Annotated in this window: 41 protein-coding genes; 26 read left to right on the forward strand and 15 right to left on the reverse strand. The window is 67.9% G+C overall.

All coding sequences use genetic code 11. From position 1 onward, the window contains the following. Window positions 1-371 precede the first annotated feature (371 nt). Both B3D50_RS01545 and B3D50_RS01550 read left to right on the forward strand, forming a co-directional pair. A complete protein-coding gene (locus B3D50_RS01545; protein WP_286949106.1) occupies window positions 372-527 on the forward strand; it encodes an RtcB family protein in 156 nt (51 codons plus the stop codon). Between the two features lie 70 nt (window positions 528-597). Then, entirely contained in the window at window positions 598-1,530 is a 933-nt protein-coding gene (locus B3D50_RS01550) for a hypothetical protein (RefSeq protein WP_286949107.1), read from the forward strand. A 12-nt stretch (window positions 1,531-1,542) separates the two neighbouring features. Here B3D50_RS01550 and B3D50_RS01555 read toward each other — a convergent pair whose 3' ends face one another. From B3D50_RS01555 to B3D50_RS01580, 6 genes are read right to left on the reverse strand one after another with little or no spacing between them, the layout of a single operon-like run. Beyond that, window positions 1,543-2,424, reverse strand: coding sequence for an RDD family protein (locus tag B3D50_RS01555; RefSeq protein ID WP_286949108.1), 882 nt, complete (start codon window positions 2,422-2,424; stop codon window positions 1,543-1,545). After that, entirely contained in the window at window positions 2,414-3,418 is a 1,005-nt protein-coding gene (locus B3D50_RS01560) for a stage II sporulation protein M (RefSeq protein ID WP_286949109.1), read from the reverse strand. The genes B3D50_RS01555 and B3D50_RS01560 overlap by 11 nt, the downstream gene beginning before the upstream one ends. Further along, window positions 3,415-4,731, reverse strand: coding sequence for a DUF58 domain-containing protein (locus B3D50_RS01565; protein ID WP_286949110.1), 1,317 nt, complete (start codon window positions 4,729-4,731; stop codon window positions 3,415-3,417). Before B3D50_RS01565 ends, B3D50_RS01560 begins: the two co-directional genes overlap by 4 nt. After that, window positions 4,728-5,684 carry an AAA family ATPase gene (locus B3D50_RS01570; RefSeq protein WP_286949111.1) on the reverse strand — a complete coding sequence of 319 codons (957 nt, stop codon included), beginning with the start codon at window positions 5,682-5,684 and terminating at the stop codon, window positions 4,728-4,730. The genes B3D50_RS01565 and B3D50_RS01570 overlap by 4 nt, the downstream gene beginning before the upstream one ends. Continuing rightward, window positions 5,671-6,897, reverse strand: a complete 1,227-nt coding sequence (locus B3D50_RS01575; protein ID WP_286949112.1) for a DUF4350 domain-containing protein — start codon at window positions 6,895-6,897, stop codon at window positions 5,671-5,673. The genes B3D50_RS01570 and B3D50_RS01575 overlap by 14 nt, the downstream gene beginning before the upstream one ends. Continuing rightward, complete coding sequence (locus tag B3D50_RS01580; RefSeq protein WP_286949113.1) at window positions 6,894-7,520, reverse strand: DUF4129 domain-containing protein; 627 nt, start codon at window positions 7,518-7,520, stop codon at window positions 6,894-6,896. Before B3D50_RS01580 ends, B3D50_RS01575 begins: the two co-directional genes overlap by 4 nt. Before the next feature lie 231 nt (window positions 7,521-7,751). On the opposite strand from B3D50_RS01580, the gene B3D50_RS01585 reads away from it, so the two are divergent. The 14 genes from B3D50_RS01585 to B3D50_RS01650 all read left to right on the forward strand — a co-directional run bounded on the left by B3D50_RS01585 (window position 7,752) and on the right by B3D50_RS01650 (window position 32,395). After that, window positions 7,752-8,423, forward strand: a complete 672-nt coding sequence (locus B3D50_RS01585; protein ID WP_286949115.1) for a secretin and TonB N-terminal domain-containing protein — start codon at window positions 7,752-7,754, stop codon at window positions 8,421-8,423. A 309-nt stretch (window positions 8,424-8,732) separates the two neighbouring features. After that, window positions 8,733-9,146 (forward strand): TonB family protein, encoded by a 414-nt coding sequence (locus tag B3D50_RS01590; protein ID WP_286949116.1) that lies wholly within the window; start codon window positions 8,733-8,735, stop codon window positions 9,144-9,146. 10 nt (window positions 9,147-9,156) lie between these two features. Beyond that, window positions 9,157-9,702 (forward strand): RNA polymerase sigma factor, encoded by a 546-nt coding sequence (locus tag B3D50_RS01595; protein ID WP_269300631.1) that lies wholly within the window; start codon window positions 9,157-9,159, stop codon window positions 9,700-9,702. A 47-nt stretch (window positions 9,703-9,749) separates the two neighbouring features. After that, window positions 9,750-10,688 carry a FecR family protein gene (locus B3D50_RS01600; protein ID WP_286949117.1) on the forward strand — a complete coding sequence of 313 codons (939 nt, stop codon included), beginning with the start codon at window positions 9,750-9,752 and terminating at the stop codon, window positions 10,686-10,688. Window positions 10,689-10,830: 142 nt separating this feature from the next. After that, the gene (locus B3D50_RS01605) at window positions 10,831-12,408 is read left to right on the forward strand and encodes a ShlB/FhaC/HecB family hemolysin secretion/activation protein (protein WP_286949118.1); all 1,578 of its coding nucleotides are present in this window, start codon (window positions 10,831-10,833) and stop codon (window positions 12,406-12,408) included. Beyond that, a complete protein-coding gene (locus tag B3D50_RS01610) occupies window positions 12,408-14,135 on the forward strand; it encodes a DUF2341 domain-containing protein (RefSeq protein ID WP_286949119.1) in 1,728 nt (575 codons plus the stop codon). The genes B3D50_RS01605 and B3D50_RS01610 overlap by 1 nt, the downstream gene beginning before the upstream one ends. 14 nt (window positions 14,136-14,149) lie before the next feature. Continuing rightward, the gene (locus tag B3D50_RS01615) at window positions 14,150-14,560 is read left to right on the forward strand and encodes an ExbD/TolR family protein (protein ID WP_269300627.1); all 411 of its coding nucleotides are present in this window, start codon (window positions 14,150-14,152) and stop codon (window positions 14,558-14,560) included. A 5-nt stretch (window positions 14,561-14,565) separates the two neighbouring features. Next, the gene (locus B3D50_RS01620; protein ID WP_286949120.1) at window positions 14,566-15,258 is read left to right on the forward strand and encodes a TonB C-terminal domain-containing protein; all 693 of its coding nucleotides are present in this window, start codon (window positions 14,566-14,568) and stop codon (window positions 15,256-15,258) included. A 20-nt stretch (window positions 15,259-15,278) separates the two neighbouring features. Then, complete coding sequence (locus B3D50_RS01625; protein ID WP_286949121.1) at window positions 15,279-17,003, forward strand: putative porin; 1,725 nt, start codon at window positions 15,279-15,281, stop codon at window positions 17,001-17,003. 8 nt (window positions 17,004-17,011) lie between these two features. After that, the gene (locus B3D50_RS01630; protein WP_286949122.1) at window positions 17,012-17,560 is read left to right on the forward strand and encodes a hypothetical protein; all 549 of its coding nucleotides are present in this window, start codon (window positions 17,012-17,014) and stop codon (window positions 17,558-17,560) included. Between the two features lie 106 nt (window positions 17,561-17,666). After that, window positions 17,667-30,482, forward strand: coding sequence for a filamentous hemagglutinin family protein (locus B3D50_RS01635; protein WP_286949123.1), 12,816 nt, complete (start codon window positions 17,667-17,669; stop codon window positions 30,480-30,482). A 64-nt stretch (window positions 30,483-30,546) separates the two neighbouring features. Beyond that, entirely contained in the window at window positions 30,547-31,314 is a 768-nt protein-coding gene (locus B3D50_RS01640) for a SapC family protein (protein WP_286949124.1), read from the forward strand. A 2-nt stretch (window positions 31,315-31,316) separates the two neighbouring features. Continuing rightward, window positions 31,317-31,922 (forward strand): OmpH family outer membrane protein, encoded by a 606-nt coding sequence (locus B3D50_RS01645; RefSeq protein ID WP_286949125.1) that lies wholly within the window; start codon window positions 31,317-31,319, stop codon window positions 31,920-31,922. Then, window positions 31,922-32,395: a hypothetical protein gene (locus B3D50_RS01650; RefSeq protein ID WP_286949127.1), complete on the forward strand. Its 474-nt coding sequence runs from the start codon at window positions 31,922-31,924 to the stop codon at window positions 32,393-32,395. Before B3D50_RS01645 ends, B3D50_RS01650 begins: the two co-directional genes overlap by 1 nt. A gap of 231 nt (window positions 32,396-32,626) precedes the next feature. Here the strand turns inward: B3D50_RS01650 and B3D50_RS01655 are convergent, their stop codons facing one another. Further along, entirely contained in the window at window positions 32,627-32,845 is a 219-nt protein-coding gene (locus tag B3D50_RS01655) for a hypothetical protein (RefSeq protein ID WP_286949128.1), read from the reverse strand. A 183-nt stretch (window positions 32,846-33,028) separates the two neighbouring features. Here B3D50_RS01655 and B3D50_RS01665 point away from each other — a divergent pair, with 183 nt between their 5' ends. The 7 genes from B3D50_RS01665 to B3D50_RS01695 all read left to right on the forward strand — a co-directional run bounded on the left by B3D50_RS01665 (window position 33,029) and on the right by B3D50_RS01695 (window position 41,410). After that, complete coding sequence (locus B3D50_RS01665) at window positions 33,029-33,346, forward strand: general stress protein (protein ID WP_349680833.1); 318 nt, start codon at window positions 33,029-33,031, stop codon at window positions 33,344-33,346. A 151-nt stretch (window positions 33,347-33,497) separates the two neighbouring features. Next, window positions 33,498-33,857, forward strand: a complete 360-nt coding sequence (locus B3D50_RS01670) for a Crp/Fnr family transcriptional regulator (RefSeq protein WP_286949129.1) — start codon at window positions 33,498-33,500, stop codon at window positions 33,855-33,857. 44 nt (window positions 33,858-33,901) lie between these two features. Continuing rightward, window positions 33,902-34,729: a TIGR02587 family membrane protein gene (locus B3D50_RS01675; RefSeq protein WP_286949130.1), complete on the forward strand. Its 828-nt coding sequence runs from the start codon at window positions 33,902-33,904 to the stop codon at window positions 34,727-34,729. A 2-nt stretch (window positions 34,730-34,731) separates the two neighbouring features. Next, a complete protein-coding gene (locus B3D50_RS01680; protein ID WP_286949131.1) occupies window positions 34,732-35,118 on the forward strand; it encodes a hypothetical protein in 387 nt (128 codons plus the stop codon). A gap of 340 nt (window positions 35,119-35,458) precedes the next feature. Further along, complete coding sequence (locus tag B3D50_RS01685; protein WP_286949132.1) at window positions 35,459-36,547, forward strand: hypothetical protein; 1,089 nt, start codon at window positions 35,459-35,461, stop codon at window positions 36,545-36,547. 100 nt (window positions 36,548-36,647) lie between these two features. Further along, window positions 36,648-39,692, forward strand: coding sequence for a TonB-dependent receptor (locus B3D50_RS01690; RefSeq protein ID WP_286949133.1), 3,045 nt, complete (start codon window positions 36,648-36,650; stop codon window positions 39,690-39,692). A gap of 83 nt (window positions 39,693-39,775) precedes the next feature. After that, the gene (locus tag B3D50_RS01695; RefSeq protein ID WP_286949134.1) at window positions 39,776-41,410 is read left to right on the forward strand and encodes an alkaline phosphatase D family protein; all 1,635 of its coding nucleotides are present in this window, start codon (window positions 39,776-39,778) and stop codon (window positions 41,408-41,410) included. Between the two features lie 498 nt (window positions 41,411-41,908). Here the strand turns inward: B3D50_RS01695 and B3D50_RS01700 are convergent, their stop codons facing one another. Next, window positions 41,909-42,271 (reverse strand): hypothetical protein, encoded by a 363-nt coding sequence (locus B3D50_RS01700; RefSeq protein WP_286949135.1) that lies wholly within the window; start codon window positions 42,269-42,271, stop codon window positions 41,909-41,911. A 10-nt stretch (window positions 42,272-42,281) separates the two neighbouring features. Then, on the reverse strand, window positions 42,282-42,767 hold the full coding sequence (locus B3D50_RS01705; RefSeq protein WP_286949136.1) for an SRPBCC domain-containing protein: 486 nt from the start codon (window positions 42,765-42,767) through the stop codon (window positions 42,282-42,284). Between the two features lie 52 nt (window positions 42,768-42,819). Here B3D50_RS01705 and B3D50_RS01710 point away from each other — a divergent pair, with 52 nt between their 5' ends. Beyond that, the gene (locus tag B3D50_RS01710) at window positions 42,820-43,143 is read left to right on the forward strand and encodes an ArsR/SmtB family transcription factor (RefSeq protein WP_286949137.1); all 324 of its coding nucleotides are present in this window, start codon (window positions 42,820-42,822) and stop codon (window positions 43,141-43,143) included. 115 nt (window positions 43,144-43,258) lie between these two features. Here the strand turns inward: B3D50_RS01710 and B3D50_RS01715 are convergent, their stop codons facing one another. From B3D50_RS01715 to B3D50_RS01725, 3 genes are read right to left on the reverse strand one after another with little or no spacing between them, the layout of a single operon-like run. Then, on the reverse strand, window positions 43,259-45,673 hold the full coding sequence (locus tag B3D50_RS01715; protein WP_286949138.1) for an ABC transporter permease: 2,415 nt from the start codon (window positions 45,671-45,673) through the stop codon (window positions 43,259-43,261). Window positions 45,674-45,690: 17 nt separating this feature from the next. Continuing rightward, window positions 45,691-46,371: an ABC transporter ATP-binding protein gene (locus B3D50_RS01720; RefSeq protein WP_286949139.1), complete on the reverse strand. Its 681-nt coding sequence runs from the start codon at window positions 46,369-46,371 to the stop codon at window positions 45,691-45,693. Further along, a complete protein-coding gene (locus tag B3D50_RS01725) occupies window positions 46,368-47,681 on the reverse strand; it encodes an efflux RND transporter periplasmic adaptor subunit (protein WP_286949140.1) in 1,314 nt (437 codons plus the stop codon). Before B3D50_RS01725 ends, B3D50_RS01720 begins: the two co-directional genes overlap by 4 nt. 45 nt (window positions 47,682-47,726) lie before the next feature. Here B3D50_RS01725 and B3D50_RS01730 point away from each other — a divergent pair, with 45 nt between their 5' ends. Continuing rightward, window positions 47,727-49,034, forward strand: coding sequence for a sigma-54-dependent transcriptional regulator (locus tag B3D50_RS01730; RefSeq protein ID WP_286949141.1), 1,308 nt, complete (start codon window positions 47,727-47,729; stop codon window positions 49,032-49,034). A 49-nt stretch (window positions 49,035-49,083) separates the two neighbouring features. Next, a complete protein-coding gene (locus B3D50_RS01735) occupies window positions 49,084-50,160 on the forward strand; it encodes a sensor histidine kinase (protein ID WP_286949142.1) in 1,077 nt (358 codons plus the stop codon). Window positions 50,161-50,182: 22 nt separating this feature from the next. On the opposite strand, the gene B3D50_RS01740 is transcribed toward B3D50_RS01735, so the two are convergent. The 3 genes from B3D50_RS01740 to B3D50_RS01750 form a co-directional block, all read right to left on the reverse strand. Beyond that, window positions 50,183-51,976, reverse strand: coding sequence for an ABC transporter ATP-binding protein (locus tag B3D50_RS01740; RefSeq protein ID WP_286949143.1), 1,794 nt, complete (start codon window positions 51,974-51,976; stop codon window positions 50,183-50,185). Between the two features lie 298 nt (window positions 51,977-52,274). Then, entirely contained in the window at window positions 52,275-54,884 is a 2,610-nt protein-coding gene (locus B3D50_RS01745; RefSeq protein WP_286949144.1) for a M14 family zinc carboxypeptidase, read from the reverse strand. 27 nt (window positions 54,885-54,911) lie between these two features. Further along, window positions 54,912-57,452: a TonB-dependent receptor gene (locus tag B3D50_RS01750; RefSeq protein ID WP_286949145.1), complete on the reverse strand. Its 2,541-nt coding sequence runs from the start codon at window positions 57,450-57,452 to the stop codon at window positions 54,912-54,914. Window positions 57,453-57,671 lie beyond the last annotated feature (219 nt).

A 57,671-nucleotide genomic window follows, 5' to 3' on the forward strand; every position in this document is an offset into this window, starting at 1 on the left:
CGCCTCGGGGCTTTCTGCTGTCTGCGCCTGATCCAGCGCTAACAGCATCGTGTCGAATGGGTGTTCACCAGGCTTCACCGTTCGCGCATGGCTCTGGGCCTCAGGCCCATCCGGGCCTGCAAAGCGTCCATCTCCGCCCCCTGCTTTCGGGCCGACAGGAAATGCGCGAACAGCGGAAGGATATCATCTCGCCTTACGCGCAGCGGGGGCATCCGCAATCGCACGACGTTCAGGCGATAGAACAGGTCGGATCGAAAGCCCCCTCTTGAGCCGCGCCTACCAGATCGCGTTTCGACGCGGCGATGACACAGGCGCTACGACGGTCCGATAGGACCATACGTAAGAAGAGAGACGACCACGTCGCATGACACATGATCGAAGATCCGGAGCACTTGCTCATTGAGGATGCGGCGCTTCATCAGTTGAAGAACGTGGTTTCGCTGCCCTTCATCCATAAACACGGGGCGGCCATGCCGGACGTGCATTGGGGCATGAAAGCTCTGGTCAATCCGCTGCTACATCGATAGGCCGGATGTGAGAGCATTCGGGGGCATGATCATGCGTGGTGAGGTTCTGACATTCGATCAGGCAACCGGGATGGGAGCGATCCTGGGCGACGATACGGCGCGCTATCTGTTCAATGCTACGCAGGTGCGGACACCCTTGCCGCCAAAGCGCGGGCAGAAGGTCGATTTCGTGCCTGGCGCGGATCTGCAGGCGACCGAGATCTTCATACTTCAGGCGGTCGCTCCGCCGACCTGGACGGGGCAGGCCGCCAGCCGGGGCGGCCAGTTCGACCTCGGGCGTGTGATCCAGCGCACCTTCACGGCTATTCGAGAAAACGCAGCGATCTTTTTCGGCGCGTCGACGGTCATGGTCGGGGCGCCCAGCGCCGTCATGGGGCTGGGCCAGGGCACGGCCGTCACCGGCGGCGCCGCCGTCGGATTCCTGACGATGGCGGCGGGCTGGGTGTTCTATCTGGTGGGGCTTTACATGCTTCAGGGCATGGTGGTGAAGGCGGCGGTCAACGGCTTCAACGGCAAGGCGACCTCCTTTGGCCAAGCGTTTGATGTCGGCGTAAAGATGTTTCTGCCGCTGCTGGGGCTGGCCATCATCGCCGCGCTGGGCGCGGGACTGGGTTATCTGGCCCTGATCGTGCCGGGCGTGATCCTTTCGGTGATGTGGTCGGTCGCCTCGCCCGCCGTGGTGGTCGAGAAGCGAGGCGTGCTCGAGAGCCTGCAACGCAGTCGCGACCTGACGCGCGGTTATCGCTGGAACGTGTTCGGCCTGATGGTCATCTATGTGATCCTGTCGTGGATCATCGGGGCGGCGGTCGGCGCGCTCGGTCTGGCGACCGGCGGCGGCTTCCTCGACGGCAGCCCGAACCTATGGGTCAATACGGCGTCCGGCGTGGTGGTCAACATCCTGTCGGCGGTGGTCGCTTCGGCCGGGGTGGCGGCGCTCTATTACGAACTGCGGACCGTCAAGGAAGGAGCGGGGCCTGAGGCCCTGGCCGCCGTGTTCGACTGACGGCCCGCGGCGTCAGACGTCGTGCTTGTCGCGACGCCGCACGCCCATCAGCAGCTTCTGCTCCAGTCGCCCACGCACGGCGGCATAATAGGCGCTGAGGAAGTCGCGGTCCGTCTGGTGCGGATCGCGCGACCATCCGATCTTGCCCATGATGCGGTCGGCGACGGCGCGCATGGTTCTACGCTCGCCGGTGCGCAGGACGGATTCCAGGACGTGCAGCTCCTTGGCTCCATAGGCGTCCAACTGCGCCAGGGTGAAGTCATATCTCGCCAGTTGTTCCGACCCGTCATCGGCCATGTCGCGGGTCAGCTTGCGGCGCGGCGTGCGCACCACCCAGGTGCCGCCGACCAGGTCGCCCAGGCGCAGGCGGTCGCGGTTGAACAGGGGGAAGAAGACGAAAATCGCCGCCCAGAGGAAGGCCAGCAGATACATCCAGCTGTCGACTCCGCCCTGACCCGCCTGCGTCACTAGAAGGGACAGCGGCAGGAAGACCTCCAGCTCGCGCATGGCGTTGCGCGCAAACACCGATTCCGCCCGCAGTCGCCCGCCGTCGCGTGAGGCGACGCGTAGGCCCATCGCCCGTTTGCCGGGCGTGGCGGCGGCGGCCGACAGCTCGAAGGCGGTGAAGTAGAAGTTCCTCAGCAGGAAGAAGACCGCCAGCCACAGCACGGCGACCAGTTCCGCCCCCGCCTGTCCGGCCGCGCCTATGGCGCCGACGCCGGTGAAGATCAGGGCCAGGGTGAAAGCGATCAGCACGCCGATGATGATTCCGGCGTCCAGCAGGAAGGCCGCCGCCCTTTGCCCGGCGTCGCCGATGTTCAGACGCAGGTCGACGCCCTCGGGCGTGATGAAGGGGCGCTCGGTCTTGTCGATCCTTGCGGCGTCAGCGGACACGAAACGTCTCCCGTCTCGGACCATAGAAGTAGAGCCCCCAGATCAGGGCCGTCACGCCCGCCACGGCGTAGCGCAGGCCGGTGTCGGCGATCAGTTGCCGCCCGAAGCCCTCCAGCAGACCGGCGAGCAGCAGCATGACGATGACCCCGCCCATGACCACGCCGGCGGTTCGTCCGGCTTGAACGGCGGCGTCCAGTCGGTGCGCCCGGCCGGGGAAGGCGACGGCCCAGCCGATTTTCAGTCCCGCAGCGCCGGCCAGGATGACTGCGAACAGCTCGGTTACGCCGTGAATCAGCAGCCAGCCGCCCAACTCGACCCCCAGGCCGCGGCTGGCGAACAGGGCGAAGAAGGCGCCCAGCGTCGCGCCGTTGTAGAGGACCAGCAATCCGGTCGGCAGGCACAGGGCGAAGCCCAGCGCGAAGGCGAACAGGGCGACCTTGGCGTTGTGGGTGAACAGGAAGGCCGCGAACACCGACAGGCCGTCGGCGCTCCCTGTCCCGTCCAAGGTGGCGCGCAGGGTGGCGGTCGAAGCGCCTGGATCGCGTCCGCCCGCCAGATCGCCCGGCACGAAGGCGTAGAACCATTCGGGATCGTGCATCACCAGCCAGCCGCCGACCACGGCGCCGAGCAGCATCAGGGCGGCGGATACCAGGGTCTCGCGCCACAGGCCTTTGACCGAGGCGGGCCAGTCATGACGGAAGAAGGCGTTCAGCCGGTCGCGCACGGTCGCCCGCGAGCCGTAGACGAAGAAGTAGGCCCGCGCCGACAACGTCTCCAGATAGTCGATCAGCCCCTGGTCCAGCGAGGTCTCGCGCGCCACCGACAGGGCCGACAGGGTTGAGCGGTACAGCACGGGCACGGCCAGGATCTCTTCATCGGTCAGTTTGGACGCCGAACCTTTTTCAGCCTTGTCCATCAACCGCTCCAGGCGGCGCCAGTCGTCTTCCCGCGCCTGGCGGAAGCGCTGGCTTTTCAGCAGGGGGGCGTCGGTCACAGCAGATCCCTCCGCTTCAGGTCCAGATAGGCGTTGACCGCCTCGGGCCCGACCTGATCGGCGGGGGCGTCGACGATGTGGGCGCCCATGCGGCGCAGGCGGCTGATGACCGTCTCGCGTTCGCGCAGCAGGCTGGCGGCGACGACGGCGCGCGACACGTCCTCGGCCGTTTCCGGCGCGGCGGCGACCAGGGCCTCCAACTCCTCGTCGCGCAGGACGACGAACAGCACCAGGTGGCGTTTCAGCAGCCGACCCAGAGATTCGATCATCAGTTCCGCGGCGGTGGAATCGGTGAAGTCGGTGAAGACCACGATCAGGGATCGGCGCTGGAGCTGTCCCGACAGGGTGGCCAGGGCCAGGGTGTAGTTGGTCTCGTGCGTCGAATAATCGACCCGGCCGACGACGGTCTGCAGGGTGCGGAAGGCGTTCATGCCGCCGACGGCGCCGGTCGACAGGCGCGGCCGGGAATCGAAGGCGAACAGACCCGCCCGGTCGCCCGAGCGCAGGCAGGCGTAGGACAGCAGCAGGGCCGCGTGGATGAAGCGGTCCACGCGCGGCATGACGCCGACCGGCTCGCAGGCGGCGCGTCCGCAGTCCAGGGCCATGATGACGTTGTGGTTGCGCTCGGTGCGGAATTCCTTGGCCAACAGGGCGGCGTGGCGGGCCGACTGCTTCCAGTCGATGGCGCGTCGGTCCATGCCGGGCTGAAAGTCGCGCAAGGCCTGGAATTCGGCGCCTTCGCCGATGTCCAACTGGGCCTTGGTTCCGAACAGGGCGTCGCGGGCGAACAGGCGCACCGCCTGATCGCGCACCCACTGCAGGTCGGTCAGCACCGGCGCCGACAGATCCAGACGGAACGTCTTCTGCTTCCAGGCCATACCCATCGGGCCGCGCCAGCGTATCCAAAGCTCATGCAGGCCTGCGTCGCCGCGTCGTTCGGGCGTGAAGGGGAAGGCGAGGGAGGCGACATGGCCATGCACCGCGGCCTGACGCGGGGCGTCATCCACGCCCAGTTTGGCCTCGCCCGACAGGGCGGCTTCGACCTCGTGCGGCGCGCGGCCCTGCGCGGCGAAGCGCGCTGTCAGTCCGACCAGGCCCGGTCGTCCGACGGCGGCGCGCACCGGCTCGGGCGGGTCCAGCGTCAGGCTAGAGCGCGAGCCGGTCAGCAGGGCATCCGCCGCGAACAGCAGCACGACGCCGGCGATCCAGACCGGACCGACCAGCCAGCCGACAGGCGTCAGCACGCCCGCCAGCAGGGCGACGGGCGCTCCCGCCGCCAGGACCGTCACCGCACGTCGGGTCGGATAGATCACCGGGGCGCCGCCACCTGATCCACCAGGCCGGCCAGCACCTGCTCGACGCGACGGCCTTCGATCTCGGCCGCGGGCGACAGCACCAGGCGGTGACGCAGGGCCGGGATCGCCAACGCCTTCACGTCGTCGGGAATGACGTAGTCGCGCCCGTCCAGGGCGGCGCGGGCGCGGGCGGCGACGGCCAGCATGGCCCCGGCGCGCGGCGAGGCGCCCGTCTCCACATCGGCGGAATCGCGCGTGGCCCGCACCAGGGCGGCGATATAGCCGACGACCTCATCCGTCAGCCGCACTTGAGCCACGGCGTCCACGGCGGCGGCGATGGCGGCGCCTTCGGCCACGGTCTCGACGCCCAGGGCCACGGGATCCATCTGCCCGGTGCGCGACCCGTGGGCGGCGATGATGGCGCGCTCCTGCTCCAGGTCGGGGTAGTCGAGGACGTGCTTGAACAGGAAGCGGTCCAGCTGCGCCTCGGGCAGGGGATAGGTGCCCTGCTGCTCGATCGGGTTCTGGGTGGCGACGACGGTGAAGCGCGGGCTCAGCGCATGGGCCTGGCCGTCGATGGTGATGTTGCGCTCCTGCATGGCTTCCAGCAGGGCGGCCTGGGTCTTGGGCGGCGTGCGGTTGATCTCGTCCGCCAGCAGCAGTTCGCAGAAGATCGGCCCGCGCGTCAGGGTGAAGCTGGAGGTCTGGAAGTTGAACAGGTTCGACCCCAGGATATCGCCCGGCATCAGATCCGGCGTGAACTGGATGCGGCCGTAGTCCAGCCCGACTGAACGGGCGAAGCTGTGGGCCAGCAGGGTCTTGGCCGTGCCGGGCGGGCCTTCCAGCAGGACGTGGCCGCCCGCGAACAGGGCGGTCAGCAACAGGTCGACGGCGCCGTCCTGGCCCACCACGGCCTTGGCGATCTCGGCGCGGATGCGCTCGGCGATCGTCTTCACCTCATTGACGTGCACGGGTCAGCTCCTGGTTCCAGCGATAGAGGGCGGCGGCGACCCGCATCAGGTCGCCTGGGGTCTTGGCCGTCCTGGCCTGATCGGCCAGGGCGGAATAGGTCGCGTGCGCGCCGGTGGTCCGGCTGACGCGATCGAGGAAGGCGTCGAGTTCGTCCTCGCTCAGGCGGCGCGGGGCGCCGATGGCGCGGACGACGGCGGCGCGGGTCAGCAGGGCGTAGGGCGCGGCCATGTGATGCTCGCGCCGGGCCAGCCGCACCAGCCCCGCCGTATTGTCGGCCAACCCGCGCTTGCCCAGGGCGATGACGCGGCCGCTCTCGCGCGCGGGGCCGAAACGCACGACGGCCTGATAGCCGGCGAAGACCGCCAGCGCCGCCAGCACCAGCGTCATGCCCAGCAGCGGCGGCTCCAGCATCAGCCGCAACAGGCTGCGCGTGCGCTGCATCCCGTGCAGCGTCAGGTCGAAGATGACCGGCGCGTCCTTCGCCCGCACGACGTCCAGCAGGGCGATGGCCGTGCGCGCGCCATTCAGCGTCTTTAGCCCGTGGGTGCTGAGCAGGTCGGCGTCGGCCAGCACATAGACTCGCGTGGTCGCGTGCATGGCCAGAACGGGGCGACCCCGATCGTCCGTCACGACAGGAACCCAGTCGGGGCCGGACAAGGTCTTCAGCGCATCGACATCCACCGGCGCGCCGAAGGGCGTGCCGTCAGGGCGTTTCAAGCCGACGCTCGCGCGGCCGTCGCGCGATTGCAGGCGGGCGCCCTGGCGCAGGTGCTCGCTCAGCGGCGCCAGCGAGGCCTGGTCGGGCAGCAGGCCCGTCGTGCGAACCCAGCCAGGGTGCTTGGGGTCGGGCGTCGCGCTCCACTTGGGCAGGACGATCAGGGTCGCGCCGGCATGGTTGATGTCGTCGATCTGCTCGGGCGGGGCGCCGGGCGGCGGCGTCAGGACCAGCAGGCTTTCGTCCGAGGAAGGCGTCAGGCGGCCCCGGCTCATCGTCACCGGCACGCCGAGATTTCGCAGCAGGACCGGCATTGCGCCGAAACCGGTCGAGCTGCGCGACAGGGCGTGGCCGCCGCCGTCGTCGCCGGACTTCAGTTCGGGCGCATAGGCCGACAGCACGCCCAGTCCGGCCAGGGCCACGACGCTGACCAGCAGCAGGCTGATGAGGACGACGGGGGAAAAGGCGTTCCCGGCCGCTATGGCGGAGCGGCTCATGCGCGCCAGCCTTCGGGCAGGGCGAAGGCCTCATAGGCCTGGCGACAGTCGGCGAAATCCTGGGCGTCCACGTCGGCGCCGCCGAACAGGCTGCGTTCGACCACGCGGCCGATTCGTTCAAAGGCGGGGCGCGCCGCCTCGGGCAAGGCTTTCAGGCGGGCGATCTCGCGCGCGGTCAGCGACACCCGCAGCGCGCGCGGCTGGCGTTTTTCAATGTCCTGCACGCTGCGCAGCAACAACAGATGGGCGGCGTCGGCGTATTGTCCGCGCGCGGCCAGGGCGTCGGCCTCGGCCAGCAGGTCGCGGGCCGCCTGAACGTCCGGACGCCAGTCGGCTTCGACCGGCGTCGCTGGCTTGTCAGGCTTGGCGGCGGGTTTCCGCAGTCGCAGGATCTCGCGCACGATGGCGTAGAGGATCAGCCCCGCCAGCAGGGCCAGCCCGATCCAGAACACCCATTTCAGCACCGGCGCCAGGAACTGCAACGTCTCGCCGATCCAGCGCAGCCAGCCGGGAGTCTGCGGCGGGTCGAAATTGGCGCGGTCGAACTGAAACGACGGATCATTCAGCAGGATAGCGTGGGCCTCGGCGGTTTTTTCGTAGGAAGCCGAAGCCTCGCCTTGCATTCCAACGCCCCTTCGCTTCGTTATTCAAGCCATAGAGGGGGGGCTGCTCAAGTCAATCGCGAGAAACGCTTTGGTTGTCCGAGGTGCGGCCGCAGCCAGCGTCGGCAAGGCGGCAGGGCTGATCGTTGGCGAATAAATTCAATTGGGCCGAAATCGGCTTGTCGGCGACTAGGACGTGGACCTGGCCGCGTATCCGATCAAAGTTGGTGCAGACGGGGAAGGGGAAGAACGATGTTGCGATTCGGGATGGCGTTCTTCGGCTCTGTTGCCTTCCTTGCGCTGATCTTTTCGAGCAGCGGTGAGGCCTTGGCGGCCAGCCAAGTCGATTCGACGCGTCGTTTCGAGATTGCTGCGCAGCCGCTGGATCAGGCGCTGGCGGCGTTCTCCGTCTCGACGGGACTGCAGATGCTCTATGACAGCGCCTTGGCGGCCGGACGGCGCTCGGCGCCGGTGGCGGGGGCCATGGAGCCGCGCGAGGCGCTGGCCCTGATGTTGGCAGGTACGGGCCTATCGGCGCGTTTCACCTCGGCTGGAGCGGTGGTGATCTACGCCGGCTCGACCTCGGCGGTGACGTTGAATCCGATCACCGCGACGGCGGCGCCGGTGGTGGGGCGGGCAGGGGCGAGCGTCGAAGCCCGAGCGTACGCTGAGGCCGTCCAGCGACAGGTGATCGAGGCCTTGCGCCAGGACGCCGTCCTTTCCGAGGGCGACTATGCCCTGAGCGTGCGGCTGTGGGTTAAGGAGGACGGTGCCGCCCAGCGGGTGGAAGCCCTGGCGGCATCCGGCGATGCCGGACGCGATGAGCGGTTTCTGGCTCTGGTGAAGCATGCGGTTTTTCCGGCGCCGCCTGCAGACCTGCCGCAACCCATGCGAATCCAGTTTCGTGTTCGGCAGAGGCGCTGACATACCAGCGTCACCGTTCTGTCGCGGGTCGCGGTTTAGGGAGGGGGCGTCACAGCGGCTCTGACGGCTCGACCTCCACCCATGACGCGAAACTGGCTCCTTGGCGCGGCGACGTCGGCGGCCCTGCACGGCGGGGCGGCGGCGGTGCTTTTGACGACTTCGGCGCCGCCGCAGGGGGCGGAGACGCAGATGATTCAGCCCCGCGCCATCGCTATTGAACTGGTTGACGTAAGCCGAATGACATCAGGCGAAGCCCTGAGCGCTGAAAGGTCCGTAGGCGCGGCGAGGACGGCCGTTGTCGACCGGAACGTGGCGTCGGTCGCCCCCACAGAGGCCACGAACGCCGCGCCGATGCAGGCCGCGAGCGGCGCCGAGGCCAGCCGGGCCGCCGCTACGCCGGATCCCGGCGTCATGTCCGACTACTACCGACGGGTGGAAAGCCATCTGGCGCGGTTTCACGCCTATCCGGCGGCGCTGACGGCGGCGCGCCCGACCGGCGTGGTGAGGGTCGGCCTGATCGTCCAGAGGGACGGCCGAGTGATGGACGCCTGGATCGAGACCAGTTCCGGCGTCGCGCCGCTGGACGCCGCCGCCTTGCAGACCTTGAGACGCGCCGAGCCGTTGCCGGGGCTGCCGGCGACCCTGCCGGGCGCGATCGATCTGATCGTGCCCTTGCGATACGCCGCTTCGACCAGGGCGGGCGAAGCGCGGGCCGGGGCATGAGGCGATTGTGATGGCTATGGACGCCGCTGCGCGCCTGCGGGGACATCTGGTCGAGAAATACGAGACCTTGCTGACGGGCCTCAGCGCCAGGCTCGGCTCGCGAGAGCAGGCGCGGGACGCCCTGCAGGACGCCTATGTGAAGCTGTCGAACAGCGGACCTCAGGACGAGGTGCGGCATCCGACGGCCTATCTGTTCCGCATGGCGCTGAACATCGCCGCCAACGCCCGGCGACGGGACCGGCGACTGCTGGGGTTCGACGAGGTGGCGGCCCTGCTGGATGTGGCGGATGAAACGCCTGACCCGTCCGCCGTCGTGGAGGCACGGTCGGATCTGGCGACGGTCAAGGCGACGATGGCCGGAATGTCGTCGCGCCGGCGAGCCATCTGCACCGCCGCCTGGCTGGACGGGCTGTCCACGGCCGAGATCGCGCAGCGGCACGGCGTGGCGCAGCGGACGGTGCAGCATGAACTGAAGCTGGCGACCGAGGCGCTGCAGAAGAAATTGGCTCAACCCAAGGTCATATCCTTGCGCCGTTCGGCGGATGGCGTGTCATGAATTACAGGAGCGCCTCGGAGGCCGGATATGAACGGCGGGAGCAGGACGTGAGCGACGCGGTCGCCGAACAGGCCCAGGCCTGGGTTCGCCGTCTGATGGCGGGCGAGGCGACGCAGGGCGACGCCTTGGACCTAGCCGTCTGGCGCCGGAGCGATCCGCGTCATGAGGCGGCCTTCGTTCAGGCCGCGCGGCTGCACGGCATGGCGCGGCGGGCGGCGGCCGAATTGCGAGTGGAAACGGCGAGGCGTCCCCTGTCCCCGACACGCGGCCTCAGCCGACGCATGGTGATCGGCGGGGCGGTGGCGGCGTCGGCGGCGGGGGTGTCGATCGTGGCGTTGCGTTCAGGCGCGACCCGTTTTTCGCCGCCGCCGGCCGATTTCGAGACCGCCAAGGGGGAAACACGCCGTGTGGTTCTGGCCGAAGGCGTGTCCGCCGAGTTGAACACCCTGACGCGCATCGCCCTGCGCCCGCAGGCCGGGCCGGGCGCGTTCGAGTTGCTCACCGGCGAGGCGGTGGTGACGGTCGAAGCGCGTGACGCGCCCGTCTTCATCTTCGCCGACGGCGGCCAGACGACGACGACCCAGGCGCGGCTGTCGCTGCGATGCTTGGGCGGCGAGGTTCGGATTTCTTGTCTCGAAGGGGCGGCGCGCGTGTCCTCCGGCGGGCAGGCGGCGGCTCTGCCGGCGCATCACAGCGTGACCTATGATCGCAAGCGTCTACAGGCGCCGGCGCCGATCGATCTGGCGGAAGAGGCGGCCTGGCGGCAGGGTCTGCTGGTCTTCCGCGATCAGCGGCTGGGCGATGTGATCGAGGAGATCAACCGTTATCGCGCAGGGCGCATCGTCATCGCCGATCCGCGTCTCAGAAACCGCCGCGTCAACGGGGCCTTCCATACCGACCGCATCGATCAGGTCATTGACCAGATGAAGCTGGCCTATGGCGTCCGCGCCGCCCGCCTGCCGGGTGATGTCGTCGTCGTGACCTGACGAACTGGCGCATAGGCGACTGGAAAACGTCGCGAAATCTTCACGCTAAATCTTTGCGCCTGTTTCCGCTGCGGGTGTCTCTCCTCTGACGACCGAATGCGAGGCGTCGGCGGCTTCGGCCTCCGACCGTCACGGGGGATGGATGCAGGTTTACAGGAAACAACGCGCGCTTGCGGGCGCGGCCGGCGCTCTGGCGCTGGCCGCGGCGATGGCGGTTCAGGCGGCGCCCGCCGCCGCTCAGGACGCGACGCGCTTCGATGTTCGCGCCTTTCAGGTGAAGGGCAATACGGTGCTGCCGCCGGATGTGGTCGAGCGGGCGGTCTATCCCTTCATGGGACCGGGGCGGACCTCGGATGACGTGGAGGCGGCGCGCGCCGCGCTTCAGGCCGTCTATGAGGCGCGCGGCTTCATCGCTGTTTCGGTCTTCATTCCCGAGCAGTCGGTCGAGGGCGGCGTCCTGATGCTGGAGGTGGCCGAGCAGGCCATCGGTCAGGTGGTGGTCGAAGGGGCGAAGAACCCGGACGCCGTGCGCGCCCAGGCGTCCTCGCTGACGCCGGGCCAGACGCCGAACCTGCCGGACTTCCAGCGCGACGTGGTGGCGTTGAACCAGAACCCCACGCGGCGGGTGACGCCGGAACTGCGCGCGGGCGTGGCGCCGGGCACGCTGGACGTGGTGCTGGCGGTCGAAGAAAGCTCGCCGTGGCATGGCTCGCTGGAGCTGAACAACTACTCCAGCGCCTCGACGACGCAGCTGCGGACGGCGGCGACGCTGCGGCACGATAATCTGTGGGGGCGCGGCGACAGCCTCAGCCTGTCGGCGCAAACGGCGCCCGAACGGACCACGGACGGCACCGTCTATTCCGGCAACTATCTGATGCGTCTGGGCGGCGGCGCGCAGTTGCTGGCCTATGCGGTCCATTCCAACAGCGACATCGCCGTGGTCGGCGGCACCAATGTCATCGGCAAGGGCGACCTGGCGGGTCTGCGCCTGATCCGCGCCCTGGGCGGCGGCGAGGGCTTCTATCATTCGCTGACGCTCGGCTTCGACTGGAAGAGCTTCAAGGAAGACGTGATCCTGGGCTCGGACCGCGCCGCTGCGCCGATCGAGTATTTCCCCGCCATGGCCTCGTGGCGCGGCGACTGGAGCGGGGAGGGGCGTCGTAGCGACCTGACCCTGGGCGCTGTCATGGGCGTGCGGGGACTGGGCGACGACAAATGGGCGTTCGACGCCAAGCGCTACAACGCCCGCCAGAGCTTCTTCGCGGTCAAGCTGGACGCCTCGCATACCGAGGAGGTGATCCACGACCTGCAGTTGATGGCGAAGATATCAGCTCAGTGGACCGATCGTCCGCTGATCTCCAACGAGCAGTTCGGCATCGGCGGCCAGAGCTCGGTGCGCGCCTATCGCGAGAGCGAGGCCATGGGCGACTACGGCCTGGCCACGCAGCTGGAGCTGCGTTCGCCGCCGCTGCTTTCCGACTGGCCGGGCGTGGAAGAGCTACGCCTCTACGGTTTCTGGGACGCGGGCTTCGCCGGAATCCACGACCCGCTGCCGGGTCAGAAGGAAGAGCGCCTGCTGATGAGCGCCGGTCTGGGCGGCCGGGTGCGTCTGTTCCGCTACCTCAACGGGGCCGTCGATGTCGGCACGCCCCTGATCTCCATGCCGGGCCGCGATGCGGGCCTGGTTTCCGTTCGCTTCCGCATCTGGGGGGAATTCTGATGGCTTTGACGATGACCAAGAAGGGGCTGCTCGGCGGCCTCGCCGCCACCGTGCTGATCGGGGCCGCGGCCCCGGCGGCTGCGGCGGGCTGGTGGCAGGCGGACTACGCCTATCGAACCAAGATCAACCTGAACGCTCAGGCGGCGGGCGTGACGGGCGAAGTGGCTCGCGCCCCCGTCCTGATCCGTCTGCACACTGGCAATTTCGACTTCGCCGACGTCAAGGCGGACGGCTCGGACCTGCGCTTCGTGGCGGGCGACGACCGCACGCCGCTGGCCTTCCACATCGAGAAGTGGGCGCCCGCCGAGCAGCAGGCCCTGGTCTGGGTGGACGTGTCGAACCTGAAGCCGGGCGCCGCCTCGGCCATCTACGCCTACTATGGCAATGAGAAGGCTGAAGCCGGGCAGAACGCCGCCGGAACTTTCGGCGCCGACTACAAGCTGGTCTGGCACTTCGACGGCGCGGGCGCGCCGCAGGACGCCACCAGCAACGGCCTGAACGGCGTCGGCGGCGAAGGGCGCAATACGGGCGGCCTGATCGGTCAGAGCCTGACGCTGGATGGCGCTTCCGCCGTGTCGGTTCCGGCCGAAGCCTTCGCCCAGGGGCCGGTCTCGGTCAGCTTCTGGGTCAAGCCCGGTTCGGACGGTCAACTGCTGGGTCTGCCGGGCCTCAGCCTGATTTCGGAAGGCGCGACCCTGTTCCTCGACGCCGCGGGTCAACGTAGCGCGGGCGCGGCTCTGCCGGCCGGAACCTGGGCTCATGTCGCGTTGGTCAACGACGGCCAGAAGTCGAGCCTGTTCGTCAACGGTCAGCCGGCCGGCGAGGTCGCGGGCGCGCTGGCGACCGGCCCTGCGGTCCTGGGTCAAGGCTTCGTCGGCGAGATCGACGAGTTCCGCGTGGCGGGCGTCGCCCTGCCGCAGGCCGCCTTCCAGCTGGCGGCCGCCAGCGAGGGGCAGGGAGCCAAGCTGCTGACCTTCGACACGGCCGAACAGACCGAGAGCGGCGGCCACAACTATTTCGGCATCCTGTTCAAGGCGCTGACGGTCGACGCCTGGGTGGTCATCATCATCCTGGGCTTCATGCTGGCCCTGGCCGTCTGGGTCATGATCTCCAAAGGGCTGATGCTGGGTCGCACCACGCGCGCCAACGAAGAGTTCCTGAACGTTTACCGGGAGGTGGCGCATGCTTCGAACGGCCATGACGGTCTCGGCGCCCTGCCGGCCAGCCTGGCCCAGGACTCGCCTCTGGCGCGTCTCTATCAGATCGGTCGTCAGGAACTCGGCATGCGTCTCGCCGAGGGCAAGGCGTCGGGCAGCCGCTTCGCCATTCGTCCGCAGTCGATCGCGGCCATCCGTTCGGCGCTGGACGCCGGTCAGGTGCGCGAGAGCCAGAAGCTGAACAAGTGGATGGTGCTGCTGACCATCGCCATCTCGGGCGGCCCCTTCATCGGCCTGCTGGGCACGGTTCTGGGCGTCATGATCACCTTCGCCTCGGTGGCGGCGGCGGGCGAGGTCAACATCAACGCCATCGCCCCCGGCATCGCCGCGGCCCTGCTGGCCACCGTCGCCGGTCTGGCCGTCGCGATCCCGGCCCTGTTCGGCTACAACTACCTGCTGAGCCGGGTCGAGGACGTCACCGCCGACAACCAGATCTTCGTCGACGAGCTGGAAAAGCGCATCGCCGAAACCTGGCAGGACGCTCCTGCCGCCGCCCTCGCGGCGGAATAGGGGAGCGCTGACCCATGCAGGTTCAGGGCAAGAAACCCTATAACGAGATCAACATCACGCCGCTGGTCGACCTGACCTTCGTGCTGCTGATCATCTTCATCCTGCTGACCACGGCGGCGGTGCAGGGCATCCAGGTCGATCTGCCGTCGGCCTCTGCCTCCCAGGTGCTGGATCAGCCCAAGTCGCGGGTCATCGCGGTCGCCAACGACGGCACGGTGTCGATCGACGCCGTTCCCGTCTCGATGGCCGAGCTGGAGCAGGAGCTGCGCGCCTCGATCGCCTCGACGCCGGACCTTCCGGTGATCCTGCGCGGCGACAGGGCGGTGCAGTACGACCAGATCATGCAGGTGCTGGACCTGTGCTCCAAGGTCGGCGTCGGCAGCCTGGGCATGGCCTCGACCCGCCCGCCGAGCGCGGGGGCCTGAACGCCATGACCTACGCCTTCATGGCGGATGGTCCGCCGCCGCCGCGTCGTCGGCGCAGGATCAGCTGGCCGGTGGTCGGGGCGGTCGTGGTGCTGGCCGCGATCCTGGCCGCGACCTTCCTGCGGCCCGCTTCGGTCAGCGAGCGTCAGCGTGAGGACAAGACGGTGCGGGTGGTCCTGCCGCCTCCGCCGCCTCCGCCCCCGCCGCCCGAGGTCAAGCCTCAAGAGAAGCCGCCCGAGCCGACGCCGACGCCGCTGGATCAGCCGGTCGAGGATACGCCGCCGCCGCCGGACGCGCCGTCCGAACCGACGCTCGGGGACAACGCCCTGACCGCTCGCGAAGGGGCCGGCCCGTCCAACTACGGCCTGGCGCGCGGCGACGGTTCGGGAACCCGCATCGGCGGGCGTCCAGGCGGCGGCGACGGCGGTTTCGGCGCCTATGGCGAGTTGACCCGCCGTGAAGTGACCCAGGCTGTCCAGGGCGAACGTGATCTCAGCCGAGGCCGCTACTCCGCCCAGTTGGCGGTCACCGTCGACGCGGAGGGCCGGATCACCTCGGTCCGCCTGCTGCGCGGCACGGGCGACGCGCGCCGCGACGCCGCCTTGCAGCGCGCCTTGACCGGCCTGCGCCTTTCTCGCCGCCCCCCCGACGGCCTGCCCGTCATGCGCATCGAACTGAACGCCCGAAGCGGCGCCTGATTTTTCTGAGGACACCTGCAATGAACCGTCCGATCCGTCTCAAACCGGCCCTCATGGCCTGCGCCGCCGGACTCAGTCTGCTGGCCGCCCAACCGGCTTTCGCCCAGTCTGTCGACTCTGCGAAGTTGCTGGAGCTGATGGTCGCCAAGGGCCTGGTCACGCGCGCCGAGGCCGACGCCCTGTTGGCCGAAGCGACAGTGACGCCCGCATCGACGCCCGCGCCGATCCCGGCGGGCGGCGTGGCCGGCGGGGTGCAGACCATCCCCTATATTCCGCAGATCGTCCGGGATCAGATCAAGGAAGAGCTGCGCGCCGAACTGGGAACCCAGGCGCAGGCGCAAGGCTGGTCCGCGCCCGGCCAGACGCCGGAATGGACGCGGGGCATCACCCTGTCGGGCGACATCCGCGTGCGCGGCGAAGGCGTCTTCATGGATGCCGACAACGCCGACATCTTCGTCGACTACGCCGCGATCAACGCCGGCGGCGGCCAGAACATCAACGACAAGACGCCGGGCTATGTCGGCCCGCCCTACCTCAACACCCTGGAAGACCGTCAGCGCGCCCGCATCCGCGCCCGCTTCGGCCTGAAGGCCCAGATCGACAGCTGGATCTCGGCCGAGGTGCGCGTCGCCACCGGCAATGACAGCTCGCCGGTCTCGACCAACCAGACGCTGGGCGGCAACGGCGAGTTCGGGAAATACGCCCTGTGGCTGGACAGAGCGGCCATCCGCCTGGCGCCCGCTCAGGACGTGGCGCTGGACTTCGGACGTTTCGGCAATCCGTTCTGGACCAGCGAGCTGCTGTTCGACGAAGACTTGAACTTCGACGGCGCGGCCCTGACGGCGCGTCGTGCGCTGAACCGCGAACTGGCCGTGTTCGGAACGGCCGGGGCTTTTCCGATCTTCAACACCGACTTCAATTTCGGCTCGCGCAACGCGCCGGAGGGCAATGGCGGCCCGTTCGAGAGCAAGGACAAATACCTGCTGGCCGCCCAACTGGGTCTGGACTGGACGCCGCGCGACGACATGCGGGTGCGCGCCGCCGTCGGCTATTTCAACTTCGACGGCGTGGAGGGCGAGGTCTCCAGCCCGTGCCAGTTCTATGAAATCGCCTGCGACACCGACCCGACGCGGCCCCAGTTCCAGCAGTTCGGCAACACCATGTTCCCGATCCGCAATGTGATCGCTGATCCCCTGAACCCGATCACCAGCCCCGAGAACCAGTATTTCGGCCTGGCCTCGGCCTATGAGGTGCTGAACGTCCGCGCCAGCGTGGACTTCGCCGCCTTCGACGGCGTCGGTTTCCGGTTCGAGGGCGACTATGTCGAGAACCTGGGCCTGGACAAGGACCGGCTGCGGGTGCGCGCGGTCAATAATCTGGGGCCGTCGGTCACCATGCCCGATCCGGACAACGCCAATGGCGTGATCACCGTGCCGGGCGGCTGGGACGGCGGTTCGTCCGGCTGGTCGGTCAAGCTGACGGCGGGCAAGCTGGACCTGGCTTCGCGCGGGGACTGGAACGTCCATGCCGGCTATCGTCGTCTGGAATCGGACGCGGTGCTGGACGCCTTCACCGACAGCGACTTCCACCTGGGCGGGACCAACTCCCAGGGGTGGATGATCGGCGGCGCCTACGCCTTTGGCAAGCACACCGCCTTCAGCGCCCGCTGGCTGTCGGGCGAAGAGGTCGCAGGAGCGCCGTTGTCGGCGGACCGCCTGCTGATCGACCTGCTGACCCGGTTCTGATCCGCGCCATGACGACGGTTCTCGCTCCTCTTCGTCGGTTCGTTCGCCTCGCCGGTCGTAGCGGGGCGGGCGTCTGCGACCGGGCGCAAGCCGTCGTCCGGCGCGCCGTCCTCGTCGTCGGTCCTGGTTTTCACCGGTTCCGGGGTCCGATGACGCAGGCGGGCCGCTTCGGCCTCGTGCAGGCTGGAGCGGCCCGATACCTGACCTCCGCCGTCCTGTTTGTGACTGTCGCCGGTCCGGCGGGGGCTCAGACTGTCGCGCCCCCGTCAGCGCCGTCGCCCGAGACCCTGTGCGTCCAGGTGGACGTCGGCGGCGATCGTGCGGGGCATCTGGATTGCGCGGCCCAGGCCCTGCAGCGCGCGGCCCAGGTCGCGCAGGACCAGGCGCGGGCGGCGTTTGATACGCCTGCGCCGAATGCGCGCTCATCGGATCTGAGGGTCGGCGTGGTCAGCCAGACCGCCGTGCGCCAGCGCCTTGGCGCCAACTTCGGCTCTTCGGTTCATCCTCAGCGCCCCGTCCGGCCGATGCCGACGCCGAGGCCGGGAGGCCAGCCGTGAGCCGTCCTTTCCTTTTCATTCTTCCGGTCGAGGGCGCGCCGCGTCCGGTCGGATTCCCTCTTCGCCCGTCCGCCGCCTGCGCGGCCGCTCCTCTGGAGATCGCCCGATGATCCGTCTCGATTCGCGTTCGCTGCGTCGCCGCCTGCTGGTCGGCGCCTCGCTCGGCTCCCTGATCATGGCGGGCGCGGCCGAGGCCCAGAATCGCGGCGGCTTCGGCGGCCGAGGCGGGGCAGGCGCCAATCCGACCGCCGCCGCGACCCAGGCGATTCAGGCCGAGGCCGGTCGCGCCGCCCAAGCCAGCAGCGCCAGCCAACGCGCCATCGCCGCCTTCGCCCGCGCCGCCGCCACGCGTGAAGCGATGAGCAACGCCCAGGCGGCCGCTCGGGCCGCCGCCCTGGCGGCTCAGAGCCATGTGCCCAACGGCCTGGGCCAGGGCGGGCTTCAGGTCGCCGAGGGCGTGACCCTGGACCCCAGCCTGTGGGTCGGCGCAAACGGGCCGAGCCAGACGACCGGCGCCGACGGCCGCACCACGGTCACAGTCGGGCAGACCGAGCAGAAGGCCATCCTGACCTGGGACAGCTTCAACGTCGGTCGCGAGACGGACTTGGTCTTCAACCAGCAGGGCCATTCCGATTGGGTCGCCCTGAACCGCGTCACGGACGCCAGCGCAGATCCGACCCGGATCCTGGGCGGCATCAAGGCCGAGGGCTCGGTCTACATCCTGAACCGTAACGGCGTCATTTTCGGCGGCTCGACCCAGGTCAACGTCCGCAACCTGATCGCGGCGGCGGCCGACATCTCTAACATCCAATTCCTTGAGCGCGGGATCACCTCCAACACCGTGCCGCCGGTGAATTGGTGGGAGTCGCCGAGCTTGGCGCCGGTCTTCACCAACGCCGGCGGCGCCGTGACCGTCGAGGCGGGCGCGCAGATCGCCACGACCCAGCCTGCGAGCGTGGTCGAGGGCGGCGGTTTCGTGGCTTTGCTGGGCGCGGAAGTCGTCAATGCCGGTTCGATCATCACCGGGCGGGGCCAGACGCTGATGGCGGCGGGCGATGACTTCATCCTGCGCCCTGGTTACGGCACTAACGCCAATCAGGCATCGACCACGCGCGGCTATGAAGTCGCAGTGACTGTCGACGCCGGCAGTCAGGCGGGCCGTGTCGTCAACGAGGGCCTTATCCAGGCGGCCGAGGGCGACATCACCCTGGCCGGCCGTCACGTGGTTCAGGATGGCGTCGCCATCGCCACCACCTCGGTCAATACGCGCGGAACCATCCATCTGCTGACCGATCTGTCGGACGCGGAATCCGGCGTCACCCTGACTGGCGACAGCCTGACCCTGATCTTGCCCGAACTGGAAAGCGACGCCACGGCGACGAACGCCCAGCGCGACGCGCTGCTGGCGCAGTCGAAGGAAACCTCGGGTTCGCCGACGACCTGGCTGAACAATCAGGCGATCGACCGTCTTTCGTATTCGACGCCGGACCGCAAGGACATGTCGCGGGTCGAGATCGCCACGGGCGGCGAAGCCAGCTTCCAGTCCGATTCCCAGACCATCGCCCAAGGCGGTCAGATCTCGGTCGTGGCGATGAAACGGACGACGATCGAGGATCGCGCCGAGCTGAACGTCTCGGGCGTGCGCGACGTAGCCATGGACATGGCTTCGAACAATCTGAAGGTGAACATCCAGCCGTTCGAGCTGAGGGACTCGCCGTTGAATCGCGAAGGCGAGGGACTGAAGAACAACGACGTCTGGATCGATATCCGTGATCTGATCCTGCTCCCCAGCGGCACGGGCGGGCATGAAGGCGACCGTTACTATACGCCGGGCGGCCTGATCGAGGTCGGCGGCCATCTGGGCAATACGGCGCACCGTATCGGCGAATGGGCCGCCCATGGCGGCACGATCAACATCAGCAGCAACGAAATCGTGGCCCACAAGGGGGCCGTGTTCGACATCTCGGGCGGCTCCTTGGACTATTCGGCGGGCTATATCCAGTCGACGCGGATGATGGGCTCGGACGGCAAGCTTTACGATCTGGGCAAGGCGCCGGCGGGCGTGAAGATGCTGTCGGTCGGCAACGCCTTCATCGTCAATCACGACCGTTGGGGCGAAGCTTTCCAGGAGGTTTACGCTCAGCCCCTGTTCAACTCGGCCCGCAGCGTGCGCTGGGAGGAAGGCTACACCGTCGGGCGCGACGCGGGCGTGCTGTCGCTGTCGGCGCCGACCGTCCTGTTCGACGGTCAGATCGTGGCCGATGTGGTGACGGGAGAGCGCCAGACCGGCGCACGACCGACCACGCCGCCGAAGATCGAGAACGGCATGATTTCAGGCGACTTCGCCAACCGCATCGACGGTTACGCCCTGCCGCAGAACGTCACGCCGCTGGCGGGCGGCTTCTATGTCGGCAACCGGCTGCATCAATCCTACCAGCCGGTCGTCGGGACCGAGGCGCCGTTCGCCAACACCGTGGTGATCGGCGAGGGCGGCGGTTCGATCGGCGTGGCGGCAGGCGCGACCCTGGCGCCGGAACTGACCAACACGGTGATCCTGTCGGCGGAGGCCCTGAGCGAGGCGGGCCTGGGCGGGCTGCGGATCAACGGCGGCGCCGTTAAAGTCGAGGGCGACTTGACCCTGAGCCATGGCGGCGAAGTCGCCATGCGGGGCCAGACGATCGACGTCGCCGCCGACATCACGGCGCGTAGCGGCTCCATCTCTCTGGCGGCGGTTCCTCCGTGCGGCGCGGGCTGCGCCGAGGTGACGGATCTGAAGGTCGGAGAAGGCGTCACGCTGGACGCCGGCGGCCTGTGGGTCAATGTGAAGACGGGCGGCGACGCACGTGAACTGGCGCACCTCGAGGGCGGGACGGTGATGCTGGAAAGCCGTCAGGGGAACCTGACGATGGGCGAGGGCAGCCTGATCGACGTCTCGGCCGGCGCCGCGATTCTGCTGGACGGGACAACGGTCGGCGCCAAGGGCGGCTCGGTAGGCCTGGCGGTCGGTCATGAGCCGCGCGCCATTATGGGCCAGATGATCCTGGGCGGCGATATCCGCGCCTATGGCTCTGGCGAGAATGCGGGCGGCACGCTGACGGTTTCGGCCGCCGGACGACCCATCACCATCGGCGGCGCGGTGATGGACGGCGGCGATGAGTTGGCGGCGGGCGAACCGGCGCCGCTGGACTTGCAACTGCTCGAAGATCTGGTGCTGAAGGCGGGCGAGGCCCTGCCGTTCGAATACGCCTACACTATCGACCGGGTTGAGGCCGGTCAGCCCTTGCCTGTTGGGGCGAACCTGGATTTTGCAGCGGTTACTCTGACCAGCGACTGGACCGTGCCGCAGGGCTTTGAAGCCTATGACGCCAACTGGACGCCTTACTACGGCGGGGACGTCATTCCGGCGGGCACCTATCTGGAATTCGGCTACGGCGCCGTGGAGGCGGGCTTTATCCTGACGCCCGATATCTGGCCGAACGGCGTCAGCATCCCGCCGGTCGCCGTCCGCTACGCCAAGGGCGACATTCTGCAGGCCGATCTGGTTCTGGCCGCAGGGCGGACCATTGAGGCCGGGACTGTGTTCCAGACGGCGGTCAAGGTGGCCAAGCCGCTGAATCTGGACGCTGAGCTGTTCCAGACCGGCTTCTCGCAATACGACGTGCGTGCAGGCGGCGATCTGGTGGTGAGTGGCGACATAGACGTCAGCGCGCCGGTTCGTCGTTTCACCGCAGACAGCGCCCGGATCGCCAGCGGCGCCGCACCGCAGGAGGCGCTGGAGCTGTGGACGCCCGACATGCTGCGCGAAGACGCCGCCAACGGCCGCTTCGTCCAGCGGCAGGGCGCCGGCATCAGCCTTTCCGCTCATGGTCTCAGCGAGCGCGAGTGGCTGACCAGCTACGGCAACCGGATCACGGACCCGCGCCCGCTGGGGGAACTGACCCTGGCTGAAGGGGCCGGCATTCGCGTCGACGACGGACAAACCGTCAGCCTGACGGCGATGGAGGGCATGAGGATCGACGGCCGCATCGAGGCGCGCGGCGGCAAGGTCGTGCTGACCGCCGGTCGCGAGGAGAACGAGCGGTTGGACTACCAGCCGCAGGAGATCGTCTATAACCCTGCAACCGCCCTGTGGCTGGGCGAGAAGAGCGTCATCGACGTTTCAGGGCGAGGCCTCAACGCCGTCGGCGTGAACGGCCTGCGCTACGGTCATGTGTCGAAAGGCGGCGAGATCACGGTGGGCGGCCAGCGCGCGGCCTATGTGGTGGTGCGGCCCGGCGCCTTCCTGGACGCCTCGGGGGCCTCCGCCGAGATCGACTATCTGACGGCGGGCCTCAGCGGCGACAGGCAGAGCCTGACGGTGGCGACGGACGGCGGGTCCATCCGCTTCCAGTCGCAATACGGGGTCTTCCTGGATGGTGAGATGCGCGCTCATGCAGGCGGCGCGGGCGCCTCGGGCGGCTTGCTGTCGATCAAACTGACCACCCCCTATCTGGCGCAGATGGGCAAGGACGGGCGCGACATGCCCGACTATATGCGTCGCCTCCGCAGCATTGTCCTGGGGATGGAGCAGGACAGCGGTCTGTCGGCCGATCTGCAATACGGCGACTGCATCACCGGTTGCTGGACGCCGGGTCAATCGAGCGCCAATGCCTTGGCCGCCAATGAGGGCGCAGCCGATCTGGTGGGGCAGGCGCGTCTGGGCGTCGATCAGATCACGGCGGGCGGTTTCGGCAGCCTGACGCTGGATTCCACGGATGTGGTCCTTCTGGACGGACCGGTGAGCTTGAACCTGGCGCGCGACCTGACGCTGTCGGGCGCGATCGGGGCGCTGGGCGACGGGGCCGATCAGGATTCAAGTCTCAGCGCCGCCTATGTGCGCTTCGTCTCAGCCGGCTCCATGCGGGGCAATAATCTGGTCCGCTGGGAAGACGGAACCCAGGCCCTGTTCAAGGTTCCCGACCTGGGCGAGGGGGCGCTGACCATCAAGGGCGGTTTGGTCGACATGGGGGGCGCCCAGTTCGGCGTGAACGGCTCGGTCGGCCTGTCCGGCGGCCGCCAGCACGAATATGAGTACGCGGCGCACGGCCAGATCGACATCATCAGCGGCAGCGACATCCGCATGACGGGCGGCGAAATCAATGCGATGAGCAACATCGCCCTGACCGCGGCCCAGATCTACCCGATCACCGGCGCGACCGCGGCCATCTACGCTGGGAAATATCTCTATCGCATTCCGGGCAATACGGTCGGCTATGCGACCCTGTTGCCAGGCGGCACGGTCAGTTTCCACAAGATGGAGGGCGTGACGCCGTCGGCGCCGCTGTCGGTCTATGGCTCGCTGACGGTGGGCGCGGACATCATCGATCAGGGCGGGGTGCTGCGCGCGCCTCTGGGCTCGATCACCCTGGGCGTCGGCGGCGATAAATACGTACCGGGGCCCGATATGCTGGAGCCGGGTCAGACCTGGTGGGCCAACACCTCGCTGACGACCCGGGAAGTGAACCTGCTGCCCGGCAGTTTGACCTCCGTCAGCGGCAAGGACCTGGTCGTGCCCTACGGGGGCACGACGGACGGCTTGAAGTGGCTGCTGAACGGCGCAGAGCTGAAGGCTACGCGCATGGATCAGGGCGTGATGATCCTGGGCTCCCTGCGCGCCGATGAAGGTTCGGTTCTGGATCTGTCGGGCGGCGGTCTGCCTGCCGGGGCGGGCTTCATTCCGGGACGCGGCGGTTCGGTCGATGTGCTGAAGACCGCCTTCGCCAACGTCAGCCCGGCCTTTGAAGGCCTGAGCCGCGCGGACAACAAGGTCTACGCCATCGTGCCGTCCTACGGCGCCTCGGCTGCGCCGAGCGCCGTCGACGGCCACGCCCAGCCGGGCCTGGGTCAGCAGATCGTCATTCCAGCCGGGATCGAGGGGTTGGCGGCGGGCGTCTATACGCTGCTGCCGGCCGAATACGCCCTGATGGAAGGGGCGTTCCGCGTCGAACTGGGTCGCAACGTCCCGGCGGGCGCCAACGGCGTGACGCGCCTGGCGGACGGTTCGACCCATCTGGGCGTGACCACCGGCGTCGCCCATACGGATCTGCGCAGCGCCCTGAAGGTCGAGGCCATCCTGACCCCGGCCAAGGTGGTGCGCACCTATTCCCAGTACAATGAGACCAGCTTCGGCGAGTTCCTGGTCAAGGCGCCGGCGGCGGCTCAGTTCAACAGTCCGCTGCCCTTCCTGCCCGAGGACGGCAAGACCCTCATCCTGGCTCTGACGCCCGATGCGGACAAGGAGCGTCCGGCCTTCTCGTTCAAGGGCAAGGGCCTCTTCGACGCCGCCGAGGGCGGTTTGGGCGGGGCGCTGGCGGTGGTTGGCGGCGATTATTTCGACAGCGCCGCCTATACGTTGGAGATCCTGGCTGACGGGGCGGCGCGGTCCGGCGACGGCTTCCTGTCGCTGTACGCCTCGGATCTGAACGCGGTCGGCGCGCGGATCATGACGCTGGGCGGGGTGGCGCACCGGGTGCTGTCGACAAACCAGTCCACGGAGATCCAGGTGACGGCCGGCGGCAGCTGGCCGAACCAGACCAGTCTCAGCGCCAGCGGTTTCGGAGGGATTGCGGTGCGGGGCGGAGCGGTCCTCGAAGGGCCGCAGGTCATGCTCATCGCGAGCGCGAATGCTGATATTCTGGTCGAGGACGGAGCCAAGATCACCACCCTGGGGCAGGGAGATCCGGCCTTCGACTCGACCATGGGCTACGGCCTGCGCGCCAATAGTGTGAACCTGCTGGCGGTGTCGAACGGCCTGCTGGAGTTCACCAGCAACGCCGGGGCCGCCACGGGCGTCATTACGGTCGAGGACGGCGCCGCCCTCTATTCCGACGGCACGCTCAGCTTCGTCACGCCGGGCGCGGTCAGCCTGGGCGAGAACGTCGCCTATGGCGCGCGCTATCTGGGCTTCTCGTCCGGCTCGGTGAACATCGGGACGAGCGGGGCTCTGGCGGACGCAGCGGCGGATGGCGTTCTGCCGTCGGGCATCGCCCTGAACCAGACGGTGTTGGACCGCCTGATGGCGGGCGACCAGGGCACGGGCGCGCCCAAGCTGGAGCGGCTGATCCTGTCGGCCAGCCAGTCGGTTAACTTCTACGGGTCGATCAGCCTGGACACGCGTGACGCCGCGACGGGCGCTTCGGCCCTGCAACTGGTGCTGAACACGCCCGCCCTCTATGGCGCGGGCGGCGCCGGCGATGTCGCGCAGATCGCCACGGGAACCCTGGTCTGGAACAGCGTTCTGGGCGCTCAGGGGCCGAGCTACAGCCAGACGATCGTCGTCGGCCAGCCGGGCGCGCCGATCGCGGGCGGGGCCGGGACGGGTCTGGGAATGCTCAACCTGATCGCGGACCGCATCGTGCTGGGCTACCAGGACGGCGTGGCCATCGACGCGCCCGTGCCGATGAACCGGCTGGCCCTGGGCTTCAGCACCGTCAACCTGACCGCCTCGCAACGGATCGAGAGCAACCACAAGGGCGAACTGGCCGTCTATCAGTCCCAGGCGGCGCACGGTCAGCCGGGGCAGGGCGGCGTGCTGAACCTGACCACGCCGTTGCTGACAGGGCAGGCGGGGTCGAGCCTGCATTACAAGGCCGGCGGCGATATCAGCCTGACCGCGCCGGAAGCGGCGTCGGCGGCCGAAGCCCCCAAGCCGCAACTGGGCGCCGAAATCAAGATGACGGCCGCCAGCATCACGGCGGACACGACGATCGCCCTGCCGAGCGGCCGTCTGGTCCTGACGGCGACCGAAGGCGACATCGTCTTGGGCGACAGGGCGCGCCTGGATCTGGCGGGCCGGGCGACCGACTTCTTCGATGAGACTCGTTACAGCTGGGGCGGCGACGTCGAGCTGGAAAGCGCGCAGGGCGACGTGATCGCCGCCGCGGGGTCGAAGATCGACCTGAGCGCCGACTACAACCATGCAGGGACATTGAAGGTCACGGCGCTGACCGGCTCCGCGACGCTGGACGGCGTGATCGAGGCCCATGCGCGCAACGGCGACAAGGCGCCGGACGTCTCGCTACGGAACGGCGGCGTCGATATCCGCGCCAATGTCGTCAGCGATTTCAAGGGACTGAACGAACGGCTGACCGAAACCGGCGTCACCGAGAGCCGCAGCTTCGTCATCAAGAGCGGCGATCTGGTGATCGGGGATGAGGTCAAGGCGCGTCAGGTGACGATCGCGGCCGACGGCGGCGACCTGTTCGTCAACGGCCGCATCGACGCCAGCGGCGTCCGGCCAGGCTCGATCCGGCTGTCGGCGCGCGACGATCTGACCTTGACGTCAGCGGCGGTGCTGGATGCCAGCGCCGACTCCATTGTGGTCGACGGCTATGGCGCGCCGATCGAGGCGTCCAACCGCGCCGGCGTCGAGTTGGGGACCAAGACGGGCGTGCTTAGCCTGGCGTCGGGCGCGACGCTGGATCTGTCCTCGCCCGACGGCGTAGATCGTGGCCGCGTGGAGCTGAACGCGCCGCGTCTCGGCGCAGACGACATCGCCGTTCAGGCGTCGGGCTCGCTGACGATCAAGGGCGTAGACAGCCTGTCGATCAACGGCTTCCGCACCTATCAACCGGCGGACGGCGTCATCGATCAGGCGCTGATGGACGACATCCACCAGGACAGCACGGCCTTCATCGACGCCGCCATCGCCAACCAAGGCCTGTTGGGCCGCCTGGCCGGGCTGCGGGCCTATCAGGACGCCTTCCATCTGCGGCCGGGCGTAGAGCTGGTCAGCGCGCCGGGCGAGAGCTTGAGCGTCTCGGGAGACCTGAACCTGGCGGGTTACCGCTACGCCAGCCTGAACTCCGACAGCCAGATGACCGGCGTCTATGGCTCGGGCGAGGCGGGCGTGCTGCTGGTCCGCGCGGCCGACGACCTGAACATCTACGGCAGCATTACGGACGGCTTCGGCGAGCCGGCGCGGACGCCGGACGACAACGGCTGGGTGCTGTACGACTCGAGCGAGGCGGGCGGCCCGCACGCTTGGCCGGCGGATCATCAACTATCGGCGCCGGTTCTGTTAGCGGCGGGATCCTCCTTCGCTGTCGGCGCCACGCTGACTTTCGACGCGCCGGTGGAGGCGTTCGGCGTCATTGGCAATCAGTTGATCCAGGCCGACGTCAGGCTGGCGCAATCGGTCGTCCTGCCGCAGGACTGGACGGCGACTTCGCCTATTCATCTCCCGGACGGCGGGGTGATCGAGCGCGGCGCCATCATGAAGGCGGGCGTCACCCTTCCGGCCGACGCGCGGATCGGCAAGGGCGCCCTGTTCCCCATGGCGGTTTCGCTGCAGGCCATGACCTGGCCCAAGGGCGCGGTCCTGCCCAGTCTGATGAAGCTCGCCGCATCGGCTCAGCTTCACGCCGGCGACGTGATCCCGCGCAACACCACGGTGATCATTGACGGCGCCTCGGGCCCGCATAACACTCGGCCTCTTCAGGCCGACGGAACGCAAGGCCGCATATGGGCCGTGGCGCCCATGCTGGCGGCGGGGTCTCAGTCGTGGTCCATGCGTTTGGTCGCAGGGGCCGACATCGGCTCATCGGATGGTCGGACGTTGCGGGCGGCTACGGACCTGGCCCGTGTGGGACAGTCGGGCGATCTGACGCTGTCGGACCGTCACTACGTCAATCCGCAGGCGACGACGGCCGACGGTTTCAGCAATATCTGGCTGGACGGCTTGAAGCTGATGCAGAACTTCAGCGTCATCCGCACCGGGACCGGGGCGCTGGATCTGCTGGCGGGCGGCGACTATCAGCAAATGTCGCTTTATGGCGTCTATACGGCGGGCACGCCCTCGGCCGAGATCGGCGGCCAGACGCCGGACGGCCATAACGTCTTCAATCAGCCGCGCGCGACCTTGGCGGGCTCCATCGGTCTGGCCAATCCCTGGATCGGACCGAACTTCGACGGCTACGCCGACGCCATCGCCGATTACCAGGCCTGGTATCCCGAACACGGCGGCGATCTGTTGCTGTCGGTTCAGGGCGGACTGGCGGGCTACGCGACGGGGCGCGACGTCTCCTATCAGCGCGTCGGCAGCGGCCGAGTCGGCAACTGGCTGTGGCGCCAGGGCGGCTATGGCGTCAGCGAGGGCGGCGCCTCCGCAGCCCAGGGGCAGGATACGCCCACGGCCTGGTGGATCAACTTCGGCGGCTATGTGCCGAACAATCCGGGCAGCTACAACGATACCGTCGGCTTCAACGGCCCGTTGCTGGAGGGCTTTATGGGCATCGGCGCACTGGGCGGCGGCAATCTGACGGTGCGGGCGGGCGGCGACGCGGGGGTGACCCAGGATTGGGGCGTCGGCGCCGATGGAACCTCCGATTCCAACCGCGTCCGCATCGCCAGCATGGCGCTGAACTTCGCCGTCGGCGGCACCGGGCGTGTGACGTCCGTGACCCGCACGGCAGGGATCGTCACTGACGGCGCAGTGGTGCAGACGGGCGGCGGCGACATCGACATTCGTCTGGGGGGAACCCTGAACCCGGCGGCGGCCATCAACATGATGTCGGAATTGGCGGGCGGAGTGACGAACCTGCGCGGCCAGACCTCCATCCTGGCGGGCGGCGTCGGCGACGGGCGCTACAACAGCTACCGAGACACGCTGGACCCGCGCCGGTTTGATCCGCTGCGGACGCCCTTCCATCAGGCGACGGGCGGGATCACCCTGGTTCTCGGCGATGCGGACGCCCGCATCGACACGCGCGGGGATCTGATCCTGGCCGGGGTCGGCGATCCGGGCTCGACGCCCATGTCCATCGGCGGCGTGTCCGTAGGTTATGTCGACGCCGGCGGCAGGTATGTTCGTCCGGATGGCCTGACCATGCGGACCAGCTTCTCCCTGTGGCGCGAGGACACTGGAATCAGCCTGTTCAGCGCGGGCGGCGACGTGACGCCGATCCACAAGGGCATGGGCGACGCCGAGGCGCGCGACGGTCGCTACTGGTATCCGCCGATCCTTCGGGTGACGGCGGCCGAAGGCAGCATCTACTGGAACGCGGACCGCTGCGACGATTACAGCTGCAATGCGGGCATCCTTCCGCTGGAACTGGCTCCGTCGGCGGTCGGTCAGGTGGAGTTCCTGGCCGGAACCTCGATCCTGGCTGGCGGGTCGCGCGATCCCGACGTCGGCGGCAGCTACGCGGCCGGTCAGCCGATTGCTCTGTCCGGTATGGCGCGGACGCTGGACCTTCTGCCCAATCCGTTCCGCCCGGTGTGGACGACCGACTGGGTCAACGCCGTGGGCGCGCCGGTCAATGTCGAACAGCCGATCAAGGGCAACGCCGGCAGCGTCGGCGGCCTGCTGGCCTTCCAGAAGGACACGGCCACCGGCACGCTGCGGACGGGGCGTCAGAATCCGGCGCTCTTCTATGCGGCCGATGGCGACATCAGCAATCTGAACTTCGGCTTCATAACCTTTGACGGCCTGTCGCAACTCTACGTCAACTCAGGCTCGGCGGAGATCAGGGCTTCGCGCGACATCGTCAATCTGGGCACGGGCACGGCCATCGGCTGTCCGGTGGGCGGGCCAGCCGAGTGCCGCAGCACGACCTGGCTGTTCGGCGCCTTCAATCAAGGCGGACTGGTCGTGCACAACGACCCGTCGGACATTTCCCTGATCTCGGCGGGCCGGGACATCATCTACGGCAACATGACCGTGGCGGGGCCGGGCAATCTTGTCGTCGAGGCGGGCCGCAACATCTATCAGGCCGACAATGGCCGCTTCACCAGCGTCGGCCCGCTGTTCGACCTGTCGCCTTCGACCCGCAACGGCGGGGCGGGCGTTTCGATCCTGACCGGGGTCGGGGCGGGCGGTCCGGACTACGGGGCCTTCGCCGAGCTTTACCTCGACCCGAGCAATCAGGCCGAAGTCGGCCGTCCGCTGGCCGAACAGGTCGGCAAGGTGGTCAAGACCTATGACGTCGAACTGATCCAGTGGCTGAACGACCGCTTCGGCTATGAGGCCGCCGACGCCGCCGACGCCCTGACCTATTTCAACGGTCTGGATCGCCAGCAACAGGGCGTCTTCGTCCGCCAGGCCTACTTCGACGAGCTGAAGGCGGGCGGGCGCGAGTACAACGATCCGACCGGCCCGCGTTTTGGCAGCTATCTGCGCGGCCGCAACGCTATCGCTGTCCTTTTCCCCGAGAAGGATGCGGGCGGGCGGGACATTTCCTACGCCGGCGACCTGACCATGTTCGGAGGTTCGGCGGTGCGGACCCTGTTCGGCGGCGGTATTGAGATGCTGGTGGCGGGCGGTCAGACGGTGATCGGCGTCGGCGGCGTGGCGCCGCCCTCGACGGCCGGCGTCCTGTCCATGGGGTCGGGCGATATCGACGTCTACTCGCTGGGATCGGTGCTGCTGGGCCAGAGCCGGGTCTTCACCACCTTCGGCGGCGACCTGATGATGTGGTCGGCCGAGGGCGACATCAACGCCGGGCGCGGATCCAAGTCGACTGCCGTCTATCAGCCGCCGCGCCGGGTCTATGACCTTTACGGCAACGTCACCCTGTCGCCGCCGGCCCAGAACACGGGCGCCGGCATCGCCACCCTGAACCCGATCCCGGAGATTCCGGCGGGCGACGTGGACCTGATCGCGCCGCTGGGCACGATCGACGCGGGCGAGGCGGGCATACGGGTGTCGGGCAACGTCAACCTGGCCGCGCTGCAGGTGGTCAACGCCGCCAACATCCAGGTCAAGGGCGACGCCGTGGGCATTCCGATGGCGGCGGCGGTCAACACCGGCGCACTGACGGCGGCCTCGTCGGCCAGCAGCTCGGTCGCGGCCGAGGCCGCGCGTCTGGCCGAGCGGGCCAAGCCCAGACCGACCGGCGACATCCCAGCCATCATCACCAGCCGCTTCCTCGGCTTCGGCGAGTAACCGGCGGTGTGGAGGCGGGAGGCGAGCGCCCCTTCCACACGCCTTTTCCGATTGGAGCACCCCCATGTCCGAGGCCTCTGCCTTGCCCCTGTTCTACCGTGACCCGCAGCCGCTGGCGGCGGCGGAGCACGGCGCCTGGCGATTAAAGGACGGCGACGTGGCCTTCGCCGCCGAAACCGCCTTCGTGCCGGTGGTGGTCAGCGAAATCACCGACGCCGCCCGCAGCTATCCCATCGTCTTCTCGAGCGGAGACGAGGCGCAGCCCATCGCCGTACTGGGACTGGAGAAACGCAATCTGTTCGTTAGCGAGGGACGGTGGGCGCCCGAAGCTTATACGCCCGCTTATGTGCGTCGTTATCCGTTCGGCTTCATCGCCACCGTCAACCCGAGCGGCTTCGCCCTGGCCATCGACGCGGCGTCCGACCGCGTGGCCGTCTCGGGCGAGGAGGGCGCGGCCCTGTTTGAAAACGGGCGGCCGACCGCTTTGACTCAGGACGCCATGGCCTTCTGCAATGCCTTCCAGGGCGAGGCCGCCGCCACCCAGACGTTCGGCGAAGCTCTACGCGCGCAGCAGCTGCTGATCGACCGCCGCGCCGACGCCACCTTGCCGGATGGGCGCAAGCTGGGTCTGGACGGCTTCCAGGTCGTCGACGCCGAACGGTTCGCAAACCTTGATGAAGCTGTCGTGCTGGACTGGCACCGTAAGGGTTGGCTGGCGCTGGTGCACTTTCATCTGGCCTCGCTGGAGCGTTTCGGCGCGCTGTTGAGCCTGCACGGACAGGCGACAACCGTCGAGCCCGCCGCCAAACCGACCCAAACCAAGAAGGCCTGACCATGACCGAGCATTCCATCCTCGCCGTCCTGACCCTGACGGTAGTTGCCGCCACAGCTCTGCCGACCGCCGCGCAGCAGGCCCCCGCCGCCCAGCCCCTGGGCGGTCCGGTCATCCCCGGCGTCTGTCTGCTGTCGCGTGAGGCGGTCTTCGCCAACGCCGCCGCCGGCAAGGCCGCCAGCACTCGTCTTCAAGATCTGGCCGCCGCCGCCCAGGGTGAGATCGAGACCGAACGCCAGACGCTGGAAGTCCAGTTGCGTACCCTGGAAGCCCAGCCGGACGACGCCGCCCGCCGCCAGCGCGCGGAGACCCTAGCCGCTCAGTGGCAGGCCCTGCAGCAGAAGGCGGCCCACGCCAGCCAGGAAGTCGAAGCCACCCGCCTCAAGGCCATGGAGCGCATCGCCAACGAGGCCCAACCCGCCATCGCCCAGGTTTATGCCGCTAAATCGTGCGGGCTGCTGCTGGATCGCAACTCGGCGCTGGGCGGCAACTTCGCCAACGACCTTACCGCCGAAGTGGTGCAGGCCCTCGACGGCCGCCTGTCGACCATCACCTTCGAACGCGAACGCCTGCCCCAGGCCGCCGCTCAGACGACGCGATCGCAGTGATGAGCAGCGCATCTCGCGCCAAGCTGTCGTCGTGGCGAGCTCTAGCGACAGGGCTGGCTGCTGCTTTCGGGCTTGCCGCGCCGGCCCAGGCCCAGAGCCTTACGCCGGAGGACGCTCCAGCCGCCTGGGTGGTCTATGCCGAGGCCGCCACCCGGGCGGTGACGGCCTGGCTGGAAGAGGATGGAGAGGCGGCGTCGAGCGTCCGGCATTATCTACATCAGACCCGGCCAGCCCCGGACCAGCCCACGCCGCCATTGGTCCTCAAACTCTGGATTGATCCCAAGGGTCTCATCTCACGGATCGATTTTACGCCTTTCGCCCAGGCTGAAACAGATGTCGCATTACGATCCGTGGTGGACGGCCGCCGACTGGCGCCACCGCCTTCCGGCATGCTCCAGCCCTTGCGGCTGTCAGTTCAACTGGATCCTGTCGTTCTGGAAAATGGTCGCCCCGCAAACCCTTTTCGTCGGTAGACCCGCACGCCAGCCTTGCCTCACGCCCGAAAGGCTCTGATCTGTAAAAATCAGTGGTCGCAAGCCTAGCGGTCTTCTGCACTCGCTCCCGATTGCCTGCTGCAGATTTTCTGCAAGCCGACGATAGTCTTTCGCAGCGCCGTGTTGGTAGCAGGCGATGACTGTGAGGCTGCGATCAGGCAGCGGCAGGCGGGCCGCGTCGGCGGGGCGAGAACGTCCGTCGCGGCGCGCTCAGGCGCCGCGATGCGGCTTCGCGCCGGACGGGCGTGCGGTCGGCGTCTTCTTGAAGGTGTCGCCGATCTCGCGCGCGTCAGGGCCGTCCGGACCTGCGCGACGGCGGGATTCGCGTCCGACCCGACGCACGGCCTCATCCGGCGTGTCGGCGTCGGGCTTGCCGCCTGGAGTGGCGGCGTTTCGCTCCCGACCTTCGGATTGCTTCTGTTGTCCCATCGGACTCTCCCGTCATGGCTTTGCACTGAGGAGAGGACGGCGCCTGAAATTGTTCCCGTCGGCGACGGGGCGACCGCCTTCTGTCGGGTGGCGGTCAATGGCAGGCCAAGGATGAACCCGGCGAAGGAGGGCGGGTTGGAGGGGAGCCCTTCGGGGCGATCAGTGAAAACAAGGGAGTGAACAATGGCTGAGAACCAGCAACAGGGTCAGCAACAGCAAGGCTCGTCGTCCGATCGCGGCTTCGCCGCCATGGACGAGGACAAACAGCGCGAGATCGCCAGCAAGGGCGGCTCCAGCGTCGATCCGGAAGATCGCAGCTTCTCGAAGGACCATGAGCTGGCGGCCGAAGCGGGTCGGAAGGGCGGACAGGCTTCGCAGGGAGACGGCGGAGCGTCCGCCACGCGCGAAGGCGATGACAGCGACGGTTCGGGGCGGGGCGGCAATTTCGCCGACGATCCCGAGCGCGCTGCGGAGGCCGGACGAAAGGGCGGGGAACGCTGATCCCTTTTCGTTCCGGTGAGAAGGAGGCCGCGACGGCGGTCTCCTTTTTCATATTTGGAGGAACCGTCGCGCAGGCAGGGGTTTACAAGTGACCAGAACGCAATCGTTCGTTGTTGCTGGCCAAGTCCAACAGCTCTCACTGGATAAAAACATGACCGGGTTTCACGCCTATGCCGCATCGCGGGCGCGCGCGCTCGGCGTCGAGGCCGCCTGCAACGCCCGGCATACGGCTCTGCAGCGCCTGGCGAAATGGATCGCGCGCCTCCATGCCGCCGACGGCGAGGAGAGAGGGATTTCCATCACCCAGGGCGAGTTGGCGGATATGCTCGGCGTGCAGCGCACCAGCGTCAACGCGGCGTGCCGCCACCTGCAGGATCGGGGAGCTCTCCGGATTCGTCGGGCGCGGTTGATCGTCCTTGACCAGGGGGAGCTTTCGCAGGCGGCCTGCGATTGCGACGTCGCACTGGCGGACGGCGCTGCGGAACGGCGCCTCCGCAATCGGTTGAACTGAGGCGCCGCAACCATGCGGGAGCCGAAACCGGACGGCGGCGTTGCATGGGCATGACCTCGATGCAGGACGCCGCCCTGACGGAAGACAGGGCCTATATCCGCGATCTGGGCCGAGCCTTCGGCGGCGCCCTGCTGTTCAGCCTGCCGTTACTGATGACGATGGAGATGTGGGCGCTGGGCTTCGCTGCGGAACCGGAGCGGCGCCTCGTCTTTCTGCTGGCGGCGCTGCCGGTGCTGTTCGGGCTGGCGCATTACGCTGGGTTTTCGGCACGCCGGGGTCTGGTCAACAATGTGCTGGACACCCTGGTCGCCCTGGCCGTGGGCTTCGTCACCGCCGCTGCGCCTCTGCTGGTCTTCAATGTGCTGGACCTGAGTTCGCCGGCGTCCGCCGTGGGGCAGATGTCCCTGCAGGCGGTGCCCGCCGCGCTGGGCGCCCTGGCGGCGCGACGCCAGCTGTCGGGCGATCCGGACGAGGGCGATGAGGATGAGGCCTCCTATCCGGGCGAGCTGTTCCTGATGTTGGCCGGCGCCCTCTACTTCGCCATGAACCTGGCTCCGACCGAGGAGATGCGGCTGATCGCCTATATGACCACGCCGCTGGGCGCGTTGGGCGTCCTGGTCCTGTCGGTGATCCTGCTGCACCTGATCGTCTTCGAGGCGGGGTTCGCCGGGCAGGAAGAGGCGGAAACGCCGGTCCGGGCCTTCTTCGACTTCACCCTGCCGGGCTACGCCCTGTGCCTGCTGGCCAGCCTCGCCATGTTGTGGGTGTTCGGCGGAGCGGACGGCCATGGGCTCCAGGCGCTCATGGCCAATGTCGTGATCCTCGCCTTTCCGGCGGCGATCGGGGCCGCGGCCGCGCGGCTACTGGTGTAGCCATGACGGACAAGGAAAAGCAGAAAGCAGGGAAGAAGGGCGTATCTCGGCTGCAGTGCGCTTGCGCTCTGATCGGCCTTCTCATCACGCTCGGCGCGGCGGGCGTGCTGGCGCAAGCGGCCTTCTCGGTTCCGGCGCCGGCGGCGCTGACGATCAGAAGCGAGGCGGTTCGACCTTCGTCCGGCGGATGGGTGGTCGACGTTGTGGTCGCCAACCAGGGCGACCTGGCCGCCGCCGCCGTGGATATCGAGGGCCAGGTCGGCGGCGAACGCTCAGGCGCCTCGCTCGACTATGTCCCCGGGCGGGGAGAGAAGAAGGCCAGCCTGGTTTTTTCAGGTCCGCAAAAACCCAATGCGACTCTGCGTGTGCTGGGGTGGTCGGAACCCTGACGCGCCGAACGACGGCGCGAGGGATGATCAACTTATCCGGCGCCGTGTACGACTTTCGGTCGCGAGGGTTTAGCGTCGTCTGTCCGTTCGCGCACCAATGACAAAACTATCGTCATTCAAACTTAGCGCGAATGTAGCTGAAGCGTGAGCGATCGATCATCAACTCGACCTAGACCCCGTCGCCGTCGCAAGGGGGTGGGTAAGGATGAAGTTTGGTGTTTTGCGGCGTGCGACCGTTCTAACGGTCGTTGCGGGCATGGCGCTGGCGGCCGCGGCTCCGGTTGTCTTTATTCCCGGCCACGCATTGGCCACGATAGCGAATGGGGTCGACCGGCAGGCCTTGGCCCGACTGCCCCTGACCCAGAACGGCGGAACGTGGGATGCCGGCCATGTCCAGGGCGTCGCCGTCGACCTTGACGGCGGCTATATCTATTACTCCTTCACCAATCTTTTGGCCAAATACGACCTCGAGGGCCGGCTGATCGGCACCCTGGTCGGCTGGACCGGCCACCTGGGCGACCTGGCGTTCAATCCCGCCGACGGCAAGCTCTACGGCTCGCTGGAGTACAAGGCGGACGAGGCCTTCTACATCGCCGTGATCGATGTCGGCGGACTGAACCGGATCGGCGTGGAGGCGAGCGAAAGCGCCCTGTTCCAGACGGTGCATCTGGCCGAAGTCGCTGGAGACTACGCCGCCGACATGGACGGCGACGGTCGATTCGACGGCGATACGGCTGCGACGCGCGACCATCGCTACGGCGCCTCGGGAATCGACGGGGTGGCTTTCGGACCGCGCTTTGGGCGCACCGATGGACCGGTGATGCTGACCGTCGGCTATGGCGTCTATGGCGACGTAACGCGGACCGACAACGACCATCAGGTTCTGCTGCAATACGATATCGCCGACTGGGACCGTTACGCCCGTCCGCTGTCAGAGGCGGCGCCGCACCGCGAAGGCCCTGCCGCCGTCGACGGCAAGTATTTCGTTCGTACCGGCAATACGACCTACGGCGTGCAGAATTTGGCTTATGACGCCGAGGCCGGGCGCTGGTTCCTGGGGGTCTATCAAGGCCGCAAGCCCGCGTTTCCCAACTATCTGCTGTTCGCCGTGGAGGCCTCCGCTCAGCCGGTCAGGGGCGATCTGATCGGCGTGCCCGACGCCGGCGCGCAGGCCTGGGAGCATGGGCTGATCCTGCCCCTGGCTGAAGATGGGCTGGACGATGCCGCGACGGGCCTGCGCGGTTGGCGTTGGAAGGCTGATGTGGGCCTGGAGCCAGTGGGACGCGGCCTCTTCTATCTGGCGGCGAATTCCGGCGGCAAGGGACGTCAGACCGCCGACCTCACGCTGGTGCGCTGGACCGGCGACCCGGAGAGGCCTTTCGCGCCCGTCGATGCTGAAGAGCGCTCGAAGATCCTCTCCACCCCCTGACGGCCGCCGACTGATCCTGTCGACTTCGCCGGGCGCTCCCGTGGGCGGCCCGAAACCCTTCGACTTTTCCTTCCCTCCCCAGCTGTTCGAGTCACCCTGAATGAAGACCATCTCTCGCTATCGCGCCGGCGTCAGCTCGCGCGCCCTGCTCCTGTATCCGTTGATGGCGGCCGCGTTCGCCGCAGCGACGCCCCAGGCCGCCTCGGCCGAGGCGAGCGTCGCCCAGGCGCCCATCGCCGTCGGCGCCCTGCGGGGCCGGGTGTTTGACACCGCGACGGGCGAATATGTTCGCAACGCCGAGGTGCGGATCGAGGGCACCAGCCTGGTCGCCTATTCGGGCGACGGGGGCGTCTTTCGACTGAGCGGCGTGCCGAGCGGAGAGGTGGTTGTGGTCGTGCGCTATGCCGGTCTGCAAGAAGCGCGCGTGGTCGCCGGCGTCAGCACGGGGCAGACGGCGGTCGTCGACGTCGAACTGCAGGCGCCGTCCTATGGCGTGGCCGATGACGTGGCCTCGGTCTCGGACATTGTGGTGACGGCCGCGCGCGGCGGTCAGGCCAAGGCGCTGATGGAGCGTCGCGTGGCGATGAACGCCAAGAACGTGGTCCCGGCCGACAACTTCGGCGCCCTGACCATGGGCGACGTCGGCGAGTTCATGAAGTCCATGCCGGGCCTGTCGATCGACTACACCGAGGTCGACGCCACCGCCGTGCGGATCGGCGGCCTGCCGCCCAAATATTCGACCTTCACCATGGACGGGGCCCGCATGGCCACGGCCACCTCGAACAACAACTCGGGGCGTCAGAACTCGTTCGAGCAGATGTCGATCACCGGCATTGAGACGATCGAACTGAACCACACCCTGCTGGCCAGCATGGATGCGGATTCGCCCGGCGGCAGTATCAACCTGCGCAGCAAATACGCCTTCCAACTGCCCGAGCGGCAGCTGCGCTTCCAGCTGGGCGGGGTGGCGACCTCGGACTCGGCCCTGTCGCGCCACTACATGCCTGACGACAAGAAGCACGCCAGCCTCTACCCCTCGGCCCAGTTCTCCTATGCCGACGTCTTCATGGACGGCCGTCTGGGCGTGGCCTTCAGCGCCAGCCACAACGCCAACTATGTGCAGCAGGATCGCATCCAGACCGACTGGTCCTATTTGGCTGACGGCCGGGTGCTGCCCTATCAGGTCATGTGGCGTCCGGGGCCGAAGCTGACTAGCCGCACGGCCGCCAATCTGGCCGTGGACTACAAGTTCACCGAAGACCTGATCTTCTCGCTGCGCAGCAACTACTCCTTCTACGACGTGGAGTATTTCAACCAGTACACCTATCTGACGTTCGGAACTTCGACCAAATCCTATGCGACGCCTGACTCGACCGGCACGCACATCGTGGTCAATCCGGACGGCAAGAACACCCGTCTGCACACCGGCTATTCGCACCGCTATGCGGGGACGCCGACCTATCTGATCGCGCCGAAGCTGGAATATAAGGGCGAGACCTGGGAAGCGGCGCTGCGCGCCAGCTATTCCTCCGCCGAGTTCAACTTCCGCGACACCAGCAAGGGCTTCTTCCAGCGCACCGACAACCACCTGACGGGGATCGGTTTCGAGATGGAGCGCGACTCTACGGAGTCCAACGCCTGGTATCTGCGCCAGACGGCGGGCCGTTCGTGGAGCGACCCGATGAACTTCAATCGCGACATCTCCATCGGCAACAACATCCGCATGGCGGAGTCGGACGCCATCAACGACATGTATTCGTTGAATTTGGATGTGAAGAAGCGGCTGAGCTTGCGCGATGTCCACTTCACCCTGATGGGCGGTCTGGGCGCGCGCAGCAACGATTGGCGTACGGATGAAGGTTCGAACCAGCAGTTCAAATATGTCGGCCCGACCGGCGATCTGACCCAGACGGCGGCCGAGGCGGTCATTCCGTGGACCCAGAAATACCGCTTCGAGATGATCGGCTTCGATGCGGGCAATATGAACGCCCAGGGCTGGCGCGCTGACAGCCACTACGGGATGTACGACATCTATCGCGACCACCCCGAGTATTTCGTGGCGGACGAGGTGGGCAACCTGAAGCGCCGCCTCGACAACAATAAGCGCGTCAAGGAAGACATCACCTCGGCCTATGGCGAGGTCCAGGCCGACGCCGGTCGCGCGCGCTTCGATCTGGGGCTGCGCTACGAAAAGACCGAGACGGCGGCGCGCGTCGCCGTCATTCGCCCCGTCAAGGAAGTCACGGACGCGGGGCTGTCGGTCGGCACCGTCGAAGGCCTGATGTACCAGTACAACAACGGAACCTACCAGGATCGCGAAGGCGATTATGACGATTGGTTCTGGAGCGGCGGCGTCAAATACGACTTCACCGACAAGCTGGTCGGCCAGCTGTCCTTCAGCCAGGCGATCCTGCGTCCCGACTACGGCAATCTGGGCGGGGTGGTGTCGATCAACGACGACACCATGATCGTGACCGTTCCGAACCCCGAACTGAAGCCGGAGCGTTCGACCAAATATTACGCCAGCCTGCAGTATTATCTGGCGCCGGCGGGCATCATCGGCCTGTCCGCCTACCAGCTGGACATGAACGACATGCAGGTCACCGGCATGACGGTGAACCCGGAAGACGTCGGCTTCGATCCGGCCGAGTATGCCGGCTACACCTTCCGCAGCGCCCAGAACCTGCACGGCACCAGCACCAATCGCGGCGTGGTGCTGGAGTACAACCAGCAACTGACCTTCCTGCCGGGCGCCTGGCGCGGTCTGGGCCTGCACGGCTCGGTCACCTATCTGGACCCGGACGGCGAGCGTCAGGGCACGCCGAAAGAGGCGGCCAACTGGGGCGTCCGCTACAACATCGGCCGCTTCGATTTCCAGCTGAACGGCAACTGGCAGTCGAAGTATCGGGTCAGCGGCCTGAACAATACGCCGACCACGCCGAACAACGGCATCCTGTACCACTCGCCGCGCGAGCTGTGGAACGTCAGCGTCAACTACAAGATCAACGACCGCTTCGATCTGATGCTGGCGGGCCGCAATATCTTCAACTCGCCGGACGTCATCTACTCCAACGAGCGTGATCGGGTGCAGCAGTACACGGTCTACGGATCGATGTGGAACATCGGCATCAAGGGCGTCTTCTGATCCGCCTGCGCACCTGAAGACCGACGGCCGCGTCGTTATGCGACGGCGCGGCCGCCATCGATTGCATTTCCAAGGGGCATTCCATGACCTTGAGGCTTGACCGGCGGCGGCTGGTGATGGGCGGCGGACTGGGGCTGGGGGCTCTGGCCCTGCCGGGCGGAACGGCGCTGGCGCGACAGCTGCTGTCGGCGTCCGGGTTCACGCATGGTGTGGCCAGCGGCGAGCCGGGGCCGGATTCCGTGCTGCTGTGGAGCCGTTATGCTCCATCGGGCGGCGCCGACGAAGTGCGACTGGACGCCGAGATCGCCCTTGATCCGGACTTTCGTCAGGTGGCGGCGCGGGGCGTGGTGCGCACCGGCGCCTGGCGTGACTGGACCGCCAAGATCACCCTGGACGGCCTGGAGCCCGGCACGACCTACTGGTATCGCTTCATCGGGCCCGACGGATCGATGTCGCAGACGGGCCGCGCGCGGACCCTGCCGGTCGGCCGGACCGAGCGGTTCCGCATCGGCCTGTTCTCCTGCTCCAACCTGCCGATGGGATGGTTTAACGCCTACGCTCATGCTGCGAGGCGCGACGACGTCGACCTGTGGCTGCATGTCGGCGACTACGTCTACGAATACGGCATAGGCTCCTATGCCGTAGACGACCGCATCGCCGAGCGCGCGGTTCTGCCGGCCCACGATCATGAGATGGCGACGCTGGCCGACTACCGCCTGCGCTTCGCCTGCTACCGGGCGGATCCGGACCTGCAGGCCCTGCACGCGGCGGCGCCGATGATCTGCGTCTGGGACGATCATGAATCGACCAACGACAGTTGGGAAGGCGGCGCCCAGAACCATCAAACAGCGACCGAAGGCGACTGGAGCATGCGCCGCGCCGCCGCCGCTCAGGCCTATCTGGAATGGATGCCGATCTCGGAGGAGCCCTGGAAGGCCTACGCCATCGGCGATCTGGCCACTCTGTATCGCACGGAATCGCGCCTGATCGGCCGGACGCGTCAGGCCGACATCGGCGCGGCCTACCGCGAGGGAACCCGGGCGGCGCTGGTCGCCTTCCGCGACGGGGCGTGGCAGGACGCCTCGGCCTCCATGCTGGGCTCGACCCAGGAGGCCTGGCTGGGGCGCGAATTGCGCGCCAACGCCCGAACCACGGCCTGGCAGGTCGTCGGCATGGGCACCATCATGGGCCGCACCGTCATGCCTCAGGACGCCGTCAGTTGGCTGCGCCCGGAGCTGAGCGAGGGCGCCGTCCGCTCCTTCATGAACGCCGCGCGGGCGGGCGAGGCGGGCTTGCCGATGTGGATGGACCGCTGGGACGGCTATCCGGCGGCGCGCTCCCGCTTCCTGAAGGCGGCGCAGGCGGCGGACGCCGATCTGGTCATGCTGGCGGGCGACAGCCACAACGCCTGGGCCTATTCCCTATCCCAGGACGGCCGCCCTGCCGGGGTGGAGTTCGCCGGCCAGGCCGTGACCTCCAACGGCATCGAAAAACAGTTGGGCGTCGCCCCCTCGGTCGCCGCCCGCTCCTTCGTCGCCGCCAACCCCGAGATGGCCTGGGCCCAGGCCAGTGGACGCGGCTATATGATGATCGACATCACGCCTGAGCGCGTCGGCGGCGAGTGGATCTTCATGGAGACGATCAAGGCGCGCAGCACGACCGTCGCCGGCGCACACCGGATGACGGTCGAGAAGGGGCGGCGACGGTTTCTGGTCTGATGGTTCGCCGCCCCTCCGCACCCAAAAGGCGGGCTACAAGGTATTTCCGCACGACAGCTTTCCGCTGAGTTGCTTTCGAAGGGCCCCAGTTTCACGCCGGGGATGTCGAGCTTAGGGCAGGGCTTCGTATGACCGCTGCTCGCGCTTCCAAGACCTAAGGATCGTGTGACGGTTTGCGCCGGATCAGCCGGATTACGCCTTCATCGAAGTCAATGAGCGTCCGGGCTGGCCGATCACGAACCGCGCCCTACGGCCGAGCGGTTCATCGACCTGGTGTTACTGCTGTCGGCGCGACGACCGCTGAATCCCTGTCAGGAGCGATCTTGACCCCTTTGAAGTGGATTTAAATGACGTTGGTCCGGCGATGGCGCGGCCGTCGCGGCAGGCGTCGACGATCGCTATGATCAGCTAGGTTCGCATGCGGGTGCTTTTTCAGGCGAAGGGGCTGCAAAGGCGAAAAAGGGCGGAAACGCGATCAGCGCTCCCTTGCTGTCCTGATCACCAGGCGTCGGGTTCGCGGACCATGTGCACGATGTTGGCGGGGTTCATGATCCAGCCGCCGCGAAACGCGTCGCCCAGCGGTTCGATCTGGTCGCAGCGTACGGCGCCGCCGTCCTCCAGCCGTCGCAGGGCGGCGCTGTGGTCCGAGGAGAACAGTTCGAGCCAGACCTCGGCCTGGGTCAGAGTCTCCGACGCATCGATCCAAAGCTGGTTCGGACCGAGCTTGAAGCCGACCGCCGGCGCCTTTTCGGGAATGCTCTCTAGTCCGACCACGTCGCGATAGAAGGCGACCACGGCCTGATGCTGGTGCCTCGGCACCTTCATGGCGATGTTGACGCCGCCCTCGATCTTGACGGTCATGGGCGGTCCCTCACTTGCGGTTGTCGCCGGTAGGCAGGACGCCGCGCATCTCGGAGGGATAGAAGCCCTCGCGTAGGTTGATGCCGTATTCGAGCCAGGCCTTCATGGCCGACAGCATGGCCGCCCAGCCCTCGCAGTTGGCGAAGGAGGCCTTCTTTCCCGCCGCGTCGTCGGCCCATCCAGACTCGGCGATGGTGACGAAGGTCGAGCCGTCGTCCAGCGGCTCAAACTCCATGACGATGCGGGTCTTGAAGGCGGGCTGTCCGTCAGCCGTGTCCGCATCCCAGCGCAGCACGATGCGCTGATCGGGCGTGACCTCATCGACGTTCACGGGGACGGAGCCCCACCAGGTGACGACGGCGCCGGGCCTCAGCGGCGCGTCGGCGCCGCCCAGGGTGGTGAAATAGCGGCTCAGCTTGGTCGGATTGACGACCGCGTCGAACACCTCGTGAGGCGGCTTGGCGATGCGCCCCGAAACCGTGAAACCCAAGGACATGTTCGAACCCTTCATGCTTGCAGGATGCTAGTTTATGTTATAAAAAAATAACATGTCAAACGAGACCGAAGATAATCGTGTTTTCAAGGCGTTGGCCCACGCTCGTCGTCGGCAGATGCTGGACTGCCTGAAGGAAGGCCCGGTCACCACCGGCGGGCTGTGCGAGCGTTTCGACGACATGGACCGCTGCACCGTGATGCAGCATCTGAAGGTGTTGGAAGGCGCAGGTCTGGTGGTGGCCAGAAGGGAAGGGCGCGAGCGGTGGAACCACCTCAACGCCCTGCCGATCAAACGCATTCATGAGCGCTGGATCAGCGAATACGCCGGTCACGCTCTATCGCTGATAGACCGACTGAGGAATGACCTGGAGGGATAGGTCTGAAACAGCAAGACCGCACCAGATCATACAGCACCGCCGGACGCCAAGCGAAGAGGCTGAACGGCAGGAAAACCGAGGTGGTCGCAATCCCGCAGTGAGGGCGAAAGGCGTTCTAGTCGTGGCGCAGGGCCCAGGCCGGGGCCGCGCGGCTGGCTCGAACGGACTGGCTGAGCACGGTCAGCACGGCGATGAGCACGGCCACGACGCTGGCGCCGATGAAGTAGGCCGGGGACAGGGCGATGCGATCGTCGAAGCCCGCCAGCCAGGTGCGCGCCGCGAAAAAGGCCAGCGGCCAGGCGAACAGGTTGGCGATCAGCACCGGCCGCAGGAACTGGACCACCAGCAGCTTGACGATGTCCGAGGACGAGGCGCCCAGCGTCTTGCGGATGCCGATCTCCTTCACCCGCTGCTGGGTGCTGAAGGAGGCGAGGCCCCACAGGCCGACGCAGCCGATCAGGATCGCCAGCCCGGCGCCCACGCCGAACAGGCGCGCGGCGCGGTCGTCGGCGGCGTAGAGTTCGGTCAGTCGGCGGTCGGCGTGGGCGCCGTCGAAGGGCGTGCCGGGCGCCATTTTCCGCCAGACGGCGCGCGTCTGCTCCATCACCTGACGAGGATCGCCCTGATAACGCAGGGTCGCCATCGGCCAGTCGGGAATGCGCGCCTTGTAGACATAGACCGCCGGGTCGATGGTCGCGCGGGGCGAGAAGAAGCGGGCGTTTTCGACCACGCCGACGATAGTGCGGGGACGGCCGCCGCCGACCGTCTTGCCGATTGCGTCTTGGGGCGAGGTGAAGCCGAGGGTTTGGGCCGCCTTGCGGTTGATGACGATGTTGAAGCCGCCCACCCGTTCGGTCTCGGTGGAGTCATCGCTTCGATAGTTCGGGTCGAACACGCGGCCGGCGACTGGCGTCATGCCGTAGGTCTGGAAGAAATCCGGCCCGACGGCGATCTTGCGCAGGCTCGGGCCGTCGCCGGGCACGCCGGGAAGCTGAATGTTCTCGGCGGAGTGGCTGTAGGAGCCGCCGGCGGCGAGGGTGCCCGTGGTGACATGGGTGACGCCCGGAATGTCGCGAAACGCGGCCAGAAGCGCCAGGCGCTGACTTTCCGACAGGCTGGAATCCGTCATGGCGGGCACGATCAGCAGGCCCTCGCGCTGGAAGCCCAGGTCGGCGCTGCGGACGTGCTGCATCTGGGCGAACAGCACCCCGGCGGCGATGATGAAACCGGTGGCCAGGGTGAACTGCAGGACGACCAGGGCCTCGCGCACGCGGGCCCCTGCGCGTCCGCCGCCGGGCGAACGGGCCGAGGCCAGCACCAGGGCGGCCGGATAGCGCGACAGCAGGACCGCCGGATAGAAGCCCGCCACCGCGCTGATGACGACGACCAGTAGCGCCAGAACGGGCAGAACCACGCCATAGGGCAGGGTCAGGGACAGGTCGGCGGCGGCGTTGATCAGCGGTAGTCCCAACTCCGCCAGGATCAGTCCGACCAGGGCGGCCAGGGCGACCAGCACCATCGCCTCGCCCAGGAACTGTCGGATCAGCGCCCCGCGCGAGGCCCCGACCACCTTGCGCATCGCCACTTCACGCGCACGCAGTCCGGCGCGGGCCACGGCCAGGTTCACATAGTTGACGACGGCGATGACCAGGGCTAGCAGGCCGACGAGGCCCAGCATGGCGATGGTCTGGCGGCGACTGTCCGAAGCCCTGCCGCCGGGGGCGAGGCGCAGGTCTGCGATCGGCGTCAGCAGATAGCGCAGCGTGTCGGACGGCTTTTCTCCCAGGTCGCCGCCATGGCGCTCGACGAAGGCGGGCAGCTTCTGAGAAAAGGCGCGGGCCTTGGCAGGGGTGTCGAAACGCAGATAGGTCGTAAGGGTGAGCGCGCCGAGGTTGCGCCACATCGCCATGTCGTCGGGCGTGGGAGCCTTGATCGGCGTCAGGGCGGTGAAGGCGAGCCCGGTGTTGGCGGGCAGGTCGCGGAACACGCCCACGACCTTGCGCGGCTGGGCGTCTTCGCCGTCGGACAAGGCGAGGGTGCGGCCGATCGGGTCAGCGGAACCGAAATAGCGTCTGGCCGCCGCCTCGCTGAGCAGCAGATCAGCCGGGTCGCGCAGCGCCGTGCGGGCGTCGCCGCGCACCATCTCCAGACGGAAGATGTCGAGGAAATCAGGGTCGACGTGGCCGATGTTTTCGGACGCCGCCACGCCGTTGTGAATGATCTTGCCGGTGGTCAGGATCCGCGTTCCCTTCGCTTCGGGGAAGTCCTCCTGAATCATCTCCAGCAGACCGCTGGGCGTGTTCGGCATGACGCCGTTGAACGGGCTACCGGGCAGGTTCCACTCGTTCTGGATCTGATAGATGGTCTGATGCTGGGGCAGCCAGGTCTCGAAGCTGGTCTCGAACCGCACATAGAGGCCGAGCAGGATGAAGACGGCGATGCCCATCGCCAGCCCGCCGACGTTCATCGCCGTATACAGCGGGTGGCGGATCAGGCTGCGATAGAGCGACACAAGCGCGAAACGGTTCATCAGCATGTCCCTCGGGTTCAGGCGGCGCGCGAAGCGGAGGCGACGATCCGGCCGTCCAGCATGTCGATGCGGCGCTTGGCCATGTCCGCATGGCTGGGCGAGTGGGTGACCATGACGATGGTGGCTCCTTCGGCGTTCAGCCCGCTCAGGATGTCCATGACCTGTTGGCCGTTCTGGGTGTCGAGGTTGCCGGTGGGCTCGTCCGCCAGGATCAGCTTGGGCGCGCCGACGACGGCGCGGGCGATGGCCGCGCGCTGCTGCTGACCGCCGGAAAGCTGATGCGGATAGTGCTGGGCGCGGTGGGCGATGCCGACCTTGTCCATGGCGGCGGCGACGCGGGCGCGTCGATCGGTCTGGCGATCCTTGCGGTAGATTAGGCCCAGTTCGATGTTCTCGGCGATGGTCAGCTCGTCGATCAGGTTGAAGCTCTGAAAGACGAAGCCCAGAGTCTCGCCGCGGAAGCGGGCCAGGGCCGATTCACTTAAGGTCGCCAAGTCGCGATCGCCGAACAGATAGCGGCCGCCGCTGGGCCGGTCGACAGCGCCCAGGGTGTTCAGCAGGGTGGACTTGCCGCACCCTGACGGGCCCATGATGGCGAGGAATTCGCCCTGGGCGACCTCGAGGTCGATGTCATGAAGCGCGGTGGTCTCGACATCGTCGGAGACGTAGCGGCGCTGCATGTTCTCGAGACGGATCACAGGTGGCCCTTTCCACGGATGTTCAGTTTGTCGCCCCTGATGGAGGCGGTGTTGGAGGTGACGATACGGTCGCCGGGCGACAGGCCGGAGAGGATTTCGACCTGCGTCGGATTGCGACGGCCCAATTCGATCGGGCGGCGGCGGGCGTGAGCGCCGTCCTTGTCCAGCACGAAGATGTTGGCCGCGTCGCCCGCGCCTTCCAGCCAGCCGCCGACCGGGGCGACGAGGGCGGATCGCGCGGCGCCGAGGGTGATGCGCAGGTCCAGCGTCTGGCCGCGGTTCAGCCCGTTCGGCGTGCGCCCGTCAAAGGTCAGCTCGACCTTGAAACGCCCTTCGGACACGGCGGGCAGAACGCGCGAGACCGTCAGCGTCGCTCCCTCTGACGTTCGGGCCTTCTGACCTGTGGTGATGCGGCCGAGGTAGTATTCGTCGACGTCGGCCTCCAGTTTCCAGGCGCCCTCGCTGTCGACCTGACCGGCGAGGTCGCCGGCCTTCAGAGCTTGGCCGGGCTGAAGGTTGAAGTTCGTCAGCCGCCCGGCTGTCGGGGCGCGGATCACCAGGGCGTCGAGCCCCGCGCGCACCGCTTCCAGATTGCCCGCCAGTCGTCGGCGCACCTCCGCCAAACGGTTCGCCTGGGCGGCGGTTATGCGGGATTCCGTCGCCTGTCCAGCCTGAAGCTGCTTCAGCCGGTTTTCCTGATAACCGGCCTCTTCGGCGAAGGAGCGGACGCCGGCCTCGGACAGGAAGCCCCGTTCGTACAGCTGGCGACGGATGTCGTGTTCGCGGCGCGCCCGCAGAAGGTCATAGCTGGCCTGGTCGATCTGGGCCTCGCGGTCCAGGCGGTTGCGCTGCAGGCCCAGATCCTGCGCTGAGGCATCGCCCAGTTGGCCGACGATCTGGGCCTCGCGGGTCAGAACCTCCAGCTTTAGCTCGGGGTTGGACAGGACGGCGAGGGGCTGGCCCTCAGCGACCATCACCCCGTCCTCGACCAGAAGCCGTTCGACCTGGCCGCCGGCCAGGGCGCCGACCAGGGTGCTGACGCGCGGCGCCGCGACGGCCCGGACGGGGATGTAGTCGTCGAAGGCGGCGCGCTGGACCACGCCCGTCTCGACATCGGCGGCGGCGATATTGGTCGAGCCGCTCGAGGGCAGCAGACGCCAGGCCGCGCCGCCGACGAGGGCCAGCGCGACGACGGCCAGGACCGCGCGCCGTCGCCACCACGGCGGGCGCTGTCGCTCCAGGCGGCGGTCCATGGCGGCGCCGCCCGCGGGGCCGGTCGATGAGGTTGCGTGCTTTGCGTGTTCGGACATTATGGTTTCAGTCTCGCCCGGCGCCGCGGAGAAACCTAAGTCCCTATGATCAAAGCTGTTTTTGAAGATCAGGAGGGCGGCGCGCGTCCGCGTCCGGTCACAGTGTCCGGCGATGGACAGTCGCAGGGCGCGTCAAGAGGCGCTTCGGTGCTGCTGGTGGACGACAATACGGTGGTGGCCCGGGCGATGGAGATCGCCTTTCAGGTGGCGGGCCATCGCCTGGAGTTCGCGCCGGGACCGCAGGAGGCGCTGTCGCGTCTGGCCTCCGCGCGATACGACGCCGTGCTGCTCGATATGAATTTCGGTCCCGGCGAGACCAGCGGCGAAGAAGGACTGGCCTGTCTGCGGCGGATCATGGCGGACGATCCGACGGCCTGTGTCGTGGTCATCACCGCCCACAGCGGCGTCGGCATCGCGGTGGCGGCCATGCAGGCGGGGGCGCGCGACTTCGTCATGAAGCCCTGGCGCAATCGCGACCTGATCGCCAAGGTCGAGGCCGCGATCACCCGCCGTGCGCCCGTTGAAACGCCGTCGGCGCCGCCCGTCGCGAGCGAGGCCGCTCCGGTGCGGCTGCTGGGCGACAGCGCCGTCGTCCAGCGATTGCGCGATCTGATCCGCCGCATCGGCCCGACGTCGGCCAGCGTCGCGGTGGTCGGACCGTCGGGGGCGGGGCGCACCTTGACGGCCAGGGCGATCCACGCGGCCTCGCCTCTGGCCGATCAGCCGCTGCGCAAGATCGACCTGCGCGATCCGGCCGCCTGGCGCTTCGATCCGGAAGAGGGGGCGGTCATCTTGCGTCATGTGGAGGCTCTGGACGACGTGGCGCAGTCGCGGCTGCTGGATCAACTGCCCCCGACGCTGCGCTGCTTCAGCCTGCTTTCAGGAACGACCGGCTTGTCCGCGGCCTTGCGGCGGCGGCTGGCGACGGTCGAGGCGCCTGCGCCTCCGCTGGCGGAGCGCGAGGACGACGCCATCATCCTGGCGCGCCACTTCGCGCGCGAGGCGTCCGAGCGGTTCGGCCGCCCGGCCGTGCAACTGACCCCTGGCGCGGAGGCGGCGATCCGCGCGGCCGCGTGGCCCGACGAGGCGCGCGGCCTGGCCCTGGCGGTCGAGCGCGCGGTGCTGCTGTCGGAGGACGGAAAGATCGAGGCGGCCGCCGTCGTCGCTCCGCTGTCGCCGGTGTCGGATGCGCTGGATACGCCTGCCGACAACGCCTTCGATCTCGGCGACGCCGAGAAGGCGATCATCGCCGCGGCGTTGCGGGAACATCGGCACAATGTCTCTCAGACTGCGGCGGCCCTGGGGCTGAGCCGGGGGGCGCTCTATCGGCGCATGGCCCGTCATGGTCTCTAGGCGGGCGGCGTCAGCGCTCGCCTGCGCGCTCGGCCTGACGGTCAGCGGCGTGGCGGCTGTTCTGGCCTGGCGATCCGGCATGTGGGGCGCGCTGACCGGCGCGGCGCTTGCGGCGTTCTGGCTCGGCGTGCTGAACGCGCGGATGTGGGACAGGCGTCCGCCTGCACCTCTCGCGGCGGCGTCGCCCGACGAGGGGGAGGCGATGGCGCTGCGGGTGTTGCTGGACGCCGCGCCGACGCCCCTGGTCGGCGTCGAGGGGACGACGGCCAGGGCCTTGAACCGCGCAGCGCGCGACCTTTTCAGCGCCGAAGACCGCATCCTGCCGCCGCCGCCGGCCCTGTTCGATCGCGAGGTCGCCCATTTCCGCCAGTCCGGTCGACGCTGGCGGCTGGATCGCGTCGAACTGGCGTCCGGGGGCGGCGCGTCCTTGGCGGCCTTGATCGACGTGGAGCAGGAAGAACGCGCCGCTGAAGCGCGTGTGACGGCCGAACTGGTCGAGGTGCTGGGCCATGAACTGCTCAACGGCCTGGCGCCGATCGCCTCGCTCTCGGAAAGCGCCCTCGACGTTCTGAACGGGGCGCACGACGATCCGGAGTTGCTGCGCGAAATCCTGGGCGTCCTGGCGCGCCGCGCCGACGGGCTGCAGCGGTTCGCCGAGGCCTATCGCACGCTGGCTCGCCTGCCGGAGCCGATCCGGCGGCCTGTGTCCGTGCGCGAGATGACGGATGATCTGGCGCGCCTGTTCGCCAGCCGTTGGCCAGCGGCGATCCTGCATGTGAATGCGCAAGAAGACCTGTCCTGGGCCTTGGACCGGGATCAGGTGCATCAGGCTGTGTGGGCCCTGCTTCAGAACGCCGCCGAGGCGACGCAGGTCGACCGCGCGCCTTCCGGCACGGTTCGGCTATCGGTCGAGCGGGCCGACGAGACGCTGGTGATCGAGGTCGCAGACGACGGCCCCGGCGTATCGTCGGCCGACGCCGAACGCATCTTCCGCCCCTTCGTGACCACCAAGCCGAACGGCTCGGGCATCGGCCTCAGCCTGGCCCGCCAGATCGCCCACGCCCATGGCGGCGCCCTGACCCTCGAGCGGACTCCGGCGACCGTATTCCGGCTAAATTTGCCGTAGTGGTGCGCCTCGTCGCCTTGTCCTACTCCATGATCTCGGGCGTCTTTCCTGACTGGCGCTCGAACAGGCGTCGATAGTGGCCGTCGCCGGTCTGGAGCAGGTCGTCGTGGGTTCCGTCTTCGACGATCTCGCCGCCTGAGAAGACCAGGATGCGGTCCAGCGCCCGGACGGTCGACAGCCGGTGGGCGATGACGATGGCGGTGCGGCCGATCAGCAGCCGTTCCATCGCCTCCTGGATCGCCGCCTCGCTCTCGGAATCGAGGCTGGACGTCGCCTCATCGAGGATCAGGATCGGCGCGTCCGCCAGGAAGGCCCGCGCGATGGCCACGCGCTGCCGTTCGCCGCCGGACAGCTTGACCCCTCGCTCGCCCACCAGGGTCTGATACCCCTTCGGCAAGCGGGCGATGAAGTCGTGCGCATTGGCGAGGCGCGCCGCCCGTTCGATCTCCTCCGGCGAGGCGCCGGGGCGGCCATAGCCGATGTTGTCGGCGATCGACCGGTGAAAGAGGATCGGCTCCTGCGGCACGATCGCGACCTGGCGACGCAGGGACGCCTGGGTCGCGTGGGCCACGTCCTGTCCGTCGATCGTTACACGGCCTGCATCGACGTCATAGAGCCGCTGGACCAGCTTGACGAAGCTGGTCTTGCCTGAGCCTGAGCGTCCCACCAGGCCGACGCGCTGTCCCGCAGGAACGGCGACGTCGAGGTTTCGGAACAACGGCTTTTCCTGGCCGCCGTACCGGAAGGTGACGTCGTCGAAACGGATAGCGCCGTGCCTGACCTGGATCGGCTGCGCATCAGCATGGTCGGGGACACCCAACGGCTCCTGATGAAGCTGAACCAGCTCCTCCATCTCATTCACCGAACGCTGAAGCTGGTGAATGTGCATGCCGATGTCGCGCAGATAGCCGTTCAGGACCAGATAGCTGGTGATGACATAGGCCATGTCGCCGGCGCTGGCCTGGCCGCGCATCCAAAGCCACAGCGCCACGCCCGTGACCGCCAGCCGGATCAGCCACAGAAGCGCGATCTGTCCCGAGCCTGCCCAGGTGAAGGCCATCCAGGTGCGGTGCGTCCGCTTGCGCCACTTGGCGACGGTCTTCGCCAGCAGGGCCTCCTCGCGCGCCTCGCCGCCGAAGGCCTTGACCACGGCGTTGGCGCCGATGGCGTCGGCCAGTACGCCGCCGATCCGGGTGTCCCACTGGTTCGACAGCCGCGCGGTCGGCGCCAGCACCTGTGTCGCCAGACCGACGGTCAGAGCGATATAGGCGATCGCGCCGACGCCCATCACGAGGCCCAAGACTGGCCAGTGCAACGCCAGCAGGACGACCGTCCCCGCCAGCACCGTCAGCGACGGCAGAAGCGAGAGCAGCAGCACGTCGTTCAGGGTGTCGAGCGCCCACATGCCCCGCGTGATCCGTCGGACGGTCGAACCCGAGAAGGCGTTGGCGTGCCAGTCGGTCGACAGTCGCTGGACGCGGGCGAAGCCTTCCTGCGTCACGTCCTGCATCATCTTCAGCGTCAGGGGTGTGATCGCCCACCAGCCGAGGTGGCGCAGAACGACCATCGCGGCGCCCAGGGCGGTGATGACGGCGAAGGCCGCCCAGGCGGCGCCGACGTCGCCGCGGCCCGCCGCGTCGATGATGCGCCCGGCGTAGAGCGGGGCGAAGACTTCCGTGAGGGTCGCCAGCAGCATCGTTCCGGCGCAGGCGACGGCCAGCCATGGGGTTCGGCGCCACAGGCGGAAGGTGAAGGCGAGCACCTTGCGCAGCACGGACGCGCGCAGGCGCGCGTCGGCGTCATCATAGTCGTTCATGAAAAGAGCAACCGCGCAGATCCGCGCGGTCCTTGTGTCAGCAATGATCAGGGGAACGGCTCAACACCGAGCCGAAAGGGGGTGTCAGCGGCCGTGGCGGCCGAAGACCATCGGGAACCCGCAGGCGGGCGTGGTCTTGTCGATCATCGTGCCCTCCTTTTCCCTAGAACAGCTGGACGCTTCACAAGTAGCAGGTCCAGATTTCGACGACAATGCTTCCGCCGCCCTGGCCTGACGTCGGTTTTCAGCGTAGCGGGCGGCAGCGCCTGCCAGGCGCTACCGCTCTGAATCGGCGCGTCTAGCGTCGTCCGGAACCGCCCAGATGGTTCGACAGGAACAGGGCGTTGATCAGCAGACGCTCCGTGCCCAGCCAGTATTTGCGGTGGGCCGGGTCGTCGGCGAACAGGACGACGTTGCCCGCCCCGATCGGGTTCACCTGGGCCCAGACCGAGCCCGCCGCCTTGGCGCGCAGGGCTTCGGGCAGGTAGCCGTTGACCTGCGGGCTGGTCTCGATCCGCACCACATTGGCGAAGGGATCGGACACGGGCGCCAGGACCACGTCCGTCTCCTTGTTCACGAACAGGTCGCGGCGCGACAGGCCGAAGGCCAGCGGGTGGCTGATATCGACGTCGGCCGACAGGGCGTTGCCCGCCGTGCGCTGCTCGCCCTGGATCGCGCTGCGGTCGGCGTAGTCGCGGCGCTCGATCTCGGCCTTCTTCTCGTCTTCTGAGGCGGCCTGCGGGGCCAGGCCATTGGCGGCGGCCCAGCGTGCGGCGCTGCCGAACACCACCAGAGAGCCGCCCGCCCGCACCCAAGCCTTTAGGGCGTCCACCGTCGGCTGGCTCAGGTTGTCGTAGCGACCGCCGGACAGGACGATGCTGTCATAGTCGCCCAGCGGCACGCGGCCCAACTGGGACGGGTCCAGCCGCGTCGCCGGATAGTTCAGGCGTTCGCTGAGGGCGAACCAGGTCGAGCCGATTTCGGTGGCGTTGACGCCCTCGCCCATGACCAGGGCGATGCGCGGCGCGCGCACGACTTTCACGTTGTCGCTGCCTAGATCGACGCCCGCGACGCTCGCGCCGGTCGAGACGGCGTGGGCGACCACGCCCGCCTCGCGTGCGGCCGTGTCGACGGCGGTGCGCAGGGCGGCGGCGTCCAGCGACTGTCCCGCCGTGGTCACGACCAGGGAGCCGCGCCCGAAGGCGCTGTCGCCCGCCGCCGTCCGCGCGGTCAGCGGCTCGAACGCCGCGCGGACGCGCACGTCCTGACGCAGCAGGGCCGCCAGAACGCGCGGGGCGTTCAGGTCGCGCCAGTCGACGACATAGGCGTAGGCGTCCTGCGGCCCGCTGACGCCGCCGGTTGCGACGGGCGCTTCGGTCACGGCGGACCCGTGGGCGGGGACGCGGCGCAGGCCGTCGCTCTTCAGGCCATAGGCGAGGGCGACGGCGTAGGAGGTGCTGCCGTAGACGCTGCCCTTGGTCGGCGGCGTCCGGTCGAAGATGGAATGCACCAGGCGGAACTGCGGCTGGGCCGAGGGCACGACATAGGCGCTGCCCGGCTCATAGGCGCGTCCGTTCTGCGTCACCCGCTCGGTCAGCGGGTGGACCTGGATGTGGTGGGCCAGCAGCAGGTCCAGCGTCTGGCGCGTCAGGCCCGGATCGGCCGCATCGCCGAAGACGAAGGCCTGGCTGGAATGGCGACGCCCCTGTTCGACGGCCGAACGGAAGAAGTCGCGCTGGAAGGCCTGCAGCCCAGAGCGCTCGGCGACGGCGCCGCGGATGGTGGCCAGACCGACGTTGGTCTGGTTGCGGATGGTGAAGGGGAAGGTCAGCGGGCCGTTGGCCGTGTCCTGCACCAGGCCGCGCGAGCTGGCCTGTTCGACCGTCACCCCGACCCCGCCATGGAAGTCGGGATAGGTCGAGCCGTAGACCGGCGAGAAGTTGTCGAAGACCTCGCGCGTGTAATAGAGCGAGCCGAGGCTATCCAGCGCCTGCGCGTGATAGCGGGCCAGCGTCACGTTCCAGTCGTAGCTGGCGCGCGGCAGCAGGGGGCTTTCCATGCTGGCGGGCGAGGGCTCGAAATAATAGGTGCTGCCCGCGCCCATCTCGTGGAAGTCGATCTGGATGTTGGGCCGCCAGCGGTGGAAGGCCTCCAGCTTGGCGCGCGTCTCTTTCTGCGTCACCGCCAGCCAGTCGCGGTTCAGGTCGGTGAAATAGTGGTTGGTGCGACCGGCGGGCCAGGCCTCGACGTGTTCCTTGTCCAGCGGGTCCGAGACGGCGGGCTGGTTCTTCCAGGCGTTGTGCCAGTTGGCGGCGCGGTCGCGGCCGTCGGGGTTCTGGGCTGGATCGATGACGATCACGGCCTTGTCCAGCCAGTCCAGCACCTCGGGCGAGCGCCCGGCGGCGAGGTAGTAGGCGGTCAGCAGGGCCGCCTCGCCGCTGGAGGTCTCATTGCCGTGGACGCTGTAGAACAGGCCGACGACGACCGGGGCGTCGGCCCCCGCCGCCGGACCGCCGGGATCGCCCGCCGCGATATGGGCGCGCTGAATTTGGTCGATCCGGCCCTGATTGGCGCTCGAGGTGATGACCACGGACAGCAGGGGCCGTTCCTCATAGCTGCGGCCGATCTCCTCGACCGTCACCCGATCCGACAGGCGGGCCAGTTCGCGCAGATAGTCCACGATGCGGTCGTGGCGGGTGTAGTGCGTGCCGATCGGATAGCCGAGGAAGGCTTCCGGTGTCGGGATGGCGGGGTCGAAATCGCCCGCCGCCGCCTGAGGGAAGAAATAGGCGCTCTGGGCCAGGGCCGGAGCGGGCGCCGTCAGGGCGACGCCGCCCAGCAGGATCGCCGCCGCCGCGCCGCCGGTCAGGATGCGACGGAGGGATGAACGGGCGTGTTGAACGCTCATGGTGTCAGGTCTCGATGCGAAAAGGGATCAGAAGCGGACGTCGAAGCCGACGCGGAAGTAGCGCCCGCGCAGATCGTACTGGCCGAAGTCGTAGGGGGCGCGCACGCCGGGGAAGGAGGCGTCGTGCGGCGGCGCTTCGTCCAGCAGGTTCTCGATCTTGGCGTAGAGCGTCACGCGCTCCAGCCCGGACCACGCCGCATACAGATCGAACTGGTGATAGGCGTCCACGCGCGATTGTCCCCCGACTTCCGGCACCTGATCATAACCCGAGGTGTAGTACCAGGTCAGGTTGGCGTCGAAGACGTCGCGGTTCCAGGCCAGCCGCGTCGTCGCCTTGTGCGCCGGCAGGGTCGCGCCCCGGTTCGACCCGGCGTAGTCCAGCAGCGGTCCGCCCGCTGCGTTCGGCCGCTTGTATTCCAGCAGGTGAGTATAGGCGCTGGAGGCGGTGAAGGTCCCCCAACCGTCTGTGCGCCAGCGCTGGCTGAAGTCCACGTCGATGCCCGACGTCTCCAGCGCCGTCAGGTTGCGATAGCGGTTGTAGACGGCCTGCAGCTTGCCGCGTTCGTCGCGGACGACGTCGGCGGGGTCGTTGCCCTGGACGATGGCGGTGGTGTTGCCCGTGCCGATCAGATTGTCGAGCTTGATCTGATACCAGTCGATGCTCAGCGCCGTGTCGCGCGTCGGGGTGAAGACGACGCCCAGATTGTAGGAACGGGTCTTTTCCGGCTCCAGATCGGTGTTGCCGACGGTGAAGAAGGTCGGGCTCTGGCGCGAGTTGGGCAGGTCGGGATCATAGGGGTCGATGACCGAGCCGTAGGAGATCATGGTCGAGGCTGAGTTCTCCGACAGCGACGGCGCCCGGAAACCGCGTGAGGCCGAGGCCCGCAGCGCCAGCCACTCCAGCGGCTTCCAACGCACGCCCGCCTTGGGCGAGAAGGCGCTGCCGAAGTCGCTGTATTCGTCCGCCCGCGCCGCGACCTGGATGTCCAGATTGCTCAGGACCGGGATGTTGAACTCGGCATAGGCGGCCCAGACGTCGCGCTCGCCGTCCACGGCGGCGATGGCGGGGCGGATCTGCAGCCCGGCGTCGATCTGCCACGGATTGCTTGAGACCAGGCTTTCATGCCGGAACTCGACCCCGGCGGCGTAGCCGACCTGACCGGCGGGCAGGTTGAACAGCTCGCCCGAGATCTTGAAGTCGGCCCCATAAAGGCGCGACTCCGCCGGACGCAGGGTCGACAGGCGGATGCCGTCCAGCACGGCCTGCGGCGTGGCGCCCGGATCGTGCAGGTTCAGCGTGCCGTTCGCCAGGGCGTCGGCCAGGTTCCAGCGATGAGCGAAGCCTCCCGACACCGTCTCGCGCTCGTCGCTGCCCGAGGCGAAGACGGCGGCCTCCCAGTCGAAGCGGTCATGGCGCCCGCGCACCCCGGCCAGGGCGCGATAGGACTTGGACTCATTGGTCTTCAGCGTCCGGCCCAGGTCGAAGAAGGTGTATTCGATCGGCGTGGCGACGCCGTAGGGATTGTAGGGATTATTGGCGGGCAGCAGGTTCGACACCGGCTCGGCCAGCCCGGTCTGGGCGTTCAGCGCGAACCGTCCGCCCTCCAGCGTGAAGAAGGGGCTGGAGCCGAACAGGGACGCCCCCTCGACATAGGAATAGAGCACCTCGCCGAAGGCCTCGATCTGCGGCGTCAGGCGCTTGGTCCCGAACAGATAGGCCTGATAGCGGTCGGTCGAGGGGATCAGCGTCGTGTGCGGCGCCAGATTGATGGCGCAGGTGTCGCCGGCCAGGCCGTCGATCGGGGCGCTGGCGGTCAGCACCATGCCCTCGGGGCACTGGCCCTGGGCGTCTAGGAAGGGCACGGACCGGCCGTCGACCATGAAGCGTGCCCCCTTGGCCGACCAGCCGTTCCAGCGTCCGCCGGGCAGGTCGGTATAGATGCCCGACTTGGTCAGGTCGCGCTGGTCCTGATCCAGCCGGTTGCGAGTATAGGCCTCCAGCGTCAACAGAATGTTGTAGCCGTCCGTCTCCAGATCGCCGTGGCCGGCGACCAGTTTGGCGGTCGAGGTCTCCAGCTCGCCCTGACCGGCGACGCCGAAGCTGGCGCCGAACTCAAGCCCCTGGAAATTCTGGCGGGTGATGATATTGGTGACGCTCGCCACCGCGTCCGAGCCATAGACGGCCGAGGCGCCGTCCTTCAGCACCTCCAGCCGCTGGGTCGCCACCATCGGCAGGGCGTTCAGGTTGACGAAGGTGTCCGACAGGCCGCCGCCGGGAAAGCCGTAGTTGGCCACGCGCCGTCCGTTCAGCAGCACCAGGATGTTCTTCTGCGACAGGCCGCGCAGGCCGATGCCCGCCGCGCCGGACGACCAGCCGCTGTTCTGGGTCTCGTTCGAGCCGTTGCCGGTGTTGGCCGAGATCGAGCGCAGCAGGTCCGCCGTCGTCGACTTGCCCGAGCTTTCCAGTTCTTCGCGCCCGATCACCTGAACCGGGTTGAAGCCCTCGGTGTTGGCGCGGCGGATGTTGGAGCCTGTCACGACGACATCCGAGACGGAGTAGGTCGACATCGTTGCGGATTGATCTGTTAGATTCTCAGAGACTTTCCCGTGTGCGGCGCTGCACGCTCCAGCGGCTGAGAAGAAGGCGAGAACGGTCAGGGATGGCCTGATCATGGAAATGCTGCACCGCAATAAAAGTCACAATTGGGCGCGCAATAAGGCACGTGAGCGGCGTGTTTCTAATGTAGAATTTCTAATTTCATGACGAGTTTTTGTGGCCGAGATCGC

This window comes from Brevundimonas sp. UBA7507, assembly GCF_002478355.1.
GTDB classification, from domain to species: Bacteria; Pseudomonadota; Alphaproteobacteria; order Caulobacterales; family Caulobacteraceae; genus Brevundimonas; species Brevundimonas diminuta_D.

Excerpts from the sequence above, each read along its gene's own strand:
- B3D50_RS01710 (WP_286949137.1), top strand. The coding sequence starts at position 42,820 with ATGTCAAACGAGACCGAAGATAATCGTGTTTTCAAGGCGTTGGCCCAC.
- B3D50_RS01645 (WP_286949125.1), top strand. The coding sequence starts at position 31,317 with ATGACCGAGCATTCCATCCTCGCCGTCCTGACCCTGACGGTAGTTGCC.
- B3D50_RS01740 (WP_286949143.1), bottom strand. The coding sequence starts at position 51,976 with ATGAACGACTATGATGACGCCGACGCGCGCCTGCGCGCGTCCGTGCTG.
- B3D50_RS01595 (WP_269300631.1), top strand. The coding sequence starts at position 9,157 with ATGGCTATGGACGCCGCTGCGCGCCTGCGGGGACATCTGGTCGAGAAA.
- B3D50_RS01700 (WP_286949135.1), bottom strand. The coding sequence starts at position 42,271 with ATGACCGTCAAGATCGAGGGCGGCGTCAACATCGCCATGAAGGTGCCG.
- B3D50_RS01725 (WP_286949140.1), bottom strand. The coding sequence starts at position 47,681 with ATGTCCGAACACGCAAAGCACGCAACCTCATCGACCGGCCCCGCGGGC.
- B3D50_RS01550 (WP_286949107.1), top strand. The coding sequence starts at position 598 with ATGGGAGCGATCCTGGGCGACGATACGGCGCGCTATCTGTTCAATGCT.
- B3D50_RS01640 (WP_286949124.1), top strand. The coding sequence starts at position 30,547 with ATGTCCGAGGCCTCTGCCTTGCCCCTGTTCTACCGTGACCCGCAGCCG.
- B3D50_RS01580 (WP_286949113.1), bottom strand. The coding sequence starts at position 7,520 with ATGCAAGGCGAGGCTTCGGCTTCCTACGAAAAAACCGCCGAGGCCCAC.
- B3D50_RS01745 (WP_286949144.1), bottom strand. The coding sequence starts at position 54,884 with ATGAGCGTTCAACACGCCCGTTCATCCCTCCGTCGCATCCTGACCGGC.
- B3D50_RS01650 (WP_286949127.1), top strand. The coding sequence starts at position 31,922 with ATGAGCAGCGCATCTCGCGCCAAGCTGTCGTCGTGGCGAGCTCTAGCG.
- B3D50_RS01585 (WP_286949115.1), top strand. The coding sequence starts at position 7,752 with ATGTTGCGATTCGGGATGGCGTTCTTCGGCTCTGTTGCCTTCCTTGCG.
- B3D50_RS01680 (WP_286949131.1), top strand. The coding sequence starts at position 34,732 with ATGACGGACAAGGAAAAGCAGAAAGCAGGGAAGAAGGGCGTATCTCGG.
- B3D50_RS01750 (WP_286949145.1), bottom strand. The coding sequence starts at position 57,452 with ATGTCGACCTACTCCGTCTCGGATGTCGTCGTGACAGGCTCCAACATC.
- B3D50_RS01575 (WP_286949112.1), bottom strand. The coding sequence starts at position 6,897 with ATGAGCCGCTCCGCCATAGCGGCCGGGAACGCCTTTTCCCCCGTCGTC.
- B3D50_RS01635 (WP_286949123.1), top strand. The coding sequence starts at position 17,667 with ATGATCCGTCTCGATTCGCGTTCGCTGCGTCGCCGCCTGCTGGTCGGC.
- B3D50_RS01605 (WP_286949118.1), top strand. The coding sequence starts at position 10,831 with ATGCAGGTTTACAGGAAACAACGCGCGCTTGCGGGCGCGGCCGGCGCT.
- B3D50_RS01630 (WP_286949122.1), top strand. The coding sequence starts at position 17,012 with ATGACGACGGTTCTCGCTCCTCTTCGTCGGTTCGTTCGCCTCGCCGGT.
- B3D50_RS01615 (WP_269300627.1), top strand. The coding sequence starts at position 14,150 with ATGCAGGTTCAGGGCAAGAAACCCTATAACGAGATCAACATCACGCCG.
- B3D50_RS01610 (WP_286949119.1), top strand. The coding sequence starts at position 12,408 with ATGGCTTTGACGATGACCAAGAAGGGGCTGCTCGGCGGCCTCGCCGCC.
- B3D50_RS01690 (WP_286949133.1), top strand. The coding sequence starts at position 36,648 with ATGAAGACCATCTCTCGCTATCGCGCCGGCGTCAGCTCGCGCGCCCTG.
- B3D50_RS01695 (WP_286949134.1), top strand. The coding sequence starts at position 39,776 with ATGACCTTGAGGCTTGACCGGCGGCGGCTGGTGATGGGCGGCGGACTG.
- B3D50_RS01545 (WP_286949106.1), top strand. The coding sequence starts at position 372 with ATGATCGAAGATCCGGAGCACTTGCTCATTGAGGATGCGGCGCTTCAT.
- B3D50_RS01670 (WP_286949129.1), top strand. The coding sequence starts at position 33,498 with ATGACCGGGTTTCACGCCTATGCCGCATCGCGGGCGCGCGCGCTCGGC.
- B3D50_RS01625 (WP_286949121.1), top strand. The coding sequence starts at position 15,279 with ATGAACCGTCCGATCCGTCTCAAACCGGCCCTCATGGCCTGCGCCGCC.
- B3D50_RS01620 (WP_286949120.1), top strand. The coding sequence starts at position 14,566 with ATGACCTACGCCTTCATGGCGGATGGTCCGCCGCCGCCGCGTCGTCGG.
- B3D50_RS01715 (WP_286949138.1), bottom strand. The coding sequence starts at position 45,673 with ATGAACCGTTTCGCGCTTGTGTCGCTCTATCGCAGCCTGATCCGCCAC.
- B3D50_RS01665 (WP_349680833.1), top strand. The coding sequence starts at position 33,029 with ATGGCTGAGAACCAGCAACAGGGTCAGCAACAGCAAGGCTCGTCGTCC.
- B3D50_RS01730 (WP_286949141.1), top strand. The coding sequence starts at position 47,727 with ATGATCAAAGCTGTTTTTGAAGATCAGGAGGGCGGCGCGCGTCCGCGT.
- B3D50_RS01705 (WP_286949136.1), bottom strand. The coding sequence starts at position 42,767 with ATGTCCTTGGGTTTCACGGTTTCGGGGCGCATCGCCAAGCCGCCTCAC.
- B3D50_RS01655 (WP_286949128.1), bottom strand. The coding sequence starts at position 32,845 with ATGGGACAACAGAAGCAATCCGAAGGTCGGGAGCGAAACGCCGCCACT.
- B3D50_RS01675 (WP_286949130.1), top strand. The coding sequence starts at position 33,902 with ATGGGCATGACCTCGATGCAGGACGCCGCCCTGACGGAAGACAGGGCC.